Genomic DNA, 57,671 nt, shown 5'->3' on the forward strand with positions numbered 1-57,671 from the left:
ACTACTTAACTCATTGAATCTCAAGGAGTTTTCCGTTTCGACTGCGCCGGAAGTGGGGCGAATTATAGAGACTCAGAATCTGCCGTCAACACCTATTTTCAATTTATTCCGGTTTCAGCGTAATGCGTGCAAAAGCCTTCTTACCCGCCTGGCAGACATGGGTAGCACCCAGCTTATATATATAGGTGCGATCAACAACCTCACCATCCACGCGCACCCCACCCGACCCCAGGAGGTCTCGCGCTACCGCCGCATTTTTAACCAGCCCCGCTTTATTAAGAACAGCCGCAATCGGCATATCTTCGCTGACAGCCAACTCGATCTCAGGCAAATCATCTGGCAATTCACCATCCTTCATGCGATTACCTGCTGCACGGTGAGCATTAGCCGCAGCCTCTTCACCATGGAAGCGAGCGACTATCTCTTCGGCCAGCTTGATCTTGATATCCCGCGGGTTAGCTCCAGCCTCGACGTCCGCGCGGAACGCACTGATCTCATCCATGGAGCGGAAGCTAAGCAATTCGAAATAGCGCCACATCAGCGCATCAGGTATGGAAACCAGCTTGCCATACATGACTCCCGGCGCTTCCTGGATGCCGACATAGTTGCCCAAAGACTTGGACATCTTCTTCACACCATCCAACCCCTCCAACAACGGCATGGTCAGGATGCACTGGGCCTCCTGGCCATAGCCACGCTGCAGCTCACGCCCCATCAACAGGTTGAACTTCTGGTCAGTACCACCAAGCTCGACATCGGCGCGCAACGCAACCGAGTCATACCCCTGGACCAGCGGATAGAGGAACTCATGAATGGCAATCGGCTGATTGGTCGTGTAGCGCTTGTCAAAGTCATCGCGCTCAAGCATACGGGCCACGGTGTACTGCGAGGTGAGGCGAATGAAGTCCGCAGGCCCCATCTTATCCATCCAGGTAGAGTTGAACGCCACCTCGGTCCTGGTCGGATCCAAAATCTTGAAAACCTGAGCCTTATAGGTTTCGGCATTCTCGAGCACCTGCTCGCGAGTCAACGGCGGACGTGTCGCGCTCTTCCCACTCGGATCACCGATCATCCCGGTGAAATCACCTATAAGGAAGATGACCTGGTGCCCCAGCTCCTGGAACTGACGCAGCTTGTTGATCAGAACGGTGTGCCCCAGATGCAGATCCGGTGCCGTCGGGTCGAAACCAGCCTTGATACGTAGCGGCTGCCCACGCTTGAGCTTTTCGATCAGCTCGGACTCGACCAATAGTTCTTCCGCACCACGCTTGATCAGCGCTAGCTGCTCTTCAACCGACTTCATAACAGACCCGCAAGGCTCAGATTCAAAGGGCCCCAACCATACAAGATCGCGCACCAAATACAAGGTTTGCCCGGCACACGGAGACCAATCCACAGACAGAGCGTCTGCGGGCTTGCTTCGAAGGGGATTTGGTTATATTTTATACAGTTATTTCATCTTCATCATGTCATTCATCTTTTCCAATTCATCTTTTTAAAAGTCAAATTACTCATGACCACAGAACCGTCTAAAGCGCCACCGCTTTACCCAAAAACCCACTTGCTGGCCGCAAGTGGAATTGCCGCCCTCCTCAGCCTGGCGCTTCTGGTCTTCCCTTCCAGCGACGTTGAAGCCAAAAAGACGACTCTGAGCCTGGAGCTGGAAAGCCCCGCCGAACAACTGACACAAGATCAAGACGCTGCCGAAGCCGTCCAGGCCACAAACGAACCGACCGCGTCACCTTTCGCGCAAATCGAAAGCAGCTCCGACGACACCACCGAGACCGCCCAGACCGAGCCCCCGGTCGTAGAAGAGAAGAAAGAGCCAGGCCATCGCGAGGTGATCGTGGCCAAGGGCGATACTCTTTCCACTCTGTTTGAAAAGGTTGGCCTACCCGCGACGTCGGTCCACGAAATCCTGGCCAGCGACAAGCAAGCCAAGCAATTCACCCAATTGCAACGCGGTCAAAAACTCGAATTCGAGCTCAATTCGAGTGGAGAACTGATCAATCTACACACCAAGCTGAGCGACCTGGAAAGCATAACCCTGACCAAGAATGACAAGGGCTATGCATTCAATCGGATTACAACCAAACCTACCGTTCGATCGGCCTACGTCCATGGTGTCATCAACAGCTCGCTGTCGCAGTCGGCCGCACGCGCAGGCCTTTCCCATAGCCTGACCATGGACATGGCCAACGTGTTTGGCTACGACATCGATTTCGCCCAGGATATTCGCCAGGGCGATGAATTCGACGTGATCTATGAACAGAAAGTGGTCAACGGGAAAAGCGTCGGCAACGGCCCTATTCTTTCTGCGCGCTTCACCAATCGCGGCAAGACATACACCGCAGTGCGCTATACCAACAAACAAGGCAACAGCAGCTACTACACCGCCGACGGAAACAGCATGCGCAAGGCGTTCATCCGCACACCGGTTGACTTCGCTCGCATCAGCTCGAAATTTTCCGCAGGCCGCAAACACCCTATCCTGAACAAGATTCGCGCCCATAAAGGCGTCGACTATGCAGCTCCTCGCGGCACGCCAATCAAAGCTGCCGGCGACGGCAAGGTATTGCTGGCCGGCCGTCGTGGTGGTTATGGCAACACCGTCATCATCCAGCATGGCAATACTTACCAGACGCTGTACGGTCATATGCAAGGCTTCGCCAAGGGCGTGAAGACCGGCAGTAGCGTCAAACAAGGCCAGATCATCGGTTATATCGGCACCACCGGGCTGTCGACCGGGCCACACCTTCACTATGAGTTCCAGGTCAATGGCGTTCACGTCGACCCGCTCGGCCAGAAGCTGCCGATGGCTGACCCGATCGCCAAGTCGGAGCGCGCCCGCTTCCTGGCTCAAAGCCAGCCGTTAATGGCCCGCATGGATCAAGAAAAGGCCACGCTGCTGGCCTCGAGCAAGCGCTAAGCCATGGCGCTTTATATCGGTGTGATGTCCGGGACGAGCCTGGACGGCCTGGATATCGCACTGGTTGAATTGACCCCGGCGATCAAATTGATCGCCACGCATTACACCCCAATGCCCGACGCCTTGCGCAGCGAGCTGCTCGGCCTGTGCACCAGCGGACCCGATGAGATAGCGCGCTCAGCCATCGTCCAGCAAAACTGGGTACAACTCGCCGCCTTAGGCATCAATGCGCTGCTTGAGCGTCAGAATGTCAAGCCCGAGGATGTAAGAGCAATCGGCAGCCACGGCCAGACCATTCGTCACGAACCGGCCCGAGGCTTCACCGTTCAGATTGGCAACCCCGCCTTACTGAGCGAACTGACCGGTATCACCGTCATCAGCGATTTTCGCAGCCGCGACGTGGCGGCTGGTGGGCAGGGCGCTCCATTAGTCCCGGCATTTCACGAAGCATTGTTCGAGAAGCGTGACGGCAACCGCGCCGTATTGAATGTCGGCGGCTTCAGCAATCTCAGCCTGATGGAACCGGGAAAGCCGGTTGCCGGTTTCGATTGCGGCCCCGGCAACGTATTGCTTGATGCTTGGATTTACCAACAGCGCAATGAGCATTTCGACCGCGACGGCCAATGGGCTGCCAGCGGGACAGTAGAGCCAGCCCTGCTCAAGGCCATGCTTAGCGATCCATTTTTTGTCACCAAGGGACCGAAGAGCACGGGGCGGGAAGTGTTCAATCTACCTTGGCTGACCCGACACCTGTCGTGCCTGCCCCCTTTCGCCGCCGAGAATGTGCAGGCAACCCTGCTCGAACTCACAGCCTTGACCATCGTCGAGTCGCTGCAAAATGCCCAGGCTGATACTCAAGAATTGCTGGTATGTGGCGGCGGCGCCCACAACCTGGCCCTCATGAAACGCCTGGCCGAGCTTATGCCGAGCACAAAGGTCAGCAACACCGCAGCCTATGACATAGACCCGGACTGGGTCGAGGCGATGGCTTTCGCATGGCTCGCTCACTGCTGCCTTGAAAACATTCCGGCGAATCGCCCCAGCGTCACGGGAGCTCGAGGCCTGCGGATACTCGGCGCCATCTATCCCGCCTGAACTCACCTACCCCTCGGACAACAAAAAGCCGCAGGGCCTTTAAGGCTCTGCGGCTTTTTCGCTGAAGCTGTGGCGACAATCAGATCGAGAACGACGAACCGCAACCACAGGTAGTCGTGGCGTTCGGATTCTTGATCACGAAACGTGACCCTTCCAGACCTTCCTGATAATCCACCTCGGCACCTGCCAAGTATTGGAAGCTCATCGGATCGACGACCAGGCTGACGCCTTCGCGCTCGACGACCGTGTCGTCTTCAGCCACTTCTTCATCGAACGTGAAGCCATACTGAAAACCTGAACAGCCGCCGCCCGTCACAAACACCCGTAGCTTCAAACGATCATTCCCCTCCTCGTCGACCAGGCTCTTCACCTTGTGCGCAGCACCGTGGGTGAATTGCAAAGCCGTGGGGGTGAAGGTTTCGACGCTCATGCTGAATATCTCCCGGCGTTTACGCCGCCATAATGCGTGATGGCAGGCATTATCCGCTTCTCCTACAAAATCGGTCAACTATTTGAAGAGCAGCGGTGAGCCACAAAGTTTTAGAGCTGCAAGCCGGTAGCTTAGAGCTTGCAGTCTGTAACTCTATAGTTACGGCAACATCCCCGCGTGGGACAGGCCCAGCCGTTCATCCAGCCCGAACAGGATGTTAAGGTTCTGCACTGCCTGCCCAGAAGCGCCCTTGACCAGGTTATCAATGACCGACAGCACCACGACCAGATCGCCATCCTGTGGGCGATGCACCGCAATCCGGCAAACGTTCGCCCCCCGAACGCTACGGGTCTCCGGATGACTCCCGGCCGGCATCACATCGACGAAAGGCTCGTCGGCATAGCGTTTTTCGAACAATGCCTGCAGGTCTACGGAGCGATCGGCGACGGTCGCATAAAGGGTGGAATGAATCCCACGGATCATGGGGGTCAGGTGCGGCACGAATGTAAGGCCGACCTCTTTACCCGCCGCCCGACGCAATCCTTGGCGAATTTCCGGCAGATGGCGATGCCCTTTCACGGCATACGCCTTCAGGCTTTCAGACGTCTCGCTGTACAACGAACCGACGCTGGCACCACGACCGGCGCCACTGACACCGGATTTGCAGTCAGCAATCAGACGTGAAGTATCGGCGAGCCCAGCCTCGAGCAATGGCAAGAAGCCCAGTTGCGTCGCGGTCGGATAGCAACCCGGCACCGCAATCAACCGGGCCTGCCTGATTTTCTCGCGATTGACTTCCGGCAATCCATAGACCGCTTCATCCAGCAGCTCCGGCGCGCCGTGGGGCTGGCCGTACCACTTGGCCCATTCATCCGCATCCTGCAGTCGGAAGTCCGCCGAAAGGTCAATGACCTTGGTCCCGGCCGCCAGCAATTCGCCCGCCAGGGCATGGGCGACACCATGCGGTGTGGCGAAGAACACCACATCGCAGGCACCTAGAGTCTTGATATCTGGAACGCTGAATGCCAGGCCATCATAGTGGCCTCGCAGGTTCGGGTACATATCGGCCACGGCCAGGCCTGCCTCGGATCGGGAGGTGATGACCACTACTTCAGCCTGCGGATGTTGTGCCAACAGACGCAGCAGTTCGACACCGGTGTAACCCGTGCCGCCGACGATACCGACCTTGACCATAAACCTGCCCTCAACGAACCACTGGAAAACCGTCGATGATAGGGCTGGCGCGGCCCTGCGACAACCGCCAAGGTGACGTGTGGCGACTCTAACCTCTACTATCGGGCTACCGTGAATCCTGGAATCGACAAAATGCTTTATCTATGGCTCAAAGCGCTGCATATCGTCAGCATGGTCTGCTGGTTCGCCGGCCTGTTTTATCTACCTCGCCTTTTTGTCTATCACGCCCAGAGTGAAGACAGCATCAGCAAGGAACGCTTCAGCATCATGGAGCGCAAGTTGTATCGCGGCATCATGGGTCCGGCGATGATCGCGACCCTGGTGTTCGGCGTCTGGCTGCTCAGCCTCAACGCCGGCGCTTACTTCACTCAGGGCGGGTGGATGCATGCCAAATTGACCCTGGTCGTGTTGTTGATTGGCTATCACCACATGTGCGGCGCCCAACTGAAGCGCTTCGCCCGTGGCGAGAACACCCGCAGCCATGTCTTTTATCGCTGGTTCAATGAAGTGCCGGTATTGATATTGCTGGCTATCGTAATTCTGGTCGTGGTTCGGCCGTTCTAACTTCCAATCGACGTTTCTTATCCGGGGTACTTCCAGATGACGTTACCCGCTCTGCTTGAACAACGCCTGCGCCTGCCCGTCGTGGCGGCGCCGATGTTCCTGATTTCCAACCCACAACTGGTACTGGCGTGCTGTCGCAACGGTATCGTCGGCAGCTTCCCCGCGTTGAATCAGCGCGAAAGCAGTGGCTTCAAGGCCTGGCTGGAGGAAATTGAAGCGGGCCTGAGGACGATGGAAGACCCCGCCCCCTATGCCGTCAACCTGATCGTCCACCAAAGTAATCCGAGGCTCGAGGCTGACCTGGCGATCTGCATCGAGCACAAGGTGCCAATTGTCATCACCAGCCTCGGCGCAGTGAAAGAGCTGGTGGATGCGGTCCACGGCTATGGGGGCCTGGTGTTCCATGATGTGACCACACGCCGCCATGCCGAGAAAGCGGCCGCCGCCGGTGTCGATGGGTTGATCGCCGTGGCTGCCGGCGCGGGTGGGCATGCCGGCACATGGAGTCCGTTTGCGCTGATCGCGGAAATCAGGCAATTCTTCGACAAAACCCTGCTGCTGGCGGGATGCCTGAACCACGGCCATGAGATTCTGGCAGCTCAATTGCTCGGCGCAGACCTGGCCTACTTCGGAACGCGCTTTATCGGTACGACTGAAAGTCATGCGCCTGACGCTTATAAGGAGATGTTGCTCACATCCCGCGCCGCGGACATCGTGCATACTCCCGCAGTCTCCGGAGTGCCTGCGAGCTTCATGCGACAAAGCCTGGAAAACGCCGGTTTCGACCCGGCCGCCCTGCAACGCAAAGGGGAGGTGGATTTTGGTTCGAAACTCAAGCCACTGAACGATGAAGCCAAGGCCTGGAAAACCGTGTGGTCCGCAGGCCAGGGTGTGGGTGAAATCCACGACTTGCCAAGTGTCGACCAATTGGTCAGACGCCTGGATGAAGAATACCGTCAGGCGCAGGCCCGGGCGGTGCGGCTTGGCGGTCAATGGCCTCGCTGAGACTAACTGATCACAACACAACTACTTAAATTCGAATGACAAGGATGCCCGGCATGAGCGAACCCCGTTTCAACATCGTATTCGACGGAGCCCTGCTGCCGGGCGTCGATACGAACACAGCCAAGCTCAATCTCGCTGAGCTGTTCAAGAGCGACGTCAGCGCCATCGAGCGGTTGTTTGGCGGGCACAAGGTAGCCCTTAAAAGCAACCTGTCCCAGACCGAAGCGCAGAAATACCTGGAAGCCCTCAACAAGAGCGGAATCGATGCGCGCATCGAAGCAGAGCCAACCCTCCAACTGAATCTGAACGAAGTGCGGCACTCGCCACAGCAACCGCAGCCCCATGAATCAACCCTCGAACCCGCGTCCCCCTATGCGCCACCCCGGGCGCAGGTCGGAGAAGCGGTCGCCGAGTTTGGCACGCTCAAGCCATTCAGCTTCGAAGGCCGTATCGGACGGTTGCGATACCTGGCCTGGACCATGTCGCTGACGCTGGTCATGATGTTGATCGTCGGCGTGGCCTTTGCGCTCGGTGCGGCCTGGATTTTCACCTCCGCCTCGACGGCGGCCATGATCGTCGGCGGGCTGCTGGCGTTGATCGTCTTCCTCGGCTTTGCCTACGTAAGTATTCAGTTCAACGTCCAGCGCCTGCATGACCTGGGCTGGTCCGGGTGGCTTTGGCTGCTCACCCTTGTCCCGTTCGTGGGCAGCATCTTCCCGTTTGTGCTCATCATTGCACCCGGCAACGAAGGTGCCAATCGCTATGGTCCACCGCCACCGCGCAATTCCACAGCGGTGAAAGTTCTGGCTTCGCTCTGGCTGGTAATGATTGTGCTGATATTCTTCGCCACGCTGGCCGGTGTCTTCAGCGCTATCGAGGAACAATACGGCAGCAGTTCGCTCAGCAGCTACGAAAGCAGCGAGTACACCGATGACGCGGCTGCAGAACCCGCCGCCGAACCCGCCGAGCCTTCTGTAGACTATGAGGAGGAACAATAAGCGCGCTTCGCGCCGGTGACAGATCAGTCCACTGGTAGCGGGCCGTTGCGATGGAGAACTGCATGACCCGTTACGCTCTGATCACCGGTGCTTCCAGCGGCATCGGCCTTGCCATGGCCGAAGCCCTGGCCCGGCGCGGCCGAAACCTGATTTTGGTGGCCCGCCAGCGTGATCGGCTGGAAAGCATTGCAATCGAGCTGACTCAACGGTTTGACGTGGAGGTCTTGTTCCGGGCATGCGACCTGGGAGAGCCACTGAGACTGTCTGGTTTTCTGCTGGAGCTGGAGGAAGGTGAACGGCAGATCGATCTCTTGGTCAACTGCGCCGGCATGGGCACCTGCGGTCCGTTCCTGGGCCAGGACTGGATGACCGAACAAGACCTGATCGAAGTCAACATCCTCGCCCTGACACGCCTCTGTCACGCCATCGGCAATAGCATGGCGTTGCATGGCGGCGGACAGATCCTGAACGTTGCCTCGATCGCGGCGTTCCAGCCGGGTCCCTGGATGAGTACTTATTACGCCAGTAAAGCCTATGTATTGCACTTCTCCGAAGCCCTGCGGGTCGAGCTGAAGAAATGCGCGATCAAGGTATCGGTACTGTGCCCCGGGCCGACCCGGACCGGGTTTTTCGCCAGGGCACAACTGAACGAGCGAAAACTCATCGACAGCCAGCCACTGATGAGCCCCGAGGAAGTAGCGCTTTATGCCGTACGCGCCTTGGACAAGAACCGGGCAATCATTATTCCGGGAGGGCGCAACCGCTGGTTGGCCTGGTTACCGCGACTGGGGCCACGCTGGCTGGTCAGGTCCCTCGCGGGCATGATCAACAAGGCTTACTGTCCCCGTTGAATAAAACTTGAAGCGAAACCGAGCCCACCAGCCGAACCTTAAGTACACTCGAGCTCCACGACCCTAGGGAGAAACTGCTGTGGATACTCTGTTTACCAAGATCATCAACCGGGAGATCCCGGCCAAGATCATTTACGAGGATGATCAGGTCCTGGCCTTTCATGACATCGCCCCGCAGGCACCGGTACATTTTCTGGTCATTCCAAAGAAACCGATCCGCACCCTCAATGATTTGACCGAAGAAGACAAGGGACTGGCCGGGCATATTCTGTTAACTGCCCAACGCCTGGCGCTTGAGCTCGGTTGCGAGGAAGGTTTTCGCGTCGTGATGAATTGCAATGAACTTGGCGGACAGACCGTTTATCACATCCATATGCATGTATTGGGACAGCGCCAGATGAACTGGCCACCGGGTTGATACCCTGATTCAACGCAAATCCTGAGCGGCCGGTTGGGTTAAACTGGTCGCCATGATTTTTCCGGAGGTAAGCATGACCACCCAACGTCATTACTCGCCGATCGACCGCCTGCTGCTGCAAGCCGATACCGCGATGCGCACGCTGCTACCCTTCAGTGGACAGCCGTACCGCCCGTCACCGGCCATCCTGCAGCCGGACGCGCAACTGAGTGACGAGCAGGCCCGCCACGTTGCGGGACTGATGCGCATCAACCACACCGGCGAAGTCTGCGCCCAGGCGTTGTATCAGGGCCAAGCCCTGACAGCGAAGCTGCCGCAGGTGCGCGAGGCGATGGAGCATGCGGCAGAGGAAGAAGTCGACCATCTGGTCTGGTGCGAACAGCGCATTCGTCAACTGGGCAGCCATACCAGCGTATTGAATCCACTGTTTTACGGTATGTCATTTGGAATCGGCGCAGTGGCCGGGCTGATTAGCGACAAAGTCAGCCTGGGATTCGTTGCCGCGACGGAACACCAGGTATGTAAACATCTGGACGAGCATCTTGAACAACTGCCACCCGAGGATGAAAAGTCCCGGGCGATCCTGGAGCAGATGCGCGAGGACGAGGAACATCATGCGCAAAGTGCTCTCGAGGCCGGTGGCTTCCGTTTTCCGTCGCCGGTAAAATTCGGCATGAGCCTGCTGGCCAAGGTCATGACCAAGAGTACCTATCGAATCTGATGACCGCGCCGCCTGTCAGAACGAAGCAGCACTATAAAAAAGCGAGGGCCAGACAAGGCCCTCGCTTTTTTGTTCCGACGCGGCATGTTGCCTACCCGGCTCACCCCAACTCGATGATTTCATAATCATGGGTGATTTCAACGCCCGCGGCGCCCAGCATGATCGACGCCGAGCAGTATTTTTCGGCGGACAATTCAATAGCACGCTTGACCTGGGCCTCCTTCAAGGCACGCCCCTTGACCACGAAATGCATGTGGATCTTGGTGAACACCTTCGGATCTTCAGTCGCTCGCTCTGCCTCCAGAAAAGCCTCGCAACTTTCGACAGCCTGGCGCGACTTCTTGAGAATGCTGACCACATCGAAGTTACTGCAGCCACCCACGCCCAGCAGGAGCATTTCCATCGGCCGTACACCCAGGTTCCGCCCCCCGGCATCGGGCGGGCCATCCATCACGACCACATGACCGCTGCCAGACTCACCGAGGAACATGGCTTCGCCAGCCCATTGGATGCGTGCCTTCATCGCCAAGACTCCACTGTCTAAAAAAGGGTCGCCAGCTTAGCACAGCGCTTCTTCTGGCAGTCCTCAGCGTTCGATGCCAACGCCATTCGTCAAGGAAACCCGCTTGCGGAACAAGGCACTAGGTAAATTCTCGAATCAATTCAGAGAGCTCTGTTAAGCTGGCGGCCATTCACTGGCGTATCGCCAGCTTTTAGCGATAGCCATTCGCATCCATAAAAAAACCAAATCAACACATATCGCGCAGTCTTTCGGGATACAACCATGGTTGCCATTACTCCCACGTTCAAGATCAAGAACCTCGACAAGCTCTTGATGCATTGCCAGCGTCGCCGCTACCCGGCCAAACACAACATCATTTGCGCCGGGGATCGTTCCGATACGCTGTTTTTCATCATCAAGGGGTCAGTCACTATCCTGATCGAAGATGAAGATGGGCGGGAAATGATCATCGCCTACCTTAACTCAGGGGATTTCTTCGGTGAGCTGGGGTTATTCGAGCAGGCGGGCAAGGAGCAGGAACGCAGCGCCTGGGTGCGGACCAAGATCGAATGCGAAGTGGCGGAAATCAGCTACAGCAAATTCCGGGAGTTGTCCCTCCAGGACCCGGACATCCTTTATGTACTCGGCGGCCAGATCGCCCAGCGCCTACGCAATACCACCCGCAAGGTGGGCGATCTCGCCTTCTTTGACGTGACCGGCCGTGTCGCCCGCTGCCTGTTGGAGCTGTGCAAGCAACCCGATGCCATGACTCACCCGGACGGCATGCAGATCAAGGTAACCCGACAAGAAATCGGTCGCATAGTGGGTTGTTCAAGGGAAATGGTCGGGCGTGTGCTCAAGGACCTGGAAGAGCGCAACCTGGTAAGCGTGAAGGGAAAGACGATGGTGGTGTTCGGTACGCGCTAAAAGAGCTCGTCCGCCAAATCCCGATAAAGCGCCTCGAGCCGCTCCAGCGCGTGAGGGGCGGGGAATTTCTCATGCAGGGCGATGTGGCTCTCGGCCCGGACCCGCTGCTCCAGGCCGCAGGCCTCGTTGAAACGATTGACCGCGGCAACCATCGACTCTCGTTCGTTGTCCAGCAACAACGCCCCATGCACCAGGCCTACCGGACGTTGGCCGCCCTTGCTCTGGCGCCAGCGCTGAGCGGTGCCAACCATTTTCCGACCGTCGAGATTGACATTGAATCGACCGTCGCAAAATGCCCCCTCGACTTCCCCCAGCGAAGCCACTCCACCGAGCTCATCCAACAGCTGGCATATGGGATCGCATAATCGGCGGTACGCGGTTTCGATCCGACCGTGATCACCTTCACTGCGTGGAGGTGCATAAACAAGGGCGATGTTGACAGTGGCAGCAGACTGCGGCACCGGCTCTCCCCCCGTTTCGCGCAGCAACACCGGCCAACCGTTCGCTGCCGAGGCATCACAGGCGTACTCGAATCCCGGCAAGCGACTCAAGCGGCGCGGCATGACCAGCGCACGATCGTTGGGTCGCCAGAATAGCAGGCCGAACTCGGCCTCACCGGCACAGATACTGGCCAACAGATCCTGTTCGGCTTGCAGGCCAGTCTCTACGGCAAGGGAGATCACCGGTGACATAACATCAATCAAGCGTCGAACCGCTCACCGGAATGCCACGCTCTGGAAAGAACAGGCGTTGCAGCTCCGTGCCCGGACTTTCGGCGCGCATGAATGCCTCGCCCACCAAAAACGAGTACACGTCGTTGACTTCCATCAGCTCGACGTCGGCACGGTTGAGGATGCCGCTTTCGGTAATGACCAGCCGATCACGCGGGATCCGCGGCAGCAAGTCCAGGGTGGTTTCCAGGCTGACGTCAAAGGTATGCAGGTTGCGGTTATTCACGCCCACCAGCCGGGTGTCCAAGGTCTTCAGGGCCCGATCCAATTCTTCGCCGTCATGCACTTCCACCAGCACATCCAGCCCCACGCTCTTGGCAACGGCTGCCAGCTCGGCCATTTTCACGTCGTCCAGGGCGGAGACGATCAGCAGCACACAGTCGGCACCCAGCGCACGGGCTTCAACGATCTGGTATGGATCGATCATGAAGTCCTTGCGAATCACCGGCAGATTGCATGCGCCACGCGCCTGCTTGAGGTAATCGTCGGCACCTTGGAAAAAGTCGATGTCGGTGAGTACCGAGAGGCAAGTCGCTCCGCCCTTCTCATAACTCCTGGCGATGTCGGCCGGAATGAAGTGTTCGCGGATCACGCCTTTGCTGGGGGACGCTTTCTTGATCTCGGCAATCACTGCCGGCTGCTTTTTCTTCGCCTGATCAATCAGTGACTTGGCGAAACCACGGGGCGCATCCGCCGAACGTGCCAGGTTTTCCAGCTCGGCCAGACTGACCCGGGCACTGCGCTCGGCCACTTCCTCAGCCTTGCGAGCCAGGATTTTTTCCAGAACCGTTGGCACGCTCATCCTTCGTTCTCCACTTTGAATACGGCGGTAAATGCACCCAGTTCTTCCAGCTTCTCCCGAGCCAGGCCTGTGTGCAAGGCATCATGGGCCAGTTCCACGCCCTGCTTGAGGGTGTTGGCGTGGTCGGCGGCGTACAACGCCGCACCGGCGTTGAGCGTGATCATTTCAGCGGCCTTCTGGCCATTCTCGGTCTTGCGACGTCCCAAGGCATCACGGATCAGCTCCAGCGACTGGGCAGGGCCGTCCACTGCCAGACCATGCAAGCTCTGGCTCTTCATCCCCAGGTCTTCAGGTTCGACCCAATATTCGCTGATCTGATCATTTTTCAGCTCAGCCACGAAAGTGGGGGCCGCCAGACTGAACTCGTCCAGACCATCCTTCGAATGGACCACCAGCACATGCTTGCTACCCAAGCGTTGCAGCACCTCCGCCAATGGCCGGCACAACGCCTGGCTGAACACTCCAACCACCTGATGTTTCACGCCGGCCGGATTCGTAAGCGGGCCAAGCATGTTGAACAGGGTGCGAAGGCCCAGTTCACGACGCGGTGCGGCAGCATGCTTCATGGCACTGTGATGAGTCTGGGCGAACATAAAGCCGATACCGACATTGTCGATGCAGCGCGCCACCTGAACGGGCGTGAGGTTCAGGTAGATACCGGCGGCTTCCAGCAAGTCAGCGCTGCCGCTCTTGCCCGAGACCGCGCGATTGCCATGCTTGGCCACGGTGCAACCGGCCGCCGCAACGACAAATGCCGAAGCGGTGGACACGTTGAAGATATTCGCCCCGTCGCCACCGGTGCCAACCACATCCACCACGCCGTCCAGTGTCTTGAGCTCGACCTTGTCCGCCAGCTCGCGCATGACCGAGACCGCGCCGACGATTTCATCGATGCTCTCGCTTTTCATGCGCATGGCCATCATGAACGCGCCAATCTGCGCATCGGTGCATTGACCGGTCATGATTTCGCGCATCACATCGCGCATCTCGTCGGTGCTCAGGTCGAGATGGCCGACGATACGGCTCAGGGCTGTCTTGATATCCATGAAAAGTCCTTAGCGCGTGCCGCCGGTTTGTTTGAGGAAGTTGGCGAACAGCTCGTGACCCTGTTCGGTGAGAATAGACTCGGGGTGAAATTGCACACCCTCGATGTTCAACGTCTTGTGGCGCAGCCCCATGATCTCGTCCATGGAACCGTCTTCGAGCTGGGTCCAGGCGGTCACTTCCAGACAGTCGGGCAGGTTTTCCCGCTTGACGATGAGCGAGTGGTAGCGAGTGACGGTGAGCGGCCGGTTCAGCCCTTCGAATACGCCCTTGTCCTCGTGGAATACCGGGCTAGTCTTACCGTGCATGACTTGTCGGGCGCGCACCACCTCGCCGCCAAAGGCCTGGCCGATCGACTGGTGTCCCAGGCAGACCCCCAGGATGGGCAGCTTGCCGGCAAAATACTTGATGGCTTCGATGGAAACACCCGCTTCGGTCGGGGTGCATGGGCCAGGCGAAACCACGATGCGCTCCGGCTTGAGGGCTTCGATTTCGGCGACGGTCAATTCGTCGTTGCGCACGACCCGGACCTCGGAGCCCAGCTCGCCCAGGTACTGCACAACGTTATAGGTAAAGGAGTCGTAGTTATCGATCATCAGCAACATGGCGTAAGCAACCTTTTGAATTCACTGACTTTAATTACAGCCTTCGAGATAAACCCGCGCGGTATTGCACTTGGCAGGGCATGTGATGCGCCAGCGAAGCGGCTTTCAAGCAGGTAAAGAAGGCAAATCGGTACAGGTCCGGCGCAGCCGGCAGGGAATATTCAGGCGCGCCAACGCCAACGGGCGTGTGCCTTGATCATTTGATCCGGAAGCTTGCTGACAATCGACACAGGGGAAGTCTCGTTCATACGTTCCGGCACAGTAGCCTAGCTGGGCGGAGCACGCAATATGACCGAACCCGAAGGGCTTTGAAACAATCGTGACCCTCGGGAAGATGGCAAAACGCGGAAAGTTTTTGGTACTGTCGTTCCGCCTTCCTAACAACAATAAGATAAAAACGGACTTTACCCATGAACAAAAAGACGTTGTTCGTACCGATTGCCGGTTGCCTGCTGGCGTTGGCCTGCTCCCCGGCGAGCGCCGCCCCCAATCCGTACTCCAAGTTCATCGTGTTCGGTGACAGCCTCAACGATGCTGGCCAGTTCGCCGACCCGAACGGCCCGCCCGGCTCGACTACGCGCTATACCAACCGAACCGGCCCGAATTACACGAATGGCAGCGGTGAAGCCTATTCCGCCAACTCCACCCAGTTGCTCGGCGGGCGCCTGGGCTATTCCGCCGATGAAACAGCCGCCTCCACGTCGGCGGTCCGTGCCAGCGAGGGGCTGGCAGATGGCAACAACTGGGCGGTAGGCGGTTATCGCACCGACCAGATCCTCGAATCGATTACCGGCGTATCCGACACCGGCGAGCGCAGCCGTCCCGGCTACCTGCAATCCAATGGCCTGCGCGCCGACCCGAATGCGCTGTATTACCTGTCCGGTGGCGGTAACGATTTCCTTCAAGGACGTGTATTGACTCCCGAGCAAGCGAACCAGGCCGCGGGCCGCCTGGCCGACAGTGTCCAGGCGCTGCAAACGGCCGGCGCCCGCTATGTGATGGTCTGGCTGTTGCCCGACCTGGGTCTGACCCCCGCTCTCAATGGCGGCCCTTTGCAGGGCACCTTTTCGCAACTGGGCAATCAGTTCAATCAACACCTGCTTACGCGATTGCAAGGCATCGACGCTGAAATCATTCCGTTGAACATTCCGCTTTTGCTGAAGGAAAGTTTCGCCGATCCGGCAAGATTCGGCCTCGCCACTGGCGAGAACCTCACCGCAACCTGCTTCAGCGGCAATGGCTGCACGGAAAACGCCACCTACGGCATCAACAGTGCCACGCCGGACCCCAGCAAGCTGATCTACAACGACGCGGTCCATCCGACCGAGGCCGGGCAAAAACTGATCGCCGACTATGCCTTCTCCCTACTCGCGGCACCATGGGAACTGACATTGTTGCCGGAAATGGCCCACTCGACTCTGCGGGCTCACCAGGACGAGTTACGCAGCCAATGGCAGTCGGATTGGGAGGATTGGCAGGCGGTCGGCCAGTGGCGAGCCATCGTCGCAGGGGGCGGACAACATCTGGACATAGACAGCCAGGGCAGCGGCGCCAGCGCCGACGGCAGCGGCTACAACCTCAACATAGGCGGTAGCTATCGCCTCAACGAGGCCTGGCGCGTAGGAGTTGCCGCCGGTTTCTACCGCCAGGACATGTCGGCGGGCCATAACGACTCGGACTACAAACTCAACAGCTACCTGGCGACCGCTTTTGCCCAGTTCCAACAAAACCGTTGGTGGGCCGATGCGGCACTGACCGGTGGCAAGCTCGACTACGACAATCTGGAACGCAAGTTCGACCTGGGCGTCAACGAAGCACAGGAGAAAGGCGACACAGACGGCCATCTATGGGCATTCAGCACCCGCGTGGGCTACGACATCGCCCAGCCGGGCAGCGAATGGCACCTTTCGCCGTTTATCAGCGCGGATTATGCGGAGGTGGAAGTCGATAAATATTCGGAAAAGAGCAACCGCTCTACGGCCCTGACCTTCAACGATCAATCCCGCGACTCGAAGCGGCTGGGCATCGGCTTGCAGGGTAAATACAACTTTACCCGCCAGACTCAGGTGTATGGCGAATATGCCCACGAACGTGAGTACGAAGACGATACCCAGAAAGTGAACATCGCCCTTAACAGCCTGCCCGCCAACGACTTCACGCTTGAAGGCTATACGCCCCAGAGCCATCTGAATCGCCTGAGCCTGGGCGTCAGCCACAAGTTGACTAACGAATTGGCACTGCGAGGAGGTTATACGTTGCGAAAGGATGACGACCTCACCCAGCAAGGGATAAGTCTCGGGGTCAGCCTGGACTTCTGATTCGATGAACTGCAGATGCCTATGGTGAGCAGGCTTGTTTCCTCACCATAGGCATGACGGGTTTCAGTCGTTCGGGGCGTGCTCAGCCAACGCTACCGCGCGGAACATCGCCCGGCGCTTGTTCAGCGTTTCTTCCCATTCCAGCGCCGGCACCGAATCGGCAACGATGCCTCCGCCGGCCTGTACATGCAGTTCGCCGTTCTTGATGACCGCCGTGCGAATGGCAATGGCAGTGTCCATGTTGCCGTTCCAGGCGAAATAGCCGACGGCTCCGCCGTACACCCCCCGCTTGACCGGCTCCAGCTCATCGATGATTTCCATTGCCCGAATCTTCGGCGCGCCCGACAAGGTGCCCGCCGGCAGGATGGCCCGCAAGGCGTCCATGGCGGTGAGCCCGGCCTTCAACTGACCCGTGACGTTGGACACGATATGCATCACGTTGGAATAGCGCTCGATGACCATTTTTTCGGTGAGCTTCACCGATCCGACCTCCGAGACCCGCCCGGTGTCGTTGCGGCCCAGGTCGATCAGCATCAGGTGCTCGGCGATCTCCTTGGCATCCGACAGCAGATCCTCTTCCAGGGCGCGGTCAGCCTCTTCCGTGGCACCACGAGGACGAGTGCCGGCAATCGGCCGCACGGTAATCAGGTTGTCTTCGACCCGCACCAGCACTTCTGGCGAGCTGCCGACAACATGGAAATCGCCAAAGTTGAAGAAGTACATGTAGGGCGTCGGGTTGAAGCAGCGCAGCGCGCGGTATAAATCGATTGGCGCAGCCTTGAAGTCGATCGACATCCGTTGCGACGGCACCACTTGCATGCAGTCGCCGGCCAGGATGTATTCCTTGATGGTATCGACAGCCCTTTCGTAATCGCCCTGGGTAAAACTTGAGCGGAATACCGGATCGGTTGCCGCCTGCTTGCTGAAATCCAGCCCGGGACGAGGCGTGATCGGCTGACGGAGCTTTTCCAGTAGCGCCTGCAGGCTTTTCTGACCTTGCTCGTAGGCATCTTCACGAGATGGATCGGCCAGCACGATAGCGTGCATCTTGCCGGCAAGGTTATCGAAGACCACCACCGCGTCGGACACCATCAACAGAATGTCAGGTACGCCCAACGGATCCGGGTTCGGACAAGTGCCCAGACGCTTTTCCACGTAGCGCACGCAGTCGTAGCCGAAATACCCCACCAGCCCACCGTTGAAACGCGGCAGGCCGGGGATGGTCGGCACGTTGTAGCGGGCCTTGAAGCTTTCAACGAAGGCCAACGGGTCTTCGACCTCCAGGCTTTCGATCTCGACGCCATCATGGCTCACGCTGATGCGGTGGCCATGGACTCGCAGTACCGTGCGGCACGGCAGGCCAATAATGGAGTAACGCCCCCATTTTTCGCCGCCCTGCACCGACTCAAGCAGGTAGGAGTTGGGCTGGTCGGCCAGCTTGAGGTAGATCGACAACGGCGTGTCAAAGTCGGCCAGGGTTTCGCAGGCAAGCGGGATACGGTTGTAGCCGGCAGCGGCCAGGCGTAGGAATTCTTCGCGAATCATGAGGGTGCCTCGTGGCAAGAGGAGCTGACAGTCAGGTGTGCAAACGCGCCGGATGACCGGCCAGGATCACGTCAGGCGCGCCAACGCCACCGGGCCAGGGCCTTCATGACTTTCATCCAGAGTTTGCGAGTGACCACCACGATGGCGTTCCCAGAAGAGGATTGAACAGCGTCGGGCAACGTTATCTCAGCCGCCGGGTCCAGGCAACCGGGAATTAGCAGGCGCAAGTCGTCGATGACCAGCGCTGGAAACTCCTCGGCAATCGGCCGGCCGTGGTTGTAGCCGTAACTCAGCGCCACGCATTTGACCCCCGCCGCTTTCGCCGCCTGCACATCGTTGCGTGAGTCACCGACGAACAATGACTGGGAGGCCGGGATATTGGCCATTTTCATCACGAAGAACAGTGCGGCCGGGTCAGGCTTTTTCTGCGGTAAGGTGTCGCCGCCGATGATCCAGCGAAAATAACGGCCGATTTTCATCTGGTCCAACAATGGCGCGACGAAGCGCTCCGGTTTATTGGTGATGAGTGCCATTTCCACGCCTTGTTTCTGCAGCCACTTAAGGGCGGAGCGAACGCCGGGATAGACCACGGTCAAAACGTGATTGCCTTCATAGGCTTCGTTGAACAACTCCAGCGCCTGTTCGGCCTCGGCATCATCGACACCCTCAGCATCGATGTGGTTGGCCAGAGCCCGGCGCACCAGCATCGGAGCGCCATTGCCAACCCATTGGCGCACCGAGTCGATACCGGCCGGCGGTCGACCGAGTTGCAGCAGCATTTTGTCCACCGCAGCCGCGAGATCCGGGACCGAATCGACCAGAGTGCCATCGAGGTCGAACATCACCAAACGCGGCAGGCTGCCGGGAAACAGCTGCTCGAAACCGCTCATGGGCGTGCCAGGGCCAGTTCGGCACGCATTTTCTCAATCACTTCTTTGTAGTCGGGAGCATTGAAGATCGCCGAACCCGCAACGAAGGTATCGGCACCGGCGGCGGCGATTTCACGAATATTGCCCACGTTCACGCCACCGTCGATTTCCAGGCGGATATCACGCCCCGAAGCATCGATCAGCGCACGGGCTTCACGCAGCTTATCGAGGGTGGCCGGGATGAACTTCTGCCCGCCGAAGCCTGGGTTGACGCTCATGAGCAGGATCATATCGACCTTGTCCATCACGTATTTGAGCACGTCCAGGGGCGTGGCCGGGTTGAACACCAGGCCGGCCTTGCAGCCACCTTCACGGATCAACTGCAAGGAGCGGTCAATATGCAGGGTGGCTTCAGGGTGGAAAGTGATGTAGGTAGCGCCGGCCTCGATGAAATCGCCCACGATGCGATCCACCGGGCTGACCATCAGGTGCGCGTCGATGGGCGCGGTGATGCCGTACTTGCGTAGCGCCGAACAGACCATCGGACCGATGGTCAGGTTAGGCACATAGTGGTTATCCATGACATCGAAGTGAACGATGTCGGCCCCGGCGGCCAGCACGTTGTCCACTTCCTCGCCCAGGCGGGCGAAGTCGGCAGAAAGAATCGACGGAGCAATAGCGAAGGGCTGCATGACGCACCTGTTTTGAGCGAAACCACGATGGCGCGCATTGTATACCTCAAGATTTGGCGCGCCCACCGTGGCCGACGATCAATACGCCGCCAGGTAGATCTTCTCGATATCGGCGGCGCTCAACCTGCGCGGGTTGTTTCGCATCAGCCGCTCGATGCCCGCGGCCTCCGCCGCCATCGAGGGGATCACATCCTCGGTCACGCCCAATCCACTGAGTCCCTGGGGGATCTCCACGGCGGCACACAAGGCGCTCATCGCCTCCACGGCTTCGTCGGCAGCTTCGAGATCGCTCAGGTGTTCGGTCCTGATGCCCATGGCCTGGGCGATGTCCCGCATCCGCTCGACGCAGGCCACCTTGTTCCACGCCATGACATACGGCAGCAGCAAGGCATTGGCGACGCCATGCGACACATGGAAACGGCCGCCCAAGGGATAAGCCAGCGCATGCACCGCTCCGACCCCGGCATTACCGAACGCCATGCCGGCCATCAGGCTAGCAGTGGCCATGTCTTCACGGGCTTGCAGGTGGGAAGGATTACAGAAGGCTTTGGGCAACGCCCGGGTGATCAGCTTGATGGCTCCGATGGCCAGGGCATCGGTGATCGGTGAGGCGTTGAGGGACAGATACGACTCGATGGCGTGGACCAGCGCATCGACACCACTGGAAGCGGTCACACTGCGCGGGCACGTGAGGGTCATCTGCGGGCTGACCAGCGCCACGTCCGGCAGCAGGTAGTCGCTGACGATCCCTTTCTTCAATTGCGCGGCCTTGTCGGAGAGGATCGCCACGTTGGTGACTTCCGAACCGGTGCCGGCCGTGGTGGGGATGGCGATCATGGGCGGGCCTTTGCGCGGTACCTGGTCGACGCCGAACATATCCTCCAGTTCGCCGTGATAACCGGCATAGACCCCCACGCACTTGGCAATATCGATGGCGCTGCCGCCGCCCAGCCCGATCAATCCGTCATGACCGCCATCACGGTAGGCTTGCATGCAATCCTTGACGATGGCGATTTCCGGGTCCGGCATGACTCGGTCGAAAATCTCGTAATCGCGCCCGCCCAAATGTTGCAGCGCCAGCTCCACGGTACCGGACCTGACCAGCGCGGCGTCGGTGACGATCAGCGGATTATCGACATCCAGCCGCGTGAGTTCGGCTGCCAGTTGCTCGATGGCAGCGGCACCGGTGATCAGTTTGTGGGCGATCTTGAATGAGGAAAGACTCATGTGCGCGGCCTCTTGTTCGAGTATGGGCTGGCACAAGGATAGCTCGGTATTGGGGGTTGTTCCGTCATTCAGCTCATGAATGCCCCAAGGAACCCTGTGGGAGCGAGCAGGCTCGTTCCCACAATTGGAACGGTGTTGTGACCTCAGGCCTGGGTGGTACGCAGCTTCTCACTGCGCCCGCGCAACCATTCCAGTGTCAGCAACAAGATTACCGAGAAGGCAATCAGTAACGTCGCTGCCGCAGCGATGGTCGGGCTGAGGTTTTCGCGGATGCCGCTGAACATCTGCCGTGGCAGCGTGGCTTGTTCGGGGCCGGCCAGGAACAGGGTCACCACCACCTCATCGAACGAGGTCGCAAAGGCGAACAGGGCTCCAGAGATCACACCCGGGGCGATCAACGGCAAGGTCACCCGACGAAACGTCGTCAGTGGCGAAGCGCCAAGGCTCGCCGCCGCCCGCACCAGATTGTGGTTGAACCCCTGCAAAGTCGCCGAAACGGTAATGATGACGAACGGTACGCCCAGCACTGCGTGAACCACAATCAGCGACAGGAAGCTGTTGCCCATCCCCAGCGGTGCGAAAAACAGGTAGCTGGCGACGCCGATGATGACCACCGGTACCACCATGGGCGAAATCACCAGGGCCATGACCAGCGACTTGCCCGGAAAATCGCCCCGGGTCAGGCCAATGGCTGCCAGCGTGCCGAAGACCATCGCCAGCACTGTTGCCGCTGGCGCCACGATGACGCTGTTCTTCAGCGCCCGCATCCATTCGGCCGAGGCAAAGAAGTCGTGATACCACTGCAGCGAAAAGCCCTGCAACGGATACACCAGGAAGCTGCCGGAGTTGAACGACAATGGAACGATCACCAGCACCGGCAGAATCAGGAACAGCAAGATCAGCCCGCAGAGTGTGCGCAAGCAGTAGAACCACACCCGTTCGACGGGGGACATGTAAGGACTTACCATTTTCGATCTCCCCTCAGCTCAGGCGCAGGCGACTGGCGCCCACCAGCCAGCTGTAAATCAGATAAAGCACGATGGTCGCCAGCAACAGCAAGCCACCGAGCGCCGTGGCCATGCCCCAGTTGATGCTGGTGTTGGTGTAGAACGCGACGAAGTAGCTGACCATCTGGTCGTTCGGGCTACCCAGCAAGGCTGGGGTGATGTAGTAGCCGATGGCAAGAATGAACACCAGCAGGCAACCGGCGCCGACGCCGGCATAGGTCTGCGGGAAGTACACCCGCCAGAAACTGGCGAACGGATGGCAGCCCAGGGAAATCGCCGCTCGCATATAAGTGGGAGAGATGCCCTTCATCACGCTGTAGATCGGCAGGATCATGAACGGCAACAAGATGTGGACCATGGAGATGTAGACACCCGTGCGGTTGAACACCAGCTCCAGGGGCTTATCGATGACACCCATGGCCAGCAAGGCGCTGTTGATCAGCCCGCCCGATTGCAACAGCACGATCCACGCCGCGACCCGTACCAGGATCGACGTCCAGAACGGCAGCAGTACCAGGATCATCAACAGGTTGCTCTGACGCGATGGCAGGTTCGCCAGCAGGTAAGCCAGTGGATAGGCCAGCACCAGGCAAATGGCGGTAATCACCAGCCCCATCCAGAACGTACGGGCAAAAATATCCAGGTAGATCGCCTGGTCGGGGGTGGCCGTGGCCAGTTCACCGAGGTCGTCAATGCGATGATCGACGGCCGCCAGCAGGTAATACGGGGTGACATGACTGGTATTGCGACGAATCACCTGCCAGTACGCGGGGTCGCCCCAGCGTTCATCGAGGTTCTCCATGGCTTCTTTATACGAGGCCGGCTCGCTGGCGAACGGCAGCGCACGAGCAGTCTTGGTCAGCAGGCTGCGATAGCCGGCCAGTTCCATATTCAGGCGCTTGGACAAGTCGCCCAGGGTCTGATTCTTGCGGGCATCGGCCAGGTCTTCGCTGGCGGCCTTGTACACCGGCTCTCCAGGCAACCCGCGCCCATCCCAAGCAGCGACGGCAGCCACGGTGCGCGGCATGGCACCGATCACCTCCGGGTTGCTGACACTTTTGAACAACAGGGCCACGATCGGCACCAGGAACACCAGCAACAGAAACAGCACCAGCGGCGCAATCAAGGCCTGGGCCTTCCAGCGGTTGACCCGCTCGGCGCGCTTGAGCCGTTGCTTCAGGGTGGGGCTGGTGCCCGCGTTCAGTGGAACGGCGATGGCCATGGTGAACTCCGGAAATCTTTTTATCGTTACAAAGGCGGCGTACCGCCTCTGTTCTTTTGAAACACCCGAGCCTGTCGAGACTGATCTTCCTGTGGGAGCGAGCTTGCTCGCGAAGGTTGCGGCACATTCAATAGTGATGTGTCAGACAAACCGCTATCGCGAGCAGGCTCGCTCCCACAAGGATTCCCATCCAGTCTTCAGAGGGTGGGATTACTTCGCAGCCCAGGAGTTAAAGCGCTGCTCCAGTTGCTCGCCGTTATCAGCCCAGAAGCTGACGTCGATCTGCACTTGGTTGGCGATGTTTTCCGGGGTGGTCGGCATGTCTTTCAGGACGTCCTTGGACAACAACGGTACGGCCTGGGTGTTGGCTGGGCCGTAGGCGATGTTTTCCGAGTAGGTCTTCTGCTGTTGCGGAGCGACCGAGAAGGCGATGAATTTTTTCGCCGCTTCGGCACGGGCCTTGTCCAGGCCACGTGGAATGGCCCAGGCATCGAAGTCGTAGATACCGCCGTTCCACACCACTTTCAGGTTGCTTTCCTTCTGTACCGCGGCAATCCGGCCGTTGTAGGCCGAGCTCATGACCACGTCACCGGAAGCCAAGTACTGGGGCGGCTGGGCGCCTGCTTCCCACCACTGGATGTTCGGCTTGAGTTCGTCGAGCTTCTTGAACGCACGATCCTGACCGTCCTTGCCGGCCAGCACTTTATAGACATCCTTCGGCGCCACGCCGTCGGCCATCAAGGCGAATTCCAAGGTGTACTTGGCGCCCTTGCGCAGGCCGCGCTTGCCCGGGAACTGCTTGGTGTCCCAGAAATCAGCCCAACTGGTCGGCGCGGTTTTCAGTTTGTCGGCGTTGTAGGCCAGTACGGTCGACCATACGAAGAAACCTACGCCGCAAGGCTGGATGGCGCCCTTGACGTAGTCTTCGGTCTTGCCGAACAGCGCCGGGTCCAGTTGCTCGAACATGTCTTCGTCACAGCCACGGGACAGCTCCGGAGACTCGACTTCCACCAGGTCCCACGAAACGCTCTTGGTGTCGACCATGGCCTTGACCTTGGCCATTTCGCCATTGTATTCGCCAGCCACGATCTTGCCGTTGCCAGCCGCTTCCCACGGTGCGTAAAAGGCTTTGACCTGAGCCGCCTTGTTCGCCCCGCCGAAAGACACCACGGTCAGGTCCGGACCCGCCGCCATCGCGCTTGCCGCACCCATCATGCCCAGGGTCAGGGCGGTGAACTTCAGGGATCTCAACATTTATTGTTCTCTCCACGTGCAGGGTTGGTGTGTTGATACAGGGGGCGATCAATTCGCCTCTAGAAGTGGATCGAGCGCACGCACGTGCTCGACCTGCCAGCCAAGCGGAACCACGTCGCCGACGGCCAGCTCGGGGTCAAGCTCGGCAATCGGTTGCTTCACGAAGAAGTCGCTCTTGCCGCAGACTTCCAGGCGAACCCGGACGTGGTCGCCCAGATAGATGAATTCCGCCACCCTCCCTGAGAAGCGGTTGACACATTGTTCGCTGGCACCATTGAGGCTCACCCGCTCCGGGCGGATCGACAGGGTCACCGGCTCGCCGGGCTTGCCGACGTTCACCGCCAGTGCCTCGACCTTTTCACCGCGCCCCAGCTCCACCAGGCAGCGGTCGCCAGTGTGGCTGTGCAAGCGTCCGCTGAGGCGGTTGTTCTCGCCGATGAAGTTGGCGACGAAGGTATTTTTCGGCTCCTCATAAAGCGTACGCGGCGGCGCGATCTGCTGGATCTCGCCCTGGTGGAACACCGCCACGCGATCAGACATGGTCAAGGCTTCGCCCTGATCGTGGGTCACGTAGACCACCGTCACACCAAGCCGCTGGTGCAGATGCTTGATCTCCATCTGCATGTGCTCACGCAGCTGCTTGTCCAGCGCACCAAGGGGTTCGTCCATCAACACCAACTGCGGCTCGAATACCAGGGCACGAGCCAGGGCCACCCGTTGTTGCTGGCCGCCGGACAACTGCGCCGGGTAGCGCTGGGCGAACGAGTCCAGTTGGACCATGCTCAAGACACGCTTGACCCGATCGCCCACGTCACTTTTGTTCAACCCCCGCACAGTCAGCGGGAACGCCAGGTTCTCGGCGACGGTCATGTGGGGGAACAGGGCATAGTTCTGGAACACCATGCCGATGTCGCGCTTGTGGGGAGGCACGTTATTGATCGCGCGCCCGGCCAGCTGGATCTCACCGGCGGTCGGCGTTTCAAACCCGGCGAGCATCATCAGGCTGGTGGTCTTGCCGGAACCGGACGGTCCGAGCAGAGTCAGGAATTCGCCTTTGCGAATGTCCAGGTTGAGATCCTTGACGATCAGGTTCTCGCCATCGTAGCTCTTTTGCACACCACGAAAGCTGACCAGCACATCGCTGGTCCCCGCGCTTGAATCAACCTGGCTCATACCCGCACCTTTTGTATTGATGACTGCTTGTAAATCAAGCCTAGTGGAGCCTGCTTCCCGCGCAAATCGGGGCGAAGGAGAGAATCGCCTCAGCCGGATGGAAGCGTCGGGGTAAGGATCGCCCTACAAGGATGGCGGGATTGGATAAGGGCGTGATGCGCGATGGGAGATAAGCAGCAAACACGGCCTTTGGCCGTGTCGCAAACAGATATGCGGACACCAATACCTGTGGGAGCGGGCTTGCTCGCGAACGCGGTGCTTCAGTTACATCTGTATTGACTGTCACACCGCATTCGCGAGCAAGCCCGCTCCCACAAGGGAACTGCGGTAAGGGCTTAGAGTAGCTTATGCTCCATCGCGTACTTCACCAGCTCCGCCAGCGAGGTAACGTTGAGCTTCTGCATCAATCGAGCCTTGTGGGTGCTGATGGTCTTGCTGCTCAGGGCCAGTTGTTGGGCGATGTCGTTGACGTTGGCGCCTTGAGCGAGGCGCTCGAAAACCGAGAACTCGCGCTCGGACAACAGCGAATGCAGCGGCCGGGTGTCGGTCAGGCCGACTTCGAAGACCATGCGGTCGGCCAGGTCCGGGTCGATGTAGCGGCCACCGGAGGCGACCTTGCGAATGGCCATGAGCAGCAAGGCCGGGTCGCTGTCCTTGGTCGCGTAGCCAGCAGCGCCGACCTTCAGCGCCCGGGCCGCCATCTGTGCCTCATCGTGCATCGACAAGACCAGGATGGCGGGTGGGTTGTTCAGCGCACGGATCCTCGGGATCGCCTCCAGGCCGTTGACCCCCGGCATGGAGATATCCAACAACACCACCTCACAAGGCACGTGCCGCAGGGTCTCGAGCAGTTGCTCGCCATTGCTCGCCTCTCCCGCTACCACCATGTCCTTCGCCAGGCCGATCAGCTGCTTGATACCTTCGCGGACAATGGTGTGGTCTTCAGCTACCAGTACACGAATCACTTTATTCTCCAGACTCAGGATTTATCGCGAGCAGGCTCGCTCCTACATAGGGTGATGCCCGCACAATACCTGTGGGAGCGAGCCTGCTCGCGATAGCTCTACCCAGACACCGCAAGAACATCAGGCTTCCTTCAATGGCACTCGCACCACCAGGGTAGTCCCCTCCCCCGGCTCACTGTCCAGGGACAACTGCCCGCCCATGATCAACACCCGCTCGCGCATGCCGACCAACCCGAAGGATGTCGGTCGAGCCGTATCTACAATAAATCCTACACCGTCATCACTGACCGTCAGACATAATTCATCCTCTTCCTGGACCAGAGTCAGCTCCACGGTATGGGCCTGGGCATGCCGCATCACATTGGTCAGTGCCTCTTGAAGAATCCGGAACAGTCCGATGGCCTTGGCATCGCTCATAGGTGGCAGGTTGTCCGGCACCTGCACCAGGCACGGGATTTGTGTACGCGCTTCGAAACGCCGGGCCTGCCATTCAATAGCCGAGGCGATACCCGCATCGAGAATGGGCGGGCGTAGCGCCGTCGCCACGTCCCGCACCAGTTGGAACAGCTGGGCAATCAGGCGCTTCATACTGTTGAGGCGCTCCTGCAGGCCGGGATCGAGTTGCCCATAGGCCAGTTCGCACATGGACGTCTCGAGCTTCAATACCGTCAGCATCTGTCCCAGCTCATCATGGACCTCCCGGGCAATCCGGGCCTTTTCTTCCTCTCGGACGCTTTCCAGGTGCGCCGACAATTCGCGCAGTTGCTCCCGGGAACTGGCCAGCTCCAGTTCAATGCGCTTGCTTTCGCTGATGTCCCAGACGATGCCATCCCAGACGTAGGCGCCATCTTCCAGACGCCGGGTGATGGCCTTGATTTCAGCCCAGCGCTCACGGCCTTCGCGGGTCAGGATACGGCCTTGCCACGACCAGTCACTGTCATTGTCCAGCGCCAGGTCCTGGGTGCGGTGATAATCGGCCTTGTCCTGCGGATGCACCAGACTGCGCAAGCCAGTGTCGCTTCGGGCAAGGGTCGCCGGGGAGTAGCCCACCAGGCTTTCGCTGCCTTCGCTGATATAGGCGAAGTCGATCTGCCCGGTCACGGGCGCCCGCTCCAGGCGAAAAACCAGGCCCGGTACGTTGGCGGCGATACCTTGCAGGCGCGCCTCGCTTTCACGCAACGCCGCCAACGCCCGCCGGCGCTCGGTGACGTCAGTGAGGTAAACCACCAAGTACTCGGCATCGCGAAAACGCAGGAAGCTCAAGGACACATCGGCTGGCAGGATACTGCCATCGGCCCGCACACATTCGGTTTCGAAACTCTGTGGCCCCTCCTCACTGGCTCGGGCGCGTTTCCACAGATTCAACCAACGGTCCATGTGCAGGCCCGGTTCGAAATCGATCAAGGGCCGGTCGATGATCGCGCCCGATGCATAGCCGAGCATCGTTTCGGCAGCGCGGTTGGCATAACGCACATGGCTGTCCCAATTGACCCAGAGAATGCCCACAGTGCTTTGATCAATGGAAAACTGCGTCAGGCGCAGGGCTTCCTCGCTGGCGGCACGTTGGGCAATGTCTTCACGGGCGCTACGCAGGCGACGTTCCAGTTGACGTTGCTGGCGACGTTGCCAGAACACAATGGCCACACTGCTCAGCAGCATGATCAACATCAAAAGGGTCAAGTTCTGCCAAAAACCCGGCGTCTCGGTCAGACGCGGATACTTGGGTTTGAGCCAGCGGCTGTGCAACTGCTCCAGGTCCCTGGCCGGAATCGCCTGCAGAACGCTGTCGACGATCCCGGCCAACTGTGGCCAGTCCCGGCGGGTAGCGACCCGTAGCAGTTGCGGGAGACCGATATCTCCCACCACCACCAGCCCGGAGAACTCAGGCTCGACCATCAACCGCCCCAGTTCGGCCTCATCGACCACGGCGTAACGGGCCTGCTGGCTCAACAGTAGCTGCAAGGCCTGGCGCTCCATGGGCACGCCTTGCAGATTCAGCATCGGGTAGTTACCACGCAGATAATCGGCGGTGGCGCTGGGCATGCGCACCGCGACCCGGGTCTGGGCGTCGAGCTTTTCCAGTTCCACCCCCTCGGCGCCCTTCTGCTCGCCAACGATCAGCTGCGGCACGCGCATGTAGGGATCGGAAAACTGCCAGAGCCTGAGACCGCCCGGCGTCTGAGTCAGGCCCGGCGCTATGTCCACCTGACCCTCGCGTACCGCCGCCTCCAGTTGCGCCACGTCCTGGAAGTTGCGCCAGGTCAGTTCGACGTTCATTGCCTTTGCGAGCCAGTGCATCAACTCGACGTTGGTCCCGGATAAGCGCTGAAGGCGCCGGTCGTATTGTGCGTAGGGTGCCTGCAACACCAGCCCGACGCGCAATTGCGGATGTTGCGCCAGCCATTGGCGCTGCTCCGGATTCAAATGCGAACCATGCACCGACGGTGCGGGGGCGGCCCACGCCATCAAGGGGAGCCACAAACAGCCGATAACCCACAGGCAGCAAAAACGCATCATTGAATTCTCATGCACTGACAAACACTGACCAACCCATTAGGCTGCCGGAAATACTTCTGGTCATGGAATATCCAATGTCCTTTGTTTACCGCCTGGCATTGCCAGCATTGTGCCTGTCGCTGATCCTGCCGAGTGCGTTTTCTGTACAGGCCGAGGAACCCGCTCCCACCGCCGCGGACCAGCCTGCCGGGGAAAAACCCGTCGAACGCCAACCCTTGCTCGAGCGCAGCCAGGAAGAAGCGGCGGCACTTGAACGAAAAGTCCCGATCCAGGAGCAGCAACAGCTACAAACCGGCAGCGATGCGTTCCTGGCCCTCTGGAAACCGGCCAACACCAGCGACCCCAAGGGTGCAGTCATCATAATCCCCGGCGCCGGCGAAACAGCTGACTGGCCTCAAGTGATTGGCCCTCTGCGTAAAAAATTGCCGGATGTCGAATGGAGCAGCCTGAGTATCACGCTGCCAGACCTGCAAAGCGATGTCATCGCACCGCGCACAGTGGAAACGCCCCCCGAGACCAAGCCGGCCGACACGGCTGCCGCAGCCCCGGACGCCACCACCGCAACCCCGATCGAACAGGTGGCAGGCGGCGAAGCGGACGCGGTCGACCCGGTCATCGCTGAAACCGAGGAAGAACATGCCAAGGCCGACGCCGAGCGCATCTTCGCTCGCATCGATGCCGCACTGGCCTACGCCGAGCAGCAGAGTGCGCGCAGTATCGTGCTGCTGGGCCACGGCACGGGTGCCTATTGGGCGGCGCGCTACCTCAGTGAAAAACAGCCTTCGCAGATAGAGCGTTTCGTGATGGTCGCCGCGCAGACCCCGATTGCAGCCAAACCCGGACTGGCAGAAATCACGCCGACCCTGAAACTGGCCACCGCCGACATCTTCTACATGGACAAGCCCTTGGACCGCAACGCGGCGCTGGAGCGCCTGCAAGGAAGCAAACGCTTGAAAGGTTCGACGTTCAGCCAGGTGTCTCTGAAAGCCCTGCCCAATGCGTCGGCGCAGCAGGAGCAACTGTTTCGACGGGTTCGGGGCTGGTTGAATCCGCAAAGCCCTGGAAATTGAGTCCAACCCGGCTTGACGGTGGCGAGGCGATTTATCCCTTCGCCACAGTCGTCCCGCGAACCTAGCGGAAATCCCGTCGCTCCCGAATCAAGCGATAGGCATTGTGCAGATCCCGGGTCTTGTCGGTGGCTTCGCGCACTTGCAACGGGGTCCCGCCGTTGCCGGCGATCTTGTCCGGGTGGTGGCGACTGAGCAGGCGACGGTATGCCCGCTTGATCTGTGACGGCTCGGTCGTGGCCGAAACGCCCAGCAGGCGCAACGCCTCCTGATAAGTCACGCCACTGCTGGGCAGTGACGGCTTCTGTGGTTCGTAATCAATTGCCAAGGCCTGGACTTGCTGAGGTGTCCAGCCCAGCCATTTGCCCCACTGAAACAGCAATTCGCGCTCGCTCGTGCCGGCGCGACCGTCGGCCCAGACCATACGCCAGCAGGCGCGCAGCACACCTTCCGCCGCGTGGGGCTGGGTGGCGAGTCGACGCAGATAACCGCGCATACGGTCGTTCCCGGACTTGCCTCGATTGAACGCAGCGATTGCGCGGCGCTGGGCCGGTTCGCTCAGATCCAGCGCTCGCATTTCCTGGCGCGCCTGCTGGATATGGCCATCGACCACTCGACCATCGACCTTCGCCAGACGCCCCAACAGGACAAACAGCAATTCGTCGTTACGCAACGCCGGGCGCCCGCCCAGGCGTTCACGCACTTGCGCCCAACTCTGCAGGTTCAGGCGCCGATCCAGCGCCTGCCCTAACAATGCACCAAGCATGGCCCCCGGAATGCTGGCTATGGCAAAGCCCGCTCCGGCTCCGATCAGAGTCCCTGGCCACCACATATCAACGGCTCGCTTCTATCAAGGTTTCGACGTGCGCCAAACGTTCATGGGTCCCGACATCGACCCACAGCCCTTCCAGGCGCTCGCCGCTGACCTGCCCCTCGGCGATGGCCTGGCGCAGCAGCGGTGCGAGCTTGAACGCGCCGTCCGAGCAGCCTTTGAACAACGAAGGGTGCAAGACGGCAATGCCGCTATAAGTCAGTTTGTCGGCAGCCGGTTCGCCATCGTGAATCTTTCCATCAGCCAGGATGAAATCCCCGCCTGGATGATGCGCGGGGTTGTCTACCAGCACCAGATGCGCCAAGCCTTCGAGCGGCCGGCGCAGGGCGCTGAAATCGTAATCGGTCCAGATATCGCCATTGACCACTACGAACGCCTCGTCACCCAGCAGAGGTAACGCCCGGAAGATACCGCCACCGGTTTCCAGCGGCTCACCTTCCGGCGAATAACGAATCCTCACGCCAAAGCGTGAACCGCTCCCCAAGTGATCCTCGATCTGCTGACCGAGCCAGGCGTGATTGATCACGATGTCGGTGAACCCTGCGCGGGCCAGCGCGCGCAGATGGTATTCGATCAAGGGCACACCGCCGGCGCGAACCAATGGCTTGGGGGTCGTGAGGGTCAGCGGGCGCAAGCGTTCTCCCTTCCCCGCCGCCAGGATCATCGCCTTCATGCCATTGCCCCGGCCGGATGCCGCAAGCTGGAAAGCAGCTCACCCAACTGCGCCAGTTCGGGACGGCGGGCAATCACGGCTTCTATATAAGCGAAGAAGCGTGGCACATCACTCAAGTACCGAGGTTTACCGTCGCGATGACAGATGCGCGCAAAAATCCCGATGACCTTCAGATGGCGCTGGACGCCCATCAGGTCGCTGGCCCGCAGGAAGTCCTCGATATCCGGCTGGACCGGAATGCCGAGCGCCCCGGCCTGCCGCCAATAGTCTTCCAGCCAACCACGTACGCGCTCCTCGGGCCAACTGAGGAAGGCATCCTTGAACAGGCAAGTCACGTCATAGGTCACGGGACCATACACCGCGTCCTGGAAATCCAGTACGCCAGGGTTCGGTTCGCTGAGCATCAGGTTGCGCGGCATGTAGTCGCGGTGTACCAGCACTTTCGGCTGAGCCAGGGCACTATCGATCAGCAGATCGCTGACCTGCTGCCAGAGCTGTTGCTGTGCCGTATCGAACTCGATCCCCAGCTCGCGCTTGACGTACCACTCCGGAAACAACTCGAGTTCACGGCGCAACAATGCGACGTCATAGGTGGGCAGCGGCGCCACCATTGGCAATTGCTGAAAAGCCAACAGGGCCTGCAAGGCATCCCGAAACAGGTCGTCGGCATTTTCGCCATTGATCACGTCCAGGTAGGTCTGGTTACCCAAGTCATTGAGCAAAAGAAAACCCTGAGCGAGGTCTTCGGCATAAATTTTCGGCACGTTGATTCCGGATTTTGCCAGCAAAAACGCGATATCAACGAATGGTTTGCAGTTTTCCTGAGGTGGCGGGGCATCCATCACGATCAGGCTACGACCGTCGCCTTCCCATCGGAAATAACGGCGGAAACTCGCGTCGCTACTGGCCGCGGTCAATGTGGCGGGGGGCACGGCACCCCAGCCTTGTGCGGCAAAAAGGGTCGGTAGTTGCTCATCGAGCCAAACTTTAAGGTGTTGCAAGCGTACATCTTGGTCGGGCATTGCAAGGGTCTCCGACGGCGCTAGCCGTCAAGCGGGTCATGCTTTATTATCCAGCATCTTTTTCAGACCATCGAGAGGCGTGCGGCCCACACCGCGGGCAGATGGCACGCAGGAAGCCCGGACTAATAAGATGGCATTGAAATCCCCCGCGTTTCGTAAAAAATTTCCGTTGCTGGTTACCGGCAGTCTGCTGGCCCTTCAACCTCTGGCCTCTTCATTCGTCGTCGCGGCGCAGCAGTATGACTGCTCCGTGTCCGCAACGGGTGCCTGGGACTGTTCGCCCAAGACGCCGGCCGCTGCCTTGCCGCCGCGCCCGGTGCATGAAGGCAGCGCCGTTTCCGACAGCAGTGAAGCCCCGACTGGCAGCAACTCGGTCGAAGAAGCCGGCGACAAGCCGATGCTGGTTACCGAAGCCAAGGGTCGTGGCCTGAAATCCCGCAGTGAAGACTACAGTCACCTTGACTGGGTTCCGCGGGAGAACCTCACCCCCGCGCAATTGGCCGAGACAGGTCCTTACTGCTCCGGTGCCTACATCGAGCCGCCCCGTCCCGGGATGAACGACAAGACGGCCAAGAGCGATGCCCCGACCTTCCTCGGCGCCAAGGCTTCGCGCTATGAGCAGGAACAACAGGTGGCGACCCTGGCGGGCGATGTGGTCATGCGCCAGGGCAGCATGCAGGTCGAAGCCGATGAAGCCAGCCTGTACCAGGCGGAAAATCGTGGCGAGCTGAACGGCAACGTGCGGGTTCGCGACGACGGCGCACTGATTGTCGGCGACCATGCCGATGTTCAGCTGGACACCGGTGAAGCCAAGGTCGACAACGCCGAATACGTCATGCACAAATCGCGTATCCGCGGTAACGCCCTGTATGCCAAGCGTGCCGAAAACGCGATCATCCGTCTCAAGGACGGTACGTACACCACCTGCGAACCGAACAGCAACGCCTGGACACTCAAGGGCAATAACATCACCCTGAACCCGGCGACCGGCTTCGGTACCGCAACCAACGTGACGCTGCGGGTCAAGGACATTCCGATCCTGTACACCCCGTACATCTATTTCCCGATCGACGACCGTCGCCAGTCCGGCTTCCTGCCGCCGACCATCGGCAGCGGCAGCGATACCGGCTTCCTGCTGGTCACCCCGTACTACTTCAACCTGGCACCGAACTACGATGCCACGTTGTACCCGCGCTACATGAGCAAGCGCGGCCTGTTGATGGAAGGCGAGTTCCGCTACCTGACCAAGTCCAGCGAAGGTCAGTTCGGCGCCGCGTACCTCAACGACGAAGAAGACGAACGCGCCAAGCAGTCCGACTACAGCAAGACCCGCTACATGTATAACTGGCAGCACAAGGGCGGTCTGGACTCGCGCGTGTTGACGGAAGTCGACTACACCAAGATCAGCGATCCGTACTACTTCCAGGATCTTCAGACCGACCAGATCGGTGTCGAGTCCAGGGAATTCGTGAACCAGCAGGGCGCGGTCAGCTATCGCGGCGACAACTACGTGGCACGCTTGAATGCCCAGGCGTTCCAGATGGCGACCATTTCGAAAATCACGCCCTATAACCGCCTGCCTCAGATCACGTTCAACGGGGAGCTGCCGCAGCACCCATATGGTCTGGACTTCGCGTATAAAACCGAACTGGTTCGATTTGACCGGAACTTGCGGGACGGCCTCTACAGCGACGAGAATGGCATTACCTCGCCATGGCTGGATACTCGTGTCAGGGGGCTGGCCCGGGCAAATGGCAACCGCATGAATCTCGCGCCGGTCGTCAGTCTGCCCATGGAGGCGAGCTACGGCTTTGTCAAGCCATCGCTCAAATACCAATACACCCAGTACGACCTGGATCTGGACGGCACCGGAAGGTCTGTCGTGGGGAATGGATACGACAGCACGCCAAACCGTGCTGTTCCAATCGCCAGCATCGACAGCGGCCTGTACTTCGACCGGGACACTCAATGGTTTGGCTCCAACTATCGCCAGACATTGGAGCCGCGCCTGTTCTACCTCTATGTACCGGAAAAAGATCAGGACGACATTCCTGTCTTCGATACCAGCGAATCCACCTTCAGCTATTCCTCGCTGTTCCGGGACAACCGTTTCACCGGCTCTGACCGTGTCGGCGACGAGAACAAGCTGTCCCTGGGCGTGACCAGCCGCTGGATCGAAGAAAACGGTTTCGAACGCCAGCGCGTCAGCGTTGGCCAGGCGTTCTTCTTCAAGGACCGCAAGGTCCAGTTGCCGGGCATTGACTTCGACACCCGCGAAGATGCCAAGTCGGACGTCTCGCCGTATGCGCTTGAGTACGAATATCGCTGGAACCGCGACTGGCGCACCAGCGCCACCTATAACTGGGACCCGGACACCCACAGCCCTCGCTCGGGCAGTGCGATGTTCCACTACCAGCCGGAAGACAACCCGAACAAGGTCATCAACGCCGGTTATCGCTATCGCAACGACCAGATCCGTTACGACGAGGCCAGTGGCACATGGAAAATGGGCGGCGACTACGGTCGACCAGGCGATGCGAACTACGTGAAGGACTACTACAAGATCAAGCAGCACGACTTCTCGATCATCTGGCCGATCGTGCCGCAATGGAACGCAATCAGCCGCTGGCAGTATGACTACAACCGCAACCGTACCCTGGAAGCCTTCGGTGGTTTCGAATACGACAATTGCTGCTGGAAACTGCGCCTGATCAACCGTTACTGGGTCGACTATGAAGAATTCAGTCAAGCCGCCCCGGAAAACGAAAAAGGCGACCACGGCGTCTTCCTACAAATTGTTCTGAAGGGACTCGGCGGCCTCACCGGCGCCAAGGTAGAGAGCTTCCTCGACAAAGGCATCCAAGGTTATCGTGAACGTGAAGACCAAGCTTTCTGATTGTCTGCGCCCGCTGATGCTGGGCGCGCTGTTCCTGGGTACCGCGGCCAACGCCGCGGTACAGTCCATCGATAAAGTGGTGGCCATCGTCGATAACGATGTGGTCATGCAGAGCCAGTTGGACCAGCGCGTCCATGAAGTGCAGCAAACCATCGCCAAGCGCGGCGGCGGCCTGCCGCCACCGGGCGTGCTGGACCAGCAAGTGCTCGAACGCCTGATTGTCGAGAACCTGCAATTGCAGATCGGCGAACGCTCCGGTATTCGCATTACCGATGAAGAGCTGAACCAGGCCGTCGGCACCATTGCCCAGCGCAACAACATGACCCTCGACCAGTTCCGTGCGGCCCTGGCCCGTGATGGCCTTTCCTACGAGGATGCCAGGGATCAGATCCGTCGCGAAATGATCATCAGCCGCGTGCGTCAGCGTCGGGTGGCCGAGCGTATTCAGGTGTCCGAGCAGGAAGTGAAGAACTTCCTCGCTTCCGACCTGGGCAAGATGCAGCTTTCCGAAGAACTGCATCTGGCCAACATCCTGATTCCTACCCCGGAAAGCGCCAGCTCCGAAGCGATTCAGAGTGCTTATCGCCAGGCCATGGATGTTTACCAGCAACTCAAGCAAGGCGCCGATTTCGGCCAGATGGCCGTTGCCCGCTCCGGCAGCGAAAACGCCCTGGAAGGTGGCGACATGGGTTGGCGTAAAGCCGCTCAACTGCCGCCGCCTTTTGACCGCGAACTGAGTGCCATGGCCGTGGGCGATATCACCCAGCCTGCCCGTACTCCGGGCGGCTTCATCATCCTGAAGCTGCTGGAAAAACGGGGTGGCGGCACCCAGGTACGCGATGAAGTGCATGTTCGCCACATCCTGATCAAGCCAAGCGAAATCCGCAGCGAAGCCGAAACCAAGCGTCTGGCCGAGAAACTCTACGACCGCATCGAAGCGGGCGAAGATTTCGCCGAGCTGGCCAAGAGCTTCTCGGAAGATCCGGGTTCGGCCCTCAACGGCGGCGACCTGAACTGGGTTGATCCAAACGCACTGGTGCCCGAGTTCCGCCAGGTCATGGCTCAGACACCGCAAGGCCAGCTGTCCAAGCCGTTCAAGAGCCCTTATGGCTGGCATGTGCTGGAAGTCCTTGGCCGCCGCGCCACCGACAGCACCACCCAGGCTCGCGAGCAGCAGGCAATGACCGTATTGCGCAACCGTAAGTACGACGAAGAGCTGCAAACCTGGTTGCGCCAGATCCGCGATGAAGCCTACGTCGAAATCAAACTTCCTGGTGCAAGCCAGGCAGCGCAGTGAAACCCAAGCGTTTCGCGCTGACGCCCGGCGAGCCTGCCGGCATCGGTCCCGACCTGTGCCTTCTGCTCGCCGCGCAACCCCAGCCATACCCGCTGATCGCCATCACCAGCCGCGACCTGCTCCTTGAGCGGGCCTCGCAGCTGGGTGTGGCTGTCGACCTGTTAGCGGTATCACCCGACACCTGGCCGGACGTTCCGGCACCCGCCAACAGCCTCTATGTCTGGGACACGCCTTTGGGCGCCCCCGTGGTTACCGGGCAACTGGACAAGGCCAACGCCGGATTCGTTCTGCAAACCCTGACCCGAGCCGGCCAGGGCTGCCTGGATGGAACGTTCGCAGGCATGATCACCGCACCGGTGCACAAGGGCGTGATCAACGAATCGGGCATCGCCTTTTCCGGGCATACCGAGTTCCTTGCAGACCTGACTCACACGGCACAAGTGGTAATGATGCTCGCCACACGAGGCCTGCGCGTGGCCCTGGTGACCACTCACCTGCCCCTGCGGGACATTGCCGACGCCATAACCTCCGAACGCCTGGAGCGAGTGACGCGAATACTGCATGCCGACCTGCAGGAAAAGTTCGGCATCGCCCGGCCTCGCATTCTGGTGTGTGGGCTCAATCCCCATGCCGGTGAAGGCGGCCACCTGGGCCGCGAAGAGATCGACATCATCGAACCTACATTGGAGCGGTTGCGCAGCGAAGGCCTGGACCTGCATGGCCCGCTTCCCGCCGACACTCTGTTTACCCCCAAATATCTGGAGCACTGCGATGCGGTGCTGGCGATGTACCACGACCAGGGCCTGCCTGTGCTGAAGTACAAAGGCTTCGGCGCAGCCGTCAACGTGACCCTGGGCCTGCCGATCATCCGCACCTCTGTGGACCATGGCACAGCCCTGGACCTGGCCGGCAGCGGCCGGATCGATACCGGCAGCCTGCAAGTCGCGCTGGAAACCGCCTACCAGATGGCCGAGACCCATTTATGACTGAGCAATACCAACACCGTGCGCGCAAGCGTTTCGGCCAGAACTTCCTGCATGACGCTGGCGTGATCGATCGTATCCTGCGATCCATCAACGCCAAGCCCGACGACCGGATGCTGGAAATCGGCCCAGGCCAGGGTGCATTGACCGAAGGCCTGCTGGGCAGCGGCGCACAACTGGACGTGGTGGAACTGGACAAGGACCTGGTTCCCATCCTCAACCAGCAATTCGCCGGCAAGAGCAACTTCAACCTGCATCAGGGCGACGCGCTGAAATTCGACTTCAACAGCCTGAATGCCGCACCGAACAGCCTGCGAGTCGTGGGAAACCTGCCATACAACATCTCCACGCCATTGATCTTCCACCTGCTGAACAATGCCGGCCTGATCCGCGACATGCACTTCATGTTGCAGAAAGAAGTGGTCGAGCGCCTTGCCGCCGGTCCTGGGGGAGGCGATTGGGGTCGGCTGTCGATCATGGTCCAGTACCATTGCCGGGTGGAACACCTGTTCAATGTAGGCCCTGGCGCTTTCAATCCGCCGCCGAAGGTCGATTCGGCCATCGTCCGGCTGGTGCCCCATGCCGTCCTGCCCCATCCGGCCAAGGATCATCGGCTGCTCGAACGCGTCGTCCGTGAAGCCTTCAACCAGCGTCGCAAAACCTTGCGTAATACCTTGAAGTTACTGCTCAACAGCGCCGAAATCGAAGCTGCAGGCGTAGACGGCAGCCTGCGACCCGAGCAATTGGATCTGGCGGCATTCGTACGCCTGGCCGACAAACTCAGCGAACAGGCCGCGCCTAAAGCGGACGCCCTCTGACTGAAGAGGACCGCTATCGGGTGGTAAGCCCTCTGGTTTACTACCCGATATTTGGCCTAGACTGACCCGATCAGTCTTACCCGCGTCCCGCTTCGCATTCCAAGGCCTTTTTGCATGTCCGATCCCCGTTATCTGGTCGACGTCAGCGTCACCACCCGCTTCCTGGCGGAACAGTCGCAACCCGAGCACAACCGCTTCGCCTTCGCCTACAGCATTACCGTACGCAACGACGGCTCGCTGCCGGCCCGTCTGCTGTCGCGGCATTGGGTCATCACCGATGGCGATGGGCATGTCGAAGAAGTGCGTGGAGAGGGCGTGGTTGGCCAGCAACCGTTGATCGGCCCCGGTAAAAGCCACAGTTATACCAGCGGCACAGTGATGACGACTCTCGTGGGCACCATGCAGGGCACCTACCAGATGCTGGCCGAGGACGGCAAACGCTTCGACGCTGTGATCAAACCCTTCCGCCTCGCGGTGCCCGGAGCTCTGCACTGATGGCCACCTATGCGGTCGGTGATCTCCAGGGCTGCCTCGCCCCGCTCAAATGCTTGCTGGAGCGAGTCGCCTTCGACCCGCAGAAGGACACGCTTTGGCTGGTTGGCGATCTGGTCAACCGTGGCCCGGAGTCTCTGGAAACCCTGCGCTTTCTGTATGGCATCCGTGATTCGCTGGTGTGCGTGCTGGGCAACCATGACCTGCACCTGCTGGCCGCCTGGCAGAACATCGAGCGTTTGAAAAAATCCGACACTTTGAGGGAAATACTCGACGCCCCCGACTGCGTCGACCTGCTGGAATGGTTACGCCAACAGAAACTCATGCACTACGACGAGCACCGCAACCTGGCGCTGGTTCACGCAGGTCTTCCACCCCAGTGGTCCTTGCGCAAAGCGCTCAAGTGCGCCGGCGAAGTCGAGCAGGCCTTGCGCGACGACAACCTTTTCGCTCCCTACCTGGACGGCATGTACGGCAACGACCCGGCGAAGTGGAACAACGACCTCACCGGCGTCGCCCGTCTTCGAGTCATCACCAACTACTTCACCCGCATGCGCTTCTGCACCCGCGACGGCAAGCTCGACCTCAAGAGCAAGGAAGGCATCGAGACCGCGCCGCCCGGCTACGCCCCCTGGTTCAAACACCCGGAGCGCAAGACCCGTAACGTGAAAATCATCTTCGGTCACTGGGCGTCGCTGGAAGGTCAGTGCGACGAACCCGGGGTCTTTGCCCTCGACACCGGCTGCGTATGGGGAAGTGCCATGACCCTGATGAACGTCGACACCGGCGAGCGACTGCGTTGCGATTGCGATGAGCAGGGCCGCCCCAAATCCCATCCCCCGACCACTAAATCAGCACCGGCCGGCACCGTCGTCTGAGCGGCGCGTAGTTCAGGCCACAGGAGTCCCCATGAGCGAATTCAAACGCATCCCCCCGGAAAAGGCCCAGGCCCTGCGCGAGCAAGGTGCTGTCGTCGTCGATGTCCGTGACCCCGCCACGTTTGCCGCCTCGCATATCAGCGGCTCCAGACACCTGGATAACCACTCCCTGCACGATTTCATCACCCGCGCCGATCTCGACGCTCCCGTGGTTGTCGTTTGCTACCACGGGAACTCCAGCCAGAACGCAGCTGCGCACCTGGTCGGCCAGGGCTTTACCAACGTCTACAGCCTGGACGGCGGTTTTGAACTTTGGCGTACGACGTATCCGTCAGAAACAGCGCAAGGCTCCAACGAATAATTTTTTATGCCGCTCAAAACCCGCGTAATCCGCGGGCTTGAGCGATGGCAGACGAACGGTCTGCCATAACTTATTACGCATTCCACCTGTGCCTCTCCGATTCCGAACTATTCTTAGCCTCAGGCCATCCAAAACAGGGGAGAGCCGGTACACCGGCGCGCGGATCATCGGGAGTCAGCTTTCAAGAACCTGGATTCTTGGAAGCATTCTGGGGGGTAAACGGCAGCTGGGTTCCCAGCGGCTGGCCAGCATCGACTGATTGATCCGACACCGGCTCCACGTATCGAGCGAGGTGACGTCATGAGTATTTTTAGCCACTTCCAGCAACGTTTCGAGTCCACGCGGCAGGAGGAGTACTCGCTGCAGGAATACCTCGAACTCTGCAAGCAGGATCGCAGCGCCTACGCATCGGCTGCGGAACGTCTGTTGCTGGCCATCGGAGAACCGGAACTGCTGGACACCTCGACCAACTCGAGGCTCTCGCGGATCTTTTCCAACAAGGTGATCCGCCGCTATCCGGCCTTTGAAGACTTCCACGGGATGGAAGAATGCATCGACCAGATCGTGTCGTATTTCCGCCACGCCGCCCAAGGCCTGGAGGAGAAGAAACAGATTCTCTATCTGCTCGGCCCGGTAGGTGGCGGTAAGTCGTCCCTGGCCGAGAAGCTCAAGCAATTGATCGAGAAGGTGCCCTTCTATGCCATCAAGGGCTCGCCGGTTTTCGAATCGCCCCTGGGGCTGTTCAATGCCACCGAGGACGGTGCGATTCTTGAAGAAGACTTTGGCATACCGCGGCGTTACCTCAACACCATCATGTCGCCATGGGCCACCAAGCGCCTGGCCGAGTTCGGCGGCGACATCAGCCAGTTCCGCGTGGTCAAGCTCTACCCGTCGATCCTCAACCAGATCGGGGTAGCCAAGACCGAACCCGGGGACGAAAACAACCAGGATATTTCGGCACTGGTGGGCAAGGTCGATATCCGCAAGCTGGAAGAATTCCCGCAGAACGACGCCGACGCCTACAGCTACTCGGGGGCATTGTGCCGGGCCAACCAGGGCCTGATGGAATTCGTCGAGATGTTCAAGGCACCGATCAAGGTACTGCACCCCTTGCTGACCGCCACTCAGGAAGGCAACTACAACAGCACCGAGGGCCTGGGGGCGATTCCGTTCAGCGGTATCCTGCTGGCCCACTCCAACGAGTCGGAATGGCATACCTTCCGCAACAACAAGAACAACGAAGCGTTCATCGACCGGATCTACATCGTCAAGGTGCCATACTGCCTGCGGGTCACAGACGAGGTGAAGATCTACGACAAACTGCTGTTCAACAGCTCCCTGTCCAAGGCCCACTGCGCTCCGGACACACTGAAAATGCTGGCCCAGTTCACCGTGCTGTCACGCCTCAAGGAACCGGAGAACTCCAACATCTATTCCAAGATGCGCGTGTACGATGGCGAGAACCTCAAGGACACCGATCCGAAGGCCAAGTCGATCCAGGAATACCGCGACAATGCGGGTGTCGACGAAGGGATGAACGGACTGTCTACACGTTTCGCGTTCAAGATCCTGTCCAAGGTCTTCAACTTCGATCCCCACGAGATAGCGGCCAACCCGGTCCACCTCCTGTACGTACTGGAACAGCAGATCGAGCAGGAACAATTCCAGGCGGAAACCCGCGAACGCTATCTGCGCTTCCTCAAGGAATACCTCGCGCCACGTTATATCGAGTTCATCGGCAAGGAAATCCAGACCGCGTACCTGGAGTCCTACAGCGAATACGGCCAGAACATCTTCGACCGCTACGTGCTGTACGCAGACTTCTGGATTCAGGACCAGGAATATCGCGATCCGGAAACCGGAGAAATTCTCAATCGCGTAGCGCTTAACGAAGAGCTGGAAAAAATCGAAAAACCGGCTGGCATCAGCAATCCGAAGGACTTCCGCAACGAAATCGTCAACTTCGTATTGCGTGCCCGCGCCAACAACAACGGCAAGAACCCAACCTGGCTCAGCTATGAAAAGCTGCGGGTGGTCATCGAGAAGAAAATGTTCTCCAACACTGAGGATCTGCTGCCGGTCATCAGCTTCAACGCCAAGGCCAGCAAGGAGGATCAGCAAAAACACAACGACTTCGTTACACGCATGGTCGAACGTGGCTACACCGACAAACAGGTACGGCTGCTCTCCGAGTGGTACCTGCGGGTCCGGAAATCGCAGTGAGGCAGCTGCAAGCTATAAGCCGCAGGCCGCAAGAGAAAGGCGAATACCCTCAGTAGTCCGGGTAACGGCTTCTACTTGCTGCTTGCAGCTCACAACTTGAAGCTACCCGGAGGGCCTATGAGCTATGTGATCGACCGACGCCTTAATGGCAAGAACAAGAGCACGGTGAACCGCCAGCGGTTTCTGCGGCGTTATCGTGACCATATCAAGAAGGCCGTTGAAGAGGCGGTCAGTCGCCGTTCCATTACCGATATGGAGCATGGCGAACAGATCAGCATCCCTGGCCGCGACATCGATGAGCCAGTGCTTCACCATGGCCGCGGTGGCAAACAGACCGTCGTGCATCCCGGCAACAAGGAATTCACCAGCGGCGAGCACATTCCCCGTCCACCGGGCGGAGGCGGCGGCAGAGGCCCCGGCAAGGCCGGTAATTCCGGCGAAGGCATGGACGAATTCGTGTTCCAGATCACCCAGGAGGAATTCCTGGAATTCATGTTCGAGGATCTGGAGTTGCCGAACCTGGTCAAACGCAACCTGACCGGTACCGATACCTTCAAGACTGTACGCGCCGGTATCAGCAACGAAGGTAATCCGTCACGCATCAACATCATCCGCACCCTCCGCTCGGCCCATGCCCGGCGCATCGCCCTGTCTGGCAGCAGCCGGGCGAAACTGCGGGAAGTCAAAGAGGAACTGGCCCGTCTGAAACAGGAAGAGCCTGACAATTTTGGCGATATTCAGGACCTGGAAGCCGAGATAGAGAAACTCAGCGCCCGGATTCATCGGGTGCCGTTCCTGGACACCTTCGACCTCAAGTACAACCTGCTGGTCAAGCAGCCCAACCCAAGCTCCAAAGCCGTCATGTTCTGCCTGATGGACGTGTCCGGCTCCATGACCCAGGCAACCAAGGACATCGCCAAGCGGTTCTTCATCTTGCTGTACCTGTTTCTCAAGCGGAACTACGACAAGATCGACGTGGTGTTCATTCGCCACCACACCAGTGCCCGTGAAGTGGATGAGGAAGAGTTCTTCTATTCCAGGGAAACCGGCGGCACCATCGTTTCCAGCGCCTTGAAATTGATGCAGGAAATCATGGCCGAACGCTACCCCGCCAATGAATGGAACATCTACGCAGCCCAGGCATCCGATGGTGACAACTGGAACGACGACTCGCCGATCTGTCGCGACATCCTGATCAACCAGATCATGCCGTTCGTCCAGTACTACACCTATGTGGAAATCACACCGCGGGAACATCAGGCCCTGTGGTATGAATACGAACGCATTGCCGAAGCCTTCTCCGATACGTTCGCTCAACAGCAACTGGTCTCGGCCGGGGATATCTATCCGGTCTTCCGTGAACTCTTCCAGCGCAGGTTAGTGACATGACCGCCAAAAAAGAGCAGAAGCGCCAGCCTATTTCCACCGGCTCCGAATGGACGTTCGAGCTGATCCAGGCCTACGACCGTGAAATCAGCCGTATCGCGGACCGTTATGCCCTCGACACCTATCCCAACCAGATCGAGGTAATCACCGCCGAACAGATGATGGACGCCTATGCGTCGGTCGGCATGCCACTGGGTTACCACCACTGGTCCTACGGCAAGCACTTCCTCAGCACCGAAAAATCCTACACACGTGGCCAGATGGGGCTGGCCTATGAAATCGTGATCAACTCCGACCCTTGCATCGCTTACCTGATGGAAGAAAACACTATCTGCATGCAGGCGCTCGTGGTCGCGCATGCCTGCTATGGCCACAACAGCTTCTTCAAGGGCAACTACCTGTTCCGCACCTGGACCGATGCCAGCTCGATCATCGATTATCTGGTGTTCGCCAAGCAGTACATCATGCAATGCGAGGAGCGCCACGGCATCGACGCGGTGGAGGACCTGCTGGACTCCTGCCATGCGCTGATGAACTACGGGGTCGACCGCTACAAAAGGCCCTACCCGATCTCCGCCGAAGAAGAGCGCCGGCGTCAGAAGGATCGTGAAGAGCATCTGCAAAAGCAGATCAACGATCTGTGGCGGACCATTCCCAAGGGCGCCGACAAGTACAGCGAGAAGGACAATGCGCGCTTTCCCGCCGAACCCCAGGAAAACATCCTTTATTTCATCGAAAAACACGCTCCGCTGCTGGAACCGTGGCAGCGGGAAATCGTGCGTATCGTGCGCAAGATCGCCCAATACTTCTATCCACAACGCCAGACCCAGGTGATGAACGAGGGATGGGCCACGTTCTGGCACTACACGCTGATGAACGACCTGTATGACGAAGGCCTGGTCACCGATGGCTTCATGATGGAGTTCCTGACATCCCACACGAGCGTGGTATTCCAGCCCGGCTTCGATAGCCCTTATTACAGTGGCATCAACCCTTACGCGCTGGGCTTTGCCATGTACCGCGACATTCGGCGCATGTGTGAGAACCCCACCGAGGAAGACCGCCGGTGGTTCCCCGAAATCGCTGGCTCGGACTGGTTATCCACGATCAAATTCGCCATGAGCAGCTTCAAGGACGAGAGCTTCATCCTGCAGTACCTCTCGCCCAAGGTGATCCGGGACTTGAAGTTGTTCAGCATTCTTGACGATGACCAAAAAGATGACCTGCTGGTGCCCGCCATTCACGACGAAAGCGGCTACCGCATCATTCGCGAGACCCTCGCTGCGCAATACAACCTGGGCAATCGCGAGCCCAACGTACAGATCTACAGCATCGATCGCCGTGGGGATCGCTCGCTGACCCTGCGACACCAGGCACATAACCGTAAACCACTGGGCGACTCCACCGATGAGGTGCTCAAGCATCTGCACCGTCTGTGGGGCTTCGACATCCATCTGGAAACCCTACAAGGCGACCAGGTGATGAAAACCCACCATGTGCCCCCCAGAGCCGAGCAAGCAGAAGGAGACTATGGCCGGCTGGACCTGGCTGTCATTCATCTTTGATTTCGCTTTCGCCTCCGAAGGTCCGGCGCAAAGGTTATCCTGTCGGATCAACGGAGGTTTTTTATGCAGATTTACAAAGTCGGCGGTGCCGTTCGTGATCGCCTGCTGGGCATTCCCGTCACCGATATCGACCGGGTTGTGGTGGGCGCTACCGCCGAGGAAATGCTTGCCAAGGGGTTTCGTCCCGTAGGCGCAGACTTTCCTGTGTTTCTTTCCCCGGACACAGGGGAGGAATACGCCCTCGCCCGCACCGAACGCAAAAGCGGTCGGGGTTATGGTGGTTTCGTGTTTCATGCCAGCCCTGAAGTAACGCTTGAAGAAGATCTGGTTCGCAGGGACTTGACCATCAACGCGATGGCCGAAGATGACGAAGGCAATCTCACTGATCCATACCATGGCCAGCGCGATCTCGAAGCACGACTTTTGCGCCACGTTTCCCCGGCATTCGCCGAAGATCCTCTCCGAGTCCTGCGGGTTGCACGCTTTGCCGCTCGCTATGCGCCGCTGGGCTTCAAGGTAGCCGATGAAACCCTTGAACTGATGCGTCAACTAAGTCATTCCGGCGAGCTGGAAGCCTTGACGGCCGAGCGCAGCTGGAAGGAAATCTCCCGCGCCCTGATGGAAAATCAACCACAGGTCTTCATCCAGGTCTTGCGCGACTGTTCGGCCCTCGAGGTCCTGATGCCTGAGGTCGACGCGCTGTTCGGTGTCCCCCAACCGGAAGCCCATCATCCGGAAATCGACACCGGAGTGCACACACTGAGCGTATTGGAACAAGCCGCCCTGTACCAGCAACCGCTGACCGTCCGCTGGGCTTGCCTGCTCCATGACTTGGGAAAAGGCCTCACGCCCGAGCATGAGTGGCCGCGACATATCGCTCATGAACACAAGGGATTGAAACCTATCAAAGCGGTGAGCGAGCGCTTCAAGGTGCCTCGCGACTGCCAGGAACTGGCATTACTGGTCGGCCAATACCATACCCATTGTCATCGCGCACTTGAGCTGAAGGCCTCCACGCTGCTCGAACTGTTACAGAGTTTCGACGTGTACCGTCGTCCTCAGCGCTTCGAGGAATTCATTGCGGCATGCGAGATGGATGCGCGCGGACGCAAGGGGCTTGAACAACGAAGTTACCCACAGGCTGACTACTTGCGCGGCGCGGCAGCAACGGCTCGCGCAGTGGCGGTGCAGCCTTTGCTGGAGAAGGGTTTCAAGGGGCCGGAGCTGGGTGAGGCGATCAAACGCGAGCGGCTGAAGGCATTGAAAGCTTACAAGGGAGCCGCAAACTGACGGAACGTTGTGTCAGTTGGCAGTTGTGGGTTGATGCACCACCGCCATCGCGAGCAGGCTCGCTCCCACAGGGTTTGCGGTGAATGAAGTCCTGAGATCTACCGCAGTCAAGGTGGGAGCGAGCCTGCTCGCGATGGCGTCAGCTGCTTCGCAGAAGATCCAGCGGGGTGAGCTGCTCACCGCGCCACTCAAAAGCTACCGGCGCCAGCACCTGATCGATTTGCGATTCATCCCACAAAGCGGCGAAGCTCTTACCGACGCCCGGGTGCACCCGATCCGGTGCAATCAACGATAAAGGCCACAAGACAAAGGCATTCTTGAGGATTTCTGCGCGAGGCAGGACCAGTCCGTCGAAATTGCCTACTTGCTCGCCATACAGCAGAACGTCGATGTCCAGCGGCAGACCCTTGCGGTCCGGTGCATAGCGACCATTGTCCGCCTCGATGAACTTCAGACGACGATCCAGCTCCATCAATGGCAAGTCCGTGTAGGCCGACACGACGAAGTTGAAGAACGGTCCGCTCTTGATGCCCACCGGCTGGCTTTCGAACACGGCCGAACAGCGGATGTCCACCAGGAAGCCGGCGAGAGCTTCAAGCCCGGCACGCAAATGAGTTTCGCGCTCGATATTACTACCGAGCCCGAGAAAGACCTGTATCAGCGACATCCGCGCTCGATCTCCACGCCAACACCGCGGGCCGCCGGAACGGCGCCAGGCTTGGTCACCTTCAGCCGCAGCCAGGTAATCTTGAACTCGTCCATCAACTCCTGGGCCAGTCGTTCGGCAAATGTCTCGACCAATTGAAACCGGGCCTGCCCGGCAAATGCCTGGATACGCGACGATACGCTGGCATAATCGAGCGCAAGGTTGAGGTCGTCACCGGCGGCGGCCGGGCGGTTATCCCAGGCGAAACTCAGATCAAGCCGCAGGCATTGTCGGATGTCTCGTTCCCAGTCGTAGGCACCGATTACCGTGTCGACTTCCAGGCCTTCGATAAACACTCTGTCCAAGCACTCTTCTCCGCAGCACGACAAGGGCGCAATGCGCCGTTAGAATCAGGGCGTCCTCGCCCGGAATAGTTAGCATGTTTTGGTTACTGGCGGTCCTCGCCTACCTGCTCGGCTCGCTGTCCTTCGCCATTTTGCTCAGCCGCCTGACGGGTCGTCCCGATCCGCGAACGAGTGGCTCAGGCAATGCCGGCGCTACCAACATGCTGCGCCTGGCCGGACGCAAGCTTGCCGTCCTGACCCTGCTCGGTGACCTCTGCAAAGGCCTTGTACCGGTACTGATCGCCAACCTTGCAGGGCTTTCATTGCAGCAACAGGCCTGGATCGGCGTCTGCGCTGTCATCGGTCATCTGTTTCCACTGTACTTTCGCTTTCGGGGCGGCAAAGGGGTCGCTACCGCCGCCGGGATGCTGCTGGGGCTCTATCCACCCGCCGCACTGCTGGCCGTCTCGGCCTGGCTACTGATGTTCTATCTGACCCGCACCAGCTCACTGGCCGCACTGATCGCCACACCGCTGACCTTGCCCTTGCTGGCCTGGCAGGAACCGCAGGCTCTGCTGCCGATGACCGCGCTTGTCACGCTGATCGTCTGGCGTCACCGGGGCAATCTACGCGACCTGTTCGCCGGACGCGAACGGCATTTCTAGATACGTGTCACAGCGGCGACAGCTGCTCCATGGGCCAACGTGCCTGCACACTGATCGCCAGGCTCTCTTGCTGGCCGGCCATGAGCCGCTGACAGCCGGCATAGGCAATCATCGCGCCGTTGTCGGTGCAAAATTGCGGTCGGGCGTAATAAACGCCGCCCTTCATGTCACCGAGCATTTTCTCCAGGGACATTCGCAAAGCCTTGTTCGCACTCACCCCGCCAGCGATCACCAGGCGCTTGAGCCCGGCCTGCTTCAGGGCGCGCTTGCACTTGATGGTCAAAGTCTCCACCACGGCTTGCTGGAACGCCAGAGAGATGTCGCAACGGGCTTGCTCACTGTCGTCCCCGGCGACGATGCATTGCTGCCAGGTATTCAGGGCGAAGGTTTTCAAGCCGCTGAAACTGAAGTCCAGGCCAGGCCGGTCGCACATTGGGCGCGGGAACACGAAGCGCCCCTCAACCCCTTGGGCCGCCAGCCGCGCAATTTCCGGTCCGCCCGGATAGTTGAGCCCCATCATTTTTGCGGTTTTGTCGAACGCTTCCCCGGCGGCGTCATCAAGAGACTCCCCCAACAGCTCGTATCGGCCAATGCCATCGACCCGGACCAATTGCGTGTGCCCGCCGGAAACCAACAAAGCGACGAACGGAAATTCCGGCGGCTGCGACTCCAGCATAGGAGCAAGCAAATGGCCTTCCATGTGGTGCACACCCAACGCCGGAATACCCCAGGCAAAGGCCAGCGCCTGGGCACAGGAAGCCCCGACCAGCAAGGCGCCCACCAGGCCGGGGCCTGCGGTGTAGGCGATGGCATCGATCTCGGTCGGCACACAGCCGGCATCGGCCAGGACCTGGCGGATCAAGGGCAGCATGCGCTTGACGTGATCGCGGGACGCCAACTCCGGCACCACACCGCCATAGGCGCGGTGCAGGTCGATCTGGCTGAACAACGCATCGGCCAACAGGCCGCGTTCGCTGTCGTAAAGCGCGACGCCGGTTTCGTCGCAGGACGTTTCTAATCCCAGTACTAGCATGGCTTGCGCCTTGTGGAGGCTGAATTCGAAGGCGCGCATAATAGTCGCCGCGTTGTGCCCCGACCAGCGGTTTTCGATCAGAGGCTTTGCATTCCGAGCGTTGAGGGGTTAACATCCGCAACCCTTAAAAACCGACGTCTTCAAGCGCTCTTTTGCCGCGAGGATGTTGACCCCGGTAATGAATGAAGGTAGCTCTGGATGCCAGCCGTCAAAGTAAAAGAGAACGAACCCTTCGACGTAGCTCTGCGTCGTTTCAAGCGCTCCTGCGAAAAAGCCGGTGTTCTGGCTGAAGTTCGTAGCCGCGAATTCTACGAGAAGCCGACTTCCGAGCGTAAGCGCAAGGCAGCAGCCGCTGTTAAGCGTCACGCCAAGAAAGTCCAGCGCGAACAGCGCCGCGCCGTACGTCTGTACTGATACACAGACGTTCGTAGCAAGCTTCTGCCAAGCCCGGCCCTCAAGCCGGGCTTATGGCATTTGCGGAATAACGCTTGATGCTTCATCGTCGAAGCCGCAGACGCGACCGAGACAACTGCTTTACCGCGTCAGACCTGGCTCTTCTGCCAGCGGTGCACGTCTCTTCTGACGAGCCTTCCAAGGCTACTGACGAGCACACCCTGATTCCTCTAACGACGATCAGCCCAAGGCACCTGCATGCGTGCCCGCTCCACGAGCTATCCGAGGCCTGACCGGCCGTTACCGGACTCAGCGCAACATTTTCAGACCGTCGAATACTGACAGTAATTAACGTCAGTGGATTATCGGCAGATACACTTCCCGACAGCAATGACGCAGATGACCCGGTCGAGCCACCGCTTCAACAGTGCCTCAAGATCAGGAACCGGTTACGCCTGCTGATTTCGGGGCCCTATTTCACGCAGTGATGACGAGAACGCCATGGCCGGGTTGATTCCCCAGAGCTTTATTGACGACCTCCTGAACCGCACCGACATCGTCGACGTGGTCAGTTCTCGCCTGCAACTGAAGAAAGCCGGCAAGAACTACACGGCCTGCTGCCCGTTCCACAAGGAAAAGACTCCATCTTTCAGCGTCAGCCCCGACAAGCAGTTTTACTATTGCTTCGGCTGTGGCGCTGGCGGCAACGCCCTCGGCTTTATCATGGACCACGACAACCTGGAGTTCCCTCAGGCTGTTGAAGAGCTGGCGAAAGCCGCCGGCATGGAAATCCCCAGAGAGGAAAGCGGGCGGGCACGCAAGCCGCGCCAACCGACCGACTCCCCGCTCTACCCCTTGCTGGCCGCGGCGGCCGACTTTTATCGCCAAGCCCTCAAAAGCCACCCAGCCCGCAAGGCAGCCGTTGACTACCTCAAGGGCCGCGGCCTGACTGGCGAAATAGCCCGAGACTTCGGCCTCGGCTTCGCCCCGCCCGGCTGGGACAACCTTTACAAGCACTTGAGCAGCGATACGCTTCAGCAGCGCGCCATGATCGACGCTGGTCTGCTGATTGAGAATGCCGAGACCGGCAAGCGCTACGACCGCTTCCGCGACCGGGTAATGTTCCCGATCCGTGACACCCGCGGGCGAATCATTGCCTTCGGCGGTCGCGTCCTGGGGGACGACAAACCCAAGTACCTGAACTCACCGGAAACTCCCGTATTCCATAAAGGCCAGGAGCTCTACGGCCTGTACGAGGCGCGCAAGAACAACCGCAACCTCGACGAGATCATCGTCGTCGAAGGCTACATGGATGTTATCGCCCTGGCCCAGCAAGGTCTGCGTAATGCCGTGGCGACCCTGGGCACGGCCACCAGCGAAGAACACATGAAGCGCCTCTTTCGCGTGGTGCCCAGCGTGCTGTTTTGCTTCGACGGCGACCAGGCTGGTCGCAATGCAGCCTGGCGCGCACTGGAGGCGACGTTACCGAGTCTGCAGGATGGCCGCCGGGCGCGTTTTCTATTCCTGCCCGAGGGCGAGGACCCGGATACCTTGGTGCGCTCCGAAGGTACCGATGCGTTCCGTGCGCGGATCAACCAGCACGCGCAACCTCTGGCCGATTATTTTTTCCAGCAGTTGACCGAAGAAGCCGACCCACGCTCCCTCGAAGGCAAGGCCCACATGGTCACGCTCGCGGCACCACTGATCGACAAGGTGCCCGGCGCCAACCTGCGCACACTGATGCGCCAGCGCCTGACCGAAATCACCGGGCTCAGCAGCGAGGCCGTCAGTCAGATGGCTCACAGCGCCCCGCAGGAAGCCCCACCGGCTTACGACCCAGGTATCGATTACGACGCGATGCCGGATTTCGCCGACTATCATCAACCTCAACAGGACTACGCGCCGCAGCAGGAATGGACGCCGAAAAAAAACGGCGGCGGCAAGAAATGGGACAAGAAACCCTGGAACAAAAACGGCAAGCGCGGCGATCGCGACCAGCCACGTGCCCCACGCGTGCCGGCCGCCGTCGAACCTCCAACACTGGCCGCCCTGCGGACCTTGCTGCATCACCCGCAACTGGCCGAAAAGGTCGAGGACGCGGGGCACTTCGCCGCCGAGGACCATAGCAATACGCAGTTACTGGTCGCGCTCCTCGAAGCCGTGCAGAAGAACCCCCGGCTAAACTCCTTCCAGCTGATCGCACGGTGGCACGGCACCGAGCAGGGACGCCTGTTGAAGGCCCTGGCCGAAAAGGAGTGGCTGATTGATGGAGACAACCTTGAACAACAGTTTTTCGACACCATTACTAGCTTGTCCGCCCGCCAACGCGAGCGAAACCTTGAACAACTTCTGCGAAAAGCTCGCCAGAGTGAGCTGACCAGCGAAGAGAAAAACCAATTGCGCGACTTACTTAGCCGCAATGTTTGCGCATCAAACCCGACCTCAACTGGCGCGTGAGGTCACAGCTCAGGTATAATCCTCGGCTTGTTTTTTGCCCGCCAAGACCTTCAGTGGATAGGGTGTTATGTCCGGAAAAGCGCAACAGCAGTCTCGTATCAAAGAGTTGATCCTATTGGGTCGTGAGCAGGGCTACCTGACTTACGCGGAGGTCAACGACCACCTGCCGGAGGATATTTCAGATCCGGAACAGGTGGAAGACATCATCCGCATGATCAACGACATGGGGATCAACGTATTCGAGGTTGCGCCAGATAAGGATGCCCTTATGCTGGCCGACGCCGATACCGACGAGGCGGCCGCGGAAGAAGCGGCAGCAGCGTTGGCGGCGGTCGAGACCGACATTGGTCGCACCACCGACCCCGTGCGCATGTACATGCGGGAAATGGGGACGGTAGAACTCCTCACGCGTGAAGGCGAAATCGAAATCGCCAAGCGTATTGAAGAAGGCATCCGTGAAGTGATGAGCGCAATCGCGCACTTCCCTGGCACGGTTGACCATATTCTCTCCGAATACACTCGCGTCACCACCGAAGGTGGTCGCCTGTCCGACGTCCTGAGCGGTTATATCGACCCGGATGACGGCACCACGCCGCCTGCCGCCGAAGTACCGCCGCCTCTGGACACGAAAGCCGACAAGGCTGACGACGACAGCGACGACGAAGACGCAGAAGCCAGCGAAGACGAGGAAGAGGCCGAAAGCGGTCCGGACCCGATCATCGCCGCACAGCGTTTCGGCGCCGTGGCCGAGCAGATGGAAATCACCCGCAAGGCCCTGAAAAAGCACGGACGTGACAACAAGCAGGCGATTGCCGAACTGTTGGCGCTGGCCGAGCTGTTCATGCCGATCAAGCTGGTGCCCAAGCAGTTCGAAGGCTTGGTCGAGCGTGTTCGCAGCGCCCTGGATCGCCTGCGTCAGCAAGAGCGCGCAATCATGCAACTGTGTGTTCGCGACGCCCGTATGCCGCGCGCTGACTTCCTGCGTCAGTTCCCTGGCCACGAAGTCGACGAAAGCTGGAGCGATGCACTGGCCAAGGGCAAGACCAAATACGCTGAAGCCATTGCTCGCCTGCAGCCGGACATCATTCGTTGCCAGCAGAAACTCAGCGCGCTGGAAACCGAGACCGGCCTGAGCATTGCCGAGATCAAGGACATCAACCGTCGCATGTCGATCGGTGAGGCCAAGGCCCGCCGCGCGAAGAAAGAGATGGTCGAAGCGAACCTGCGCCTGGTGATCTCCATCGCCAAGAAATACACCAACCGTGGTCTGCAATTCCTCGACCTGATCCAGGAAGGCAACATCGGCTTGATGAAAGCGGTGGACAAGTTCGAATACCGTCGTGGCTACAAGTTCTCGACCTACGCCACCTGGTGGATCCGTCAGGCAATCACCCGCTCGATCGCCGACCAGGCACGCACCATCCGTATTCCGGTGCACATGATCGAGACGATCAACAAGCTCAACCGCATTTCCCGGCAGATGTTGCAGGAAATGGGTCGCGAACCGACTCCGGAAGAGCTGGGCGAACGCATGGAAATGCCTGAGGACAAGATCCGCAAGGTGTTGAAGATCGCCAAAGAACCGATCTCCATGGAAACGCCAATCGGTGACGACGAAGATTCCCATCTGGGTGACTTCATCGAAGACTCCACCATGCAGTCGCCGATCGATGTCGCCACTGTCGAGAGCCTCAAGGAAGCGACTCGCGAGGTACTTTCCGGCCTCACTGCCCGTGAAGCCAAGGTCTTGCGCATGCGCTTCGGGATCGACATGAACACCGACCACACGCTCGAAGAAGTCGGTAAGCAGTTCGACGTGACCCGTGAACGGATTCGTCAGATCGAAGCAAAGGCGTTACGCAAATTGCGCCACCCGACGCGAAGCGAGCACCTGCGCTCCTTCCTCGACGAGTGACCCTTAAAACCCCCGGCCTGGCCGGGGGTTTCTTTATGTGCAGATAAAATCCCCTTCGCGACGCTCCCGCCCCGTTGCCCGTCTACACTCGAAACATCCTCCCAGATTCATGACGAGACCGTGATGCCCAGACTGACGGCCATGCTCTTGCTGTCATTATTGACCTGGACCGCAACGGCTGGCGCGTTGACGCTCACCGACGAAGAGTTGGGCTGGCTCAAGGCCCATCCCAACCTGCGTCTGGGCGTCGATGCCTCATGGCCGCCATTCGAATTTCGCGACGATCGGGGCCGCTATCAAGGGCTGGCTGCTGATTACGTCGATGTCATTCGCGAACGGCTGGCTATCACGCTGACCCCTATTGAGCCAGTCAGCTGGACCGCGGTGTTGGAACAGGTGGCCCAGGGCAAGATCGATTTGCTGCCGGGTATCATGTCCACCCCCGAACGCCAAAATTACCTGGCGTTCACGCGCCCCTATCTCGACTTCCCAATTGTCATTCTGGCCCACCAAGGCAGAGCCCAACCTCATAATCTTCAAGACCTGTATGGGCTGAAAATCGCTGTCGTGGAGAACTATGCCCCCCATGAGTTGCTACGCAATCATCATCCTGACCTGAACCTGGTGGCACTGCCCAACGTCAGCTCAGCCCTGCAAGCCTTGGCGACTGACCAAGTGGATGCCGTGGTGGGCGACCTGGCATCCAGTGTCTGGAGCCTGCGCCAGCTCAAATTGGAAGGACTCTACGTCAGTGGCGAAACGCCTTATCGCTATCAGCTGGCAATGGCCGTACCTCGCGACGAAAAGATACTCGTCACTATCCTGGATAAAGTCATCGCGGACATGAGCCCGGCCGAGATCAGCGAAATCCAGGAAAAGTGGATCGGCAACGTACGGGATTATCGGCAACTCTGGTCGGATCTTCTGTTCTATGGTCTGCCCGGTTTATTTATCCTGATTGGCATCCTGGCGGTGGTGATTCGCATCAACCGTCGCCTTAGCTCGGAGATTGCCCGCCGGGTCGATTTGGAACAGGAGCTGCGCAGCAGCGAATACCACTACCGCGGACTGGTGGAAAGCCTTTCGGCGATTGCCTGGGAAGCCAGGGTCAGTGATTACACTTACAGCTACGTGTCGCCCCATGCCGAAGACTTGCTCGGCTATCCCTTGGCCCATTGGCTGATTCCGGGCTTCTGGCGCAACATCATTCATCCGGCCGACCTGATCCGCGCCCAGACTTATTGCGATCAGGAAATACACGCCGGCCGTGACCATTGCATTGATTACCGGGTGATTACCGCCGATGGCCGTTGCCTGTGGGTACGTGACATTGTCAGCCTGATCCAGCACGGTCATGAGCCCGTGATGCGCGGGCTGATGATTGACATCAGTGAAGCCAAACGCACCGAGGAAGCGCTGCGTTTCTCGGAGCAGAAATTCGCATCGGTGTTCCGGCAGTGCCCGGACATCCTGGTCATTGCGCGCTTAATGGACGGATGCCTGCTGGAGGTCAACAAAGCCTTTGAGGAACAGATCGGCCTGAGCGCCGAAGACGTCGTGGGCCAGACCGCGACCGAACTGAACATCTGGGGCATCCAGGGCGTCGGGCCGAGCCTGCTGCAGCGCTTGCAAGCCGGTAGTATCCGCAACCTGGAAATGCCCTTTCGCCGCAGCAACGGTCAGGTGTTCACCGGCCTGATCTCTGCCGAACCCTTCGATCTCGACACGACGCCGGCCCTGGTCGTGGTGGTGCGTGACATCAGCCAGCTCAAGGAAACCCAACAACAACTGCAGATTTCCGAGGAGAAGTTCGCCAAGGCTTTCCATGCTTCGCCCGACGGCCTGTTGCTGTCCCGGCAGAGCGACGGCCTGCTGATCGAGGTAAACGAAGGCTTCAGTCGCATTACCGGCTTCAACAGCGCGCTATCGGTAGATCGCTCTACCCTGGATCTGGGCATCTGGGTCAACCTCAATGAGCGCAAGCATATGCTGGAACTGCTGCAACGGGACGGTTTCGTGAGGGATTTCAGCTGCCATATCCGTCGCAACGACGGCCAGATAAGGTTATGCGAAGTGTCCAGCCGTCCGCTGCCGATCGGCAATGAGAACTGCATGCTGACCATCGCCCGGGACATCACCGAACGTCATCTGATGCAGGAAAAGCTGCAGCAGGCCGCCACGGTGTTCGAAAGCACGGCAGAAGGCGTGTTGATCACCGATACACAGCAACACATCAGCGCCGTGAACCGCGCCTTCACCGAGATCACGGGCTATAGCGAAACCGAGGCCTTGGGCCATACGCCGCGCTTATTGGCTTCTGGCCTGCACGACAGCGCGTTCTACGCCGCCATGTGGCATCAACTGACGGCGGAAGGGCATTGGCAGGGAGAGATTTCCAACCGGCGCAAGAACGGCGAGTTGTACCCCAGTTGGCTCACCATCAGCGCAGTACGCAATCGTGATCAGCAAATCACCCATTTCGTGGCGGTATTCGCTGACATCTCCAGCCTCAAGCATGCCCAGGCCAAACTCGACTACCAGGCCCACCACGACCCTCTCACCGGGCTGCCGAATCGCACGCTGTTCGAAAGCCGCTTGCTCACGGCCTTGAACAGCCAGCAGGAAAATGGCGGTCAGGGCGCGGTGCTGTTTCTGGACCTGGACCGCTTCAAGCACATCAACGACAGCCTCGGGCATCCGGTCGGCGACCTGCTGCTCAAGGGCATTGCCGTACGCCTGCGCGAGCAGTTGCGGGACATCGACACCGTGGCGCGGCTGGGCGGCGACGAGTTCATCATCCTGCTCCCGGGGCTGCAGCAACCCAGCGACG

The 57,671-nt window shown here is 59.4% G+C and carries 51 protein-coding genes (1 of these 51 running past the window's edge); 27 read left to right on the plus strand and 24 right to left on the minus strand.

The genetic code is table 11. From position 1 onward, the window contains the following. Nucleotides 1-103: 103 nt before the first annotated feature. Nucleotides 104-1,303 carry a tyrosine--tRNA ligase gene (gene tyrS, locus LCU97_RS12390; RefSeq protein ID WP_232776575.1) on the minus strand — a complete coding sequence of 400 codons (1,200 nt, stop codon included), beginning with the start codon at nucleotides 1,301-1,303 and terminating at the stop codon, nucleotides 104-106. A 210-nt stretch (nucleotides 1,304-1,513) separates the two neighbouring features. Between tyrS and LCU97_RS12395 the strand changes: the two genes are divergently transcribed. Both LCU97_RS12395 and LCU97_RS12400 read left to right on the plus strand, forming a co-directional pair. Then, nucleotides 1,514-2,929 (plus strand): peptidoglycan DD-metalloendopeptidase family protein, encoded by a 1,416-nt coding sequence (locus LCU97_RS12395; protein ID WP_053156462.1) that lies wholly within the window; start codon nucleotides 1,514-1,516, stop codon nucleotides 2,927-2,929. Nucleotides 2,930-2,932: 3 nt separating this feature from the next. Continuing rightward, nucleotides 2,933-4,024, plus strand: coding sequence for an anhydro-N-acetylmuramic acid kinase (locus tag LCU97_RS12400; protein WP_232776576.1), 1,092 nt, complete (start codon nucleotides 2,933-2,935; stop codon nucleotides 4,022-4,024). Between the two features lie 79 nt (nucleotides 4,025-4,103). Here the strand turns inward: LCU97_RS12400 and erpA are convergent, their stop codons facing one another. Both erpA and argC read right to left on the minus strand, forming a co-directional pair. Next, a complete protein-coding gene (gene erpA / locus LCU97_RS12405) occupies nucleotides 4,104-4,454 on the minus strand; it encodes an iron-sulfur cluster insertion protein ErpA (RefSeq protein ID WP_053156455.1) in 351 nt (116 codons plus the stop codon). 159 nt (nucleotides 4,455-4,613) lie between these two features. Further along, a complete protein-coding gene (gene argC, locus LCU97_RS12410; RefSeq protein ID WP_232776577.1) occupies nucleotides 4,614-5,648 on the minus strand; it encodes an N-acetyl-gamma-glutamyl-phosphate reductase in 1,035 nt (344 codons plus the stop codon). 132 nt (nucleotides 5,649-5,780) lie between these two features. Between argC and hemJ the strand changes: the two genes are divergently transcribed. The 6 genes from hemJ to coq7 all read left to right on the plus strand — a co-directional run bounded on the left by hemJ (nucleotide 5,781) and on the right by coq7 (nucleotide 10,205). Further along, a complete protein-coding gene (gene hemJ, locus LCU97_RS12415) occupies nucleotides 5,781-6,212 on the plus strand; it encodes a protoporphyrinogen oxidase HemJ (RefSeq protein WP_053156449.1) in 432 nt (143 codons plus the stop codon). Between the two features lie 36 nt (nucleotides 6,213-6,248). Beyond that, on the plus strand, nucleotides 6,249-7,217 hold the full coding sequence (locus LCU97_RS12420) for an NAD(P)H-dependent flavin oxidoreductase (protein WP_232776579.1): 969 nt from the start codon (nucleotides 6,249-6,251) through the stop codon (nucleotides 7,215-7,217). Nucleotides 7,218-7,270: 53 nt separating this feature from the next. After that, complete coding sequence (locus tag LCU97_RS12425; RefSeq protein WP_053156443.1) at nucleotides 7,271-8,215, plus strand: DUF805 domain-containing protein; 945 nt, start codon at nucleotides 7,271-7,273, stop codon at nucleotides 8,213-8,215. Between the two features lie 62 nt (nucleotides 8,216-8,277). Further along, a complete protein-coding gene (locus tag LCU97_RS12430) occupies nucleotides 8,278-9,066 on the plus strand; it encodes an SDR family NAD(P)-dependent oxidoreductase (RefSeq protein WP_232776581.1) in 789 nt (262 codons plus the stop codon). A gap of 79 nt (nucleotides 9,067-9,145) precedes the next feature. Further along, a complete protein-coding gene (locus tag LCU97_RS12435; protein ID WP_003401954.1) occupies nucleotides 9,146-9,484 on the plus strand; it encodes a histidine triad nucleotide-binding protein in 339 nt (112 codons plus the stop codon). A gap of 73 nt (nucleotides 9,485-9,557) precedes the next feature. After that, the gene (gene coq7, locus LCU97_RS12440; RefSeq protein WP_053156437.1) at nucleotides 9,558-10,205 is read left to right on the plus strand and encodes a 2-polyprenyl-3-methyl-6-methoxy-1,4-benzoquinone monooxygenase; all 648 of its coding nucleotides are present in this window, start codon (nucleotides 9,558-9,560) and stop codon (nucleotides 10,203-10,205) included. Between the two features lie 100 nt (nucleotides 10,206-10,305). Here the strand turns inward: coq7 and LCU97_RS12445 are convergent, their stop codons facing one another. Further along, entirely contained in the window at nucleotides 10,306-10,728 is a 423-nt protein-coding gene (locus tag LCU97_RS12445; protein WP_042730268.1) for an OsmC family protein, read from the minus strand. Nucleotides 10,729-10,989: 261 nt separating this feature from the next. On the opposite strand from LCU97_RS12445, the gene crp reads away from it, so the two are divergent. After that, on the plus strand, nucleotides 10,990-11,634 hold the full coding sequence (gene crp / locus LCU97_RS12450) for a cAMP-activated global transcriptional regulator CRP (RefSeq protein WP_053156435.1): 645 nt from the start codon (nucleotides 10,990-10,992) through the stop codon (nucleotides 11,632-11,634). On the opposite strand, the gene LCU97_RS12455 is transcribed toward crp, so the two are convergent. The 4 genes from LCU97_RS12455 to LCU97_RS12470 are packed head-to-tail and all read right to left on the minus strand — an operon-like array spanning nucleotide 11,631 to nucleotide 14,816. Continuing rightward, on the minus strand, nucleotides 11,631-12,326 hold the full coding sequence (locus tag LCU97_RS12455) for a lipoate--protein ligase family protein (protein ID WP_232776583.1): 696 nt from the start codon (nucleotides 12,324-12,326) through the stop codon (nucleotides 11,631-11,633). The genes crp and LCU97_RS12455 overlap by 4 nt on opposite strands. Before the next feature lie 4 nt (nucleotides 12,327-12,330). Then, nucleotides 12,331-13,167 (minus strand): indole-3-glycerol phosphate synthase TrpC, encoded by an 837-nt coding sequence (trpC, locus tag LCU97_RS12460; protein WP_232776584.1) that lies wholly within the window; start codon nucleotides 13,165-13,167, stop codon nucleotides 12,331-12,333. Further along, nucleotides 13,164-14,213, minus strand: coding sequence for an anthranilate phosphoribosyltransferase (gene trpD / locus LCU97_RS12465; protein ID WP_053156427.1), 1,050 nt, complete (start codon nucleotides 14,211-14,213; stop codon nucleotides 13,164-13,166). Before trpD ends, trpC begins: the two co-directional genes overlap by 4 nt. 9 nt (nucleotides 14,214-14,222) lie before the next feature. Next, nucleotides 14,223-14,816 (minus strand): aminodeoxychorismate/anthranilate synthase component II, encoded by a 594-nt coding sequence (locus LCU97_RS12470; RefSeq protein ID WP_232776586.1) that lies wholly within the window; start codon nucleotides 14,814-14,816, stop codon nucleotides 14,223-14,225. Between the two features lie 410 nt (nucleotides 14,817-15,226). On the opposite strand from LCU97_RS12470, the gene estP reads away from it, so the two are divergent. Then, complete coding sequence (estP, locus tag LCU97_RS12475) at nucleotides 15,227-17,134, plus strand: esterase EstP (protein ID WP_053156421.1); 1,908 nt, start codon at nucleotides 15,227-15,229, stop codon at nucleotides 17,132-17,134. A 63-nt stretch (nucleotides 17,135-17,197) separates the two neighbouring features. Here the strand turns inward: estP and trpE are convergent, their stop codons facing one another. The 10 genes from trpE to LCU97_RS12525 all read right to left on the minus strand — a co-directional run bounded on the left by trpE (nucleotide 17,198) and on the right by LCU97_RS12525 (nucleotide 29,605). After that, a complete protein-coding gene (gene trpE, locus LCU97_RS12480; protein WP_232776588.1) occupies nucleotides 17,198-18,679 on the minus strand; it encodes an anthranilate synthase component I in 1,482 nt (493 codons plus the stop codon). 71 nt (nucleotides 18,680-18,750) lie between these two features. Next, nucleotides 18,751-19,569: a phosphoglycolate phosphatase gene (locus tag LCU97_RS12485; protein WP_053156415.1), complete on the minus strand. Its 819-nt coding sequence runs from the start codon at nucleotides 19,567-19,569 to the stop codon at nucleotides 18,751-18,753. Beyond that, nucleotides 19,566-20,240 carry a ribulose-phosphate 3-epimerase gene (rpe, locus tag LCU97_RS12490; protein WP_053156412.1) on the minus strand — a complete coding sequence of 225 codons (675 nt, stop codon included), beginning with the start codon at nucleotides 20,238-20,240 and terminating at the stop codon, nucleotides 19,566-19,568. The genes LCU97_RS12485 and rpe overlap by 4 nt, the downstream gene beginning before the upstream one ends. 78 nt (nucleotides 20,241-20,318) lie before the next feature. After that, a complete protein-coding gene (locus LCU97_RS12495) occupies nucleotides 20,319-21,467 on the minus strand; it encodes an iron-containing alcohol dehydrogenase (protein ID WP_053156396.1) in 1,149 nt (382 codons plus the stop codon). Nucleotides 21,468-21,610: 143 nt separating this feature from the next. After that, nucleotides 21,611-22,435 carry an ABC transporter permease gene (locus LCU97_RS12500; protein ID WP_053156394.1) on the minus strand — a complete coding sequence of 275 codons (825 nt, stop codon included), beginning with the start codon at nucleotides 22,433-22,435 and terminating at the stop codon, nucleotides 21,611-21,613. Between the two features lie 13 nt (nucleotides 22,436-22,448). Further along, nucleotides 22,449-23,696: an ABC transporter permease gene (locus LCU97_RS12505; protein ID WP_232776591.1), complete on the minus strand. Its 1,248-nt coding sequence runs from the start codon at nucleotides 23,694-23,696 to the stop codon at nucleotides 22,449-22,451. Between the two features lie 210 nt (nucleotides 23,697-23,906). Next, nucleotides 23,907-24,950: an ABC transporter substrate-binding protein gene (locus tag LCU97_RS12510; RefSeq protein ID WP_232776593.1), complete on the minus strand. Its 1,044-nt coding sequence runs from the start codon at nucleotides 24,948-24,950 to the stop codon at nucleotides 23,907-23,909. A 48-nt stretch (nucleotides 24,951-24,998) separates the two neighbouring features. After that, nucleotides 24,999-26,123: an ABC transporter ATP-binding protein gene (locus tag LCU97_RS12515; protein WP_053156386.1), complete on the minus strand. Its 1,125-nt coding sequence runs from the start codon at nucleotides 26,121-26,123 to the stop codon at nucleotides 24,999-25,001. Nucleotides 26,124-26,458: 335 nt separating this feature from the next. After that, nucleotides 26,459-27,088 (minus strand): response regulator, encoded by a 630-nt coding sequence (locus LCU97_RS12520; protein WP_053156383.1) that lies wholly within the window; start codon nucleotides 27,086-27,088, stop codon nucleotides 26,459-26,461. Nucleotides 27,089-27,208: 120 nt separating this feature from the next. Beyond that, nucleotides 27,209-29,605: a PAS domain-containing sensor histidine kinase gene (locus LCU97_RS12525; RefSeq protein ID WP_232776596.1), complete on the minus strand. Its 2,397-nt coding sequence runs from the start codon at nucleotides 29,603-29,605 to the stop codon at nucleotides 27,209-27,211. 74 nt (nucleotides 29,606-29,679) lie between these two features. Here LCU97_RS12525 and LCU97_RS12530 point away from each other — a divergent pair, with 74 nt between their 5' ends. After that, a complete protein-coding gene (locus LCU97_RS12530; protein WP_232776599.1) occupies nucleotides 29,680-30,675 on the plus strand; it encodes an alpha/beta hydrolase family protein in 996 nt (331 codons plus the stop codon). 61 nt (nucleotides 30,676-30,736) lie between these two features. Here the strand turns inward: LCU97_RS12530 and LCU97_RS12535 are convergent, their stop codons facing one another. The 3 genes from LCU97_RS12535 to LCU97_RS12545 are packed head-to-tail and all read right to left on the minus strand — an operon-like array spanning nucleotide 30,737 to nucleotide 33,199. Continuing rightward, complete coding sequence (locus tag LCU97_RS12535; protein ID WP_232776601.1) at nucleotides 30,737-31,504, minus strand: TerB family tellurite resistance protein; 768 nt, start codon at nucleotides 31,502-31,504, stop codon at nucleotides 30,737-30,739. A 1-nt stretch (nucleotide 31,505) separates the two neighbouring features. Beyond that, the gene (murU, locus tag LCU97_RS12540; RefSeq protein WP_232776604.1) at nucleotides 31,506-32,177 is read right to left on the minus strand and encodes an N-acetylmuramate alpha-1-phosphate uridylyltransferase MurU; all 672 of its coding nucleotides are present in this window, start codon (nucleotides 32,175-32,177) and stop codon (nucleotides 31,506-31,508) included. After that, nucleotides 32,174-33,199: an aminoglycoside phosphotransferase family protein gene (locus LCU97_RS12545; protein ID WP_053156369.1), complete on the minus strand. Its 1,026-nt coding sequence runs from the start codon at nucleotides 33,197-33,199 to the stop codon at nucleotides 32,174-32,176. Before LCU97_RS12545 ends, murU begins: the two co-directional genes overlap by 4 nt. A gap of 130 nt (nucleotides 33,200-33,329) precedes the next feature. Here LCU97_RS12545 and LCU97_RS12550 point away from each other — a divergent pair, with 130 nt between their 5' ends. The 11 genes from LCU97_RS12550 to LCU97_RS12600 all read left to right on the plus strand — a co-directional run bounded on the left by LCU97_RS12550 (nucleotide 33,330) and on the right by LCU97_RS12600 (nucleotide 47,388). Beyond that, nucleotides 33,330-36,095 (plus strand): LPS-assembly protein LptD, encoded by a 2,766-nt coding sequence (locus tag LCU97_RS12550; protein WP_232776606.1) that lies wholly within the window; start codon nucleotides 33,330-33,332, stop codon nucleotides 36,093-36,095. Further along, nucleotides 36,076-37,392 carry a peptidylprolyl isomerase SurA gene (gene surA, locus LCU97_RS12555; protein WP_156315972.1) on the plus strand — a complete coding sequence of 439 codons (1,317 nt, stop codon included), beginning with the start codon at nucleotides 36,076-36,078 and terminating at the stop codon, nucleotides 37,390-37,392. Before LCU97_RS12550 ends, surA begins: the two co-directional genes overlap by 20 nt. Further along, a complete protein-coding gene (gene pdxA / locus LCU97_RS12560) occupies nucleotides 37,389-38,378 on the plus strand; it encodes a 4-hydroxythreonine-4-phosphate dehydrogenase PdxA (RefSeq protein WP_232776607.1) in 990 nt (329 codons plus the stop codon). The genes surA and pdxA overlap by 4 nt, the downstream gene beginning before the upstream one ends. Continuing rightward, entirely contained in the window at nucleotides 38,375-39,193 is an 819-nt protein-coding gene (gene rsmA, locus LCU97_RS12565) for a 16S rRNA (adenine(1518)-N(6)/adenine(1519)-N(6))-dimethyltransferase RsmA (protein WP_053156361.1), read from the plus strand. The genes pdxA and rsmA overlap by 4 nt, the downstream gene beginning before the upstream one ends. Before the next feature lie 114 nt (nucleotides 39,194-39,307). Beyond that, on the plus strand, nucleotides 39,308-39,688 hold the full coding sequence (gene apaG, locus LCU97_RS12570; RefSeq protein WP_232776608.1) for a Co2+/Mg2+ efflux protein ApaG: 381 nt from the start codon (nucleotides 39,308-39,310) through the stop codon (nucleotides 39,686-39,688). After that, complete coding sequence (locus LCU97_RS12575) at nucleotides 39,688-40,563, plus strand: symmetrical bis(5'-nucleosyl)-tetraphosphatase (protein ID WP_232776610.1); 876 nt, start codon at nucleotides 39,688-39,690, stop codon at nucleotides 40,561-40,563. Before apaG ends, LCU97_RS12575 begins: the two co-directional genes overlap by 1 nt. A gap of 31 nt (nucleotides 40,564-40,594) precedes the next feature. After that, on the plus strand, nucleotides 40,595-40,924 hold the full coding sequence (gene glpE / locus LCU97_RS12580; protein WP_053156354.1) for a thiosulfate sulfurtransferase GlpE: 330 nt from the start codon (nucleotides 40,595-40,597) through the stop codon (nucleotides 40,922-40,924). Nucleotides 40,925-41,224: 300 nt separating this feature from the next. Further along, entirely contained in the window at nucleotides 41,225-43,147 is a 1,923-nt protein-coding gene (locus LCU97_RS12585; protein WP_053156351.1) for a PrkA family serine protein kinase, read from the plus strand. 117 nt (nucleotides 43,148-43,264) lie between these two features. Further along, nucleotides 43,265-44,536: a YeaH/YhbH family protein gene (locus LCU97_RS12590; RefSeq protein WP_053156348.1), complete on the plus strand. Its 1,272-nt coding sequence runs from the start codon at nucleotides 43,265-43,267 to the stop codon at nucleotides 44,534-44,536. Further along, on the plus strand, nucleotides 44,533-46,098 hold the full coding sequence (locus tag LCU97_RS12595) for a SpoVR family protein (RefSeq protein ID WP_053156345.1): 1,566 nt from the start codon (nucleotides 44,533-44,535) through the stop codon (nucleotides 46,096-46,098). The genes LCU97_RS12590 and LCU97_RS12595 overlap by 4 nt, the downstream gene beginning before the upstream one ends. 63 nt (nucleotides 46,099-46,161) lie before the next feature. Then, nucleotides 46,162-47,388 carry a multifunctional CCA addition/repair protein gene (locus tag LCU97_RS12600; RefSeq protein ID WP_232776612.1) on the plus strand — a complete coding sequence of 409 codons (1,227 nt, stop codon included), beginning with the start codon at nucleotides 46,162-46,164 and terminating at the stop codon, nucleotides 47,386-47,388. 139 nt (nucleotides 47,389-47,527) lie between these two features. Here LCU97_RS12600 and folK read toward each other — a convergent pair whose 3' ends face one another. Both folK and folB read right to left on the minus strand, forming a co-directional pair. After that, nucleotides 47,528-48,055, minus strand: a complete 528-nt coding sequence (folK, locus tag LCU97_RS12605; RefSeq protein WP_053156339.1) for a 2-amino-4-hydroxy-6-hydroxymethyldihydropteridine diphosphokinase — start codon at nucleotides 48,053-48,055, stop codon at nucleotides 47,528-47,530. Continuing rightward, nucleotides 48,046-48,399 carry a dihydroneopterin aldolase gene (gene folB, locus LCU97_RS12610; RefSeq protein ID WP_053156336.1) on the minus strand — a complete coding sequence of 118 codons (354 nt, stop codon included), beginning with the start codon at nucleotides 48,397-48,399 and terminating at the stop codon, nucleotides 48,046-48,048. Before folB ends, folK begins: the two co-directional genes overlap by 10 nt. Nucleotides 48,400-48,473: 74 nt before the next feature. On the opposite strand from folB, the gene plsY reads away from it, so the two are divergent. Further along, a complete protein-coding gene (plsY, locus tag LCU97_RS12615) occupies nucleotides 48,474-49,043 on the plus strand; it encodes a glycerol-3-phosphate 1-O-acyltransferase PlsY (protein WP_232776614.1) in 570 nt (189 codons plus the stop codon). A 7-nt stretch (nucleotides 49,044-49,050) separates the two neighbouring features. Here the strand turns inward: plsY and tsaD are convergent, their stop codons facing one another. Beyond that, nucleotides 49,051-50,076: a tRNA (adenosine(37)-N6)-threonylcarbamoyltransferase complex transferase subunit TsaD gene (gene tsaD, locus LCU97_RS12620; protein ID WP_053156482.1), complete on the minus strand. Its 1,026-nt coding sequence runs from the start codon at nucleotides 50,074-50,076 to the stop codon at nucleotides 49,051-49,053. 198 nt (nucleotides 50,077-50,274) lie between these two features. Here tsaD and rpsU point away from each other — a divergent pair, with 198 nt between their 5' ends. The 4 genes from rpsU to LCU97_RS12640 all read left to right on the plus strand — a co-directional run. After that, the gene (gene rpsU / locus LCU97_RS12625) at nucleotides 50,275-50,490 is read left to right on the plus strand and encodes a 30S ribosomal protein S21 (RefSeq protein WP_002551877.1); all 216 of its coding nucleotides are present in this window, start codon (nucleotides 50,275-50,277) and stop codon (nucleotides 50,488-50,490) included. A gap of 480 nt (nucleotides 50,491-50,970) precedes the next feature. Then, nucleotides 50,971-52,926 (plus strand): DNA primase, encoded by a 1,956-nt coding sequence (gene dnaG, locus LCU97_RS12630; RefSeq protein WP_232776615.1) that lies wholly within the window; start codon nucleotides 50,971-50,973, stop codon nucleotides 52,924-52,926. A 67-nt stretch (nucleotides 52,927-52,993) separates the two neighbouring features. Further along, complete coding sequence (gene rpoD, locus LCU97_RS12635; protein WP_053156327.1) at nucleotides 52,994-54,841, plus strand: RNA polymerase sigma factor RpoD; 1,848 nt, start codon at nucleotides 52,994-52,996, stop codon at nucleotides 54,839-54,841. 123 nt (nucleotides 54,842-54,964) lie between these two features. Next, nucleotides 54,965-57,671, plus strand: partial view of a bifunctional diguanylate cyclase/phosphodiesterase gene (locus tag LCU97_RS12640; RefSeq protein WP_232776619.1) — the 5' portion only. It continues 1,037 nt past the right edge of the window; the window shows 2,707 of its 3,744 coding nt (coding positions 1-2,707); its start codon is at nucleotides 54,965-54,967; the stop codon falls past the right edge of the window.

The organism is Pseudomonas uvaldensis (genome assembly GCF_021271205.1).
Classification (GTDB): Bacteria; Pseudomonadota; Gammaproteobacteria; order Pseudomonadales; family Pseudomonadaceae; genus Aquipseudomonas; species Aquipseudomonas uvaldensis.

Excerpts from the sequence above, each read along its gene's own strand:
- hemJ (WP_053156449.1), top strand. The coding sequence starts at position 5,781 with ATGCTTTATCTATGGCTCAAAGCGCTGCATATCGTCAGCATGGTCTGC.
- tsaD (WP_053156482.1), bottom strand. The coding sequence starts at position 50,076 with ATGCTAGTACTGGGATTAGAAACGTCCTGCGACGAAACCGGCGTCGCG.
- glpE (WP_053156354.1), top strand. The coding sequence starts at position 40,595 with ATGAGCGAATTCAAACGCATCCCCCCGGAAAAGGCCCAGGCCCTGCGC.
- LCU97_RS12550 (WP_232776606.1), top strand. The coding sequence starts at position 33,330 with ATGGCATTGAAATCCCCCGCGTTTCGTAAAAAATTTCCGTTGCTGGTT.
- plsY (WP_232776614.1), top strand. The coding sequence starts at position 48,474 with ATGTTTTGGTTACTGGCGGTCCTCGCCTACCTGCTCGGCTCGCTGTCC.
- rsmA (WP_053156361.1), top strand. The coding sequence starts at position 38,375 with ATGACTGAGCAATACCAACACCGTGCGCGCAAGCGTTTCGGCCAGAAC.
- rpe (WP_053156412.1), bottom strand. The coding sequence starts at position 20,240 with ATGCAGCCCTTCGCTATTGCTCCGTCGATTCTTTCTGCCGACTTCGCC.
- LCU97_RS12425 (WP_053156443.1), top strand. The coding sequence starts at position 7,271 with ATGAGCGAACCCCGTTTCAACATCGTATTCGACGGAGCCCTGCTGCCG.
- erpA (WP_053156455.1), bottom strand. The coding sequence starts at position 4,454 with ATGAGCGTCGAAACCTTCACCCCCACGGCTTTGCAATTCACCCACGGT.
- LCU97_RS12455 (WP_232776583.1), bottom strand. The coding sequence starts at position 12,326 with ATGTCACCGGTGATCTCCCTTGCCGTAGAGACTGGCCTGCAAGCCGAA.
- LCU97_RS12445 (WP_042730268.1), bottom strand. The coding sequence starts at position 10,728 with ATGAAGGCACGCATCCAATGGGCTGGCGAAGCCATGTTCCTCGGTGAG.
- trpE (WP_232776588.1), bottom strand. The coding sequence starts at position 18,679 with ATGATTCGCGAAGAATTCCTACGCCTGGCCGCTGCCGGCTACAACCGT.
- dnaG (WP_232776615.1), top strand. The coding sequence starts at position 50,971 with ATGGCCGGGTTGATTCCCCAGAGCTTTATTGACGACCTCCTGAACCGC.
- LCU97_RS12585 (WP_053156351.1), top strand. The coding sequence starts at position 41,225 with ATGAGTATTTTTAGCCACTTCCAGCAACGTTTCGAGTCCACGCGGCAG.
- coq7 (WP_053156437.1), top strand. The coding sequence starts at position 9,558 with ATGACCACCCAACGTCATTACTCGCCGATCGACCGCCTGCTGCTGCAA.
- tyrS (WP_232776575.1), bottom strand. The coding sequence starts at position 1,303 with ATGAAGTCGGTTGAAGAGCAGCTAGCGCTGATCAAGCGTGGTGCGGAA.
- LCU97_RS12590 (WP_053156348.1), top strand. The coding sequence starts at position 43,265 with ATGAGCTATGTGATCGACCGACGCCTTAATGGCAAGAACAAGAGCACG.
- rpoD (WP_053156327.1), top strand. The coding sequence starts at position 52,994 with ATGTCCGGAAAAGCGCAACAGCAGTCTCGTATCAAAGAGTTGATCCTA.
- LCU97_RS12395 (WP_053156462.1), top strand. The coding sequence starts at position 1,514 with ATGACCACAGAACCGTCTAAAGCGCCACCGCTTTACCCAAAAACCCAC.
- LCU97_RS12525 (WP_232776596.1), bottom strand. The coding sequence starts at position 29,605 with ATGATGCGTTTTTGCTGCCTGTGGGTTATCGGCTGTTTGTGGCTCCCC.
- argC (WP_232776577.1), bottom strand. The coding sequence starts at position 5,648 with ATGGTCAAGGTCGGTATCGTCGGCGGCACGGGTTACACCGGTGTCGAA.
- apaG (WP_232776608.1), top strand. The coding sequence starts at position 39,308 with ATGTCCGATCCCCGTTATCTGGTCGACGTCAGCGTCACCACCCGCTTC.
- trpC (WP_232776584.1), bottom strand. The coding sequence starts at position 13,167 with ATGAGCGTGCCAACGGTTCTGGAAAAAATCCTGGCTCGCAAGGCTGAG.
- LCU97_RS12400 (WP_232776576.1), top strand. The coding sequence starts at position 2,933 with ATGGCGCTTTATATCGGTGTGATGTCCGGGACGAGCCTGGACGGCCTG.
- LCU97_RS12575 (WP_232776610.1), top strand. The coding sequence starts at position 39,688 with ATGGCCACCTATGCGGTCGGTGATCTCCAGGGCTGCCTCGCCCCGCTC.
- LCU97_RS12500 (WP_053156394.1), bottom strand. The coding sequence starts at position 22,435 with ATGGTAAGTCCTTACATGTCCCCCGTCGAACGGGTGTGGTTCTACTGC.
- LCU97_RS12495 (WP_053156396.1), bottom strand. The coding sequence starts at position 21,467 with ATGAGTCTTTCCTCATTCAAGATCGCCCACAAACTGATCACCGGTGCC.
- LCU97_RS12515 (WP_053156386.1), bottom strand. The coding sequence starts at position 26,123 with ATGAGCCAGGTTGATTCAAGCGCGGGGACCAGCGATGTGCTGGTCAGC.
- LCU97_RS12530 (WP_232776599.1), top strand. The coding sequence starts at position 29,680 with ATGTCCTTTGTTTACCGCCTGGCATTGCCAGCATTGTGCCTGTCGCTG.
- trpD (WP_053156427.1), bottom strand. The coding sequence starts at position 14,213 with ATGGATATCAAGACAGCCCTGAGCCGTATCGTCGGCCATCTCGACCTG.
- LCU97_RS12510 (WP_232776593.1), bottom strand. The coding sequence starts at position 24,950 with ATGTTGAGATCCCTGAAGTTCACCGCCCTGACCCTGGGCATGATGGGT.
- LCU97_RS12430 (WP_232776581.1), top strand. The coding sequence starts at position 8,278 with ATGACCCGTTACGCTCTGATCACCGGTGCTTCCAGCGGCATCGGCCTT.
- LCU97_RS12485 (WP_053156415.1), bottom strand. The coding sequence starts at position 19,569 with ATGAGCGGTTTCGAGCAGCTGTTTCCCGGCAGCCTGCCGCGTTTGGTG.
- LCU97_RS12600 (WP_232776612.1), top strand. The coding sequence starts at position 46,162 with ATGCAGATTTACAAAGTCGGCGGTGCCGTTCGTGATCGCCTGCTGGGC.
- rpsU (WP_002551877.1), top strand. The coding sequence starts at position 50,275 with ATGCCAGCCGTCAAAGTAAAAGAGAACGAACCCTTCGACGTAGCTCTG.
- estP (WP_053156421.1), top strand. The coding sequence starts at position 15,227 with ATGAACAAAAAGACGTTGTTCGTACCGATTGCCGGTTGCCTGCTGGCG.
- LCU97_RS12545 (WP_053156369.1), bottom strand. The coding sequence starts at position 33,199 with ATGCCCGACCAAGATGTACGCTTGCAACACCTTAAAGTTTGGCTCGAT.
- murU (WP_232776604.1), bottom strand. The coding sequence starts at position 32,177 with ATGAAGGCGATGATCCTGGCGGCGGGGAAGGGAGAACGCTTGCGCCCG.
- LCU97_RS12420 (WP_232776579.1), top strand. The coding sequence starts at position 6,249 with ATGACGTTACCCGCTCTGCTTGAACAACGCCTGCGCCTGCCCGTCGTG.
- folK (WP_053156339.1), bottom strand. The coding sequence starts at position 48,055 with ATGTCGCTGATACAGGTCTTTCTCGGGCTCGGTAGTAATATCGAGCGC.
- LCU97_RS12470 (WP_232776586.1), bottom strand. The coding sequence starts at position 14,816 with ATGTTGCTGATGATCGATAACTACGACTCCTTTACCTATAACGTTGTG.
- crp (WP_053156435.1), top strand. The coding sequence starts at position 10,990 with ATGGTTGCCATTACTCCCACGTTCAAGATCAAGAACCTCGACAAGCTC.
- LCU97_RS12505 (WP_232776591.1), bottom strand. The coding sequence starts at position 23,696 with ATGGCCATCGCCGTTCCACTGAACGCGGGCACCAGCCCCACCCTGAAG.
- LCU97_RS12595 (WP_053156345.1), top strand. The coding sequence starts at position 44,533 with ATGACCGCCAAAAAAGAGCAGAAGCGCCAGCCTATTTCCACCGGCTCC.
- LCU97_RS12535 (WP_232776601.1), bottom strand. The coding sequence starts at position 31,504 with ATGTGGTGGCCAGGGACTCTGATCGGAGCCGGAGCGGGCTTTGCCATA.